Genomic DNA, 55446 nt, shown 5'->3' with positions numbered 1-55446 from the left:
CGGTGGTGCTGGCGCTGGTCACCGGCGTGGTGGCGCTGTGGGGCGTGGTGGTGGCGTTGTGGGTGCTGCTGATGGTGGTGCAGACCCGTTATCGCGAAGTGGTCGAGGAATGGGGGCGCAGCCTGGCGACGCTGCAGCACATGCTGCGCGCCCACAGCCTGCTGGCGATGCTGGACGATCCGCTGACGGCCGGCCTGCGCGAGGACGCGGCGCAGGCGGGCAAGCTCAATCGCAAGCTCTCGCAGTCGGTGCTCGCCAACCTGCCCGGCGTGCGCGAGTACCGCGACTGGCTGTTGCAGATGAATGTGCGTCACTATTTCGCCAGCCGCGATACGGTGCGCGGGCAGCTGGCGCTGCTGCGCTCCAGCTTTGAGCGGGTGGCGGCGCTGGAGGCCGACCTGGCGCTGGCACGCCACCTGGCGCAGACGCCCCGTTATTGCTGGGCGGAGCAGGGCGGCGCCGTCGCGCTGGAGCAGGTGGTGCATCCGCTGCTGGCACAGGCCGAGCCGCTGTCGTTCGCGCTGGCGCAGCGGGGCGCCTTTATCTCCGGGCAGAACGGCATCGGCAAGAGCACCTTGCTGCGCACGGTGGGCCTGAACCTGATCGTGGCCCGCGCCTTTGGCTTCTGCTATGCGGAGCAGGCGGTCACGCCGCTGCTGCCGGTGTATTCCAGCATGCAGAGCGAGGACGCGCTGGAGGGCGGTGAGAGCCTCTACATCGCCGAGCTGCGACGGGCGCGCGAGTTGCTGGCGCTGGCCGAGCGGGCGCCGGCGGTGTTCATCATCGACGAGATTTTCCGCGGCACCAATCACCTGGAATCGATCTCGGCGGCGGCGGCCGTGCTGCACACGCTGTCGCAGCAGGGCACGGTGATCGTCTCCTCGCACAACCTGGTGCTGGCGCCGCTGCTGGAGGAGCGCTTGACGCCGTGGTGCGTCAGCCGCGTGGGCGACGGCCTGCGGGTGGCGCCCGGCGTGCTGCGCGAGACCAACGGCATCGCCCTGCTGGGCGCGCGCGGCTTCGACGCCGCCATCTCGGCCAAGGCCAACCGCGTGTTCGACTGGCTCAGCGACTACATGGCGCATCCGGCCGATTGCGAGGGGATACGGAATAGTCTTTGACATTTGCGGTTTGCAGTTCTATGATTTCTGTAATGACAGAAATAAAGGAATTGCCATGACGCTTGCGCCGACCATCCAGAAGTACATCCTGCACTGGGGGGAGATGGGCACGCGCTGGGGCGTCAACCGCACGGTGGCGCAGATCCATGCGCTGCTGTTCCTGTCCAACCGCCCGCTGCCGGCCGAGGAAATCGCCGACACGCTGACCGTGGCGCGCTCCAACGTCAGCAACAGCCTGAAGGAGCTGCAAAGCTGGGGGCTGGTGCGCATCACCCACATGGCCGGCGACCGCCGCGATCATTTTGTCGCCTTGCAGGATGTGTGGGAAATCTTCCGCGTCATCGTCGAGGAGCGCAAGAAGCGCGAGATCGATCCCACGCTGACGGTGCTGCGCGAATGCGCGCTGGAGGCGGAGAACGATCCGGCGCTGGAGCAGGCCACCAAGGTCAAGATGGACCAGGTGCTGGACTTCCTTGAAATGCTGACCGCCACCTACGGCGACTACAAGCACCTGCCGCCGGCCACCATGCAGCGCTTCCTGAAAATGGGTGGCAAGGTGGCGCGCCTGCTGGGCGGAGACTGACACGGAGCGCGCCTTCACGCATCTTTCGCGCTAAAAATTTCACTTTATATTTCTGTTTATGCAGAAATAAGGAAAAAGGCACCGTCATGAAGATCTTGATACTGGGCGCGACAGGATTGGTCGGCAGCCATGCGCTGCGCGCCTTGCGCGCCGAAGGCTGCAGCGTGATCGGCGCCAGTCGTCAACGGCCGTTGGGCGAGCGTCCAGAGGACTGGCTCGAGATCGATTTCGGACGCATGGTCGCCGAAAGCGACTGGCTGCCGCTGCTCGCCGGTGTGGACGCGGTAATCAATTGCGTGGGCATTATCCGCGAGGCGCAGGCGGGCGATTTCGACCGCCTGCACCGTGCCGCGCCGGTCGCGCTGTTCGCAGCCTGCGAACGCCTCGGCGTGAGGCGGGTGCTGCAAGTGTCGGCGCTCGGCAGCCATACGGATGCGGCAACCGGCTACTGGCGCAGCAAGGGCGCGGCGGAGGCGGACCTGCTGGCGCGGCCGCTTGACGCCATCGTCGTCCGGCCATCGCTGGTGTATGGCGAGGAGGGCGCCAGCAGCGTCATGTTCCGCATGCTGGCGACCTTGCCCGTGCTGATGCTGCCGATGGCGCACGGCGCCCTGGTGCAGCCCATCCATGTCGATGACCTGGCTGCGTTGCTGGTCAAGCTGACCCTGGCTGTGGCGGCGCCGCGCGAAATCGCCGTAGTCGGTCCGCGCGCGATGACGATGGCAAGCTATCTCGGCGCTTTGCGTAGCGGCATGCAGGCGCCTGCTTCACTGGTGCTGGATATGCCGATGCCGCTGGCACGGCTGGTCGCGCGCGCGTCGGCGCTGGTGCCATCGAGCGCGCTCACGCCGGAATCGCTGCAGATGCTGGAGCACAGCGCCAGCGGCGGTAACACTGCCGACGCCGCCCCGGCCGTCGCGCTGTTGGGCCGGCCGCTGCGCGATCCTGCGGCCTTCACGCGACCTGCACTGCGCGTCGGCGCCGCCTGGTCGTGGGCGGAGCCCTTGGTGACCACGGCGGTTGCGTTGCTGTGGTTGATCACCGCCTGGGTCTCATGGTTTGGCTGGCCGCATGCTGACAGCCGTGCGTGGCTGGCGGCCTGTGGCGTGCCGGCCGGCTTGCAGGAAGCGATGCTGTTGTCGGCCAGCGCCGTGGACGCGGGCATAGGCGTGCTGCTGTTGCTGCGGCCGCGCCGCTGGTTGTGGGCGGCGCAGCTGGCGCTGGTGGGCGGCTACACCGTCATCATGAGCGCATGCCTGCCGGCGTTCTGGCTGCATCCGTTCGGCCCCCTCAGCAAGAACCTGCCCTTGCTGGCGTTGATGTTCCTGATGTGGAGAGTCAGCAAATAATGGATTACCTTGCGATCAAATGGCTGCATATCCTGTCGGCCACGCTGATGTTCGGCACCGGCTTCGGCACGGCGTTCTATATGTTCTTCGTCAATCGCAGCGGCAATGTGCAGGCGATGGCGGTGGTGACGCGGCTGGTGGCCAAAGCCGACTGGTGGTTCACCACGCCATCCGTGATCATCCAGCCGCTGTCGGGCCTGTGGATGATCCATCTGGCGGGCTTCCCGTTCACGTCGGGGTGGATCGTCTGGTCGATAGCGTTGTATGTGTTGGCTGGCGTCTGCTGGTTGCCGGTAGTCTGGCTGCAACTGCGGATGCGCGATATGGCGGTGGCCGCCGCGCATGACAACGCGGCGCTGCCGGCGCGCTATTGGTTCTACGAAAAAATCTGGACCGCGCTCGGCATCCCGGCCTTCGTCGGTTTGCTGGTGGTGTACTGGCTGATGGTGCATAAACCGGCCTGATACCGCAACGCCCCCGATTCAATAAACCACACTTGCCATCACGTCCCGGTTAGCGCAACAACGTGTGCGCCGCCCTCCGCATCGACGACCAGCAAGGCGCTGCCCGGCCCGGCCACCTCTGCCGACAGCGCCCCGTTCGGCGTCCACCAGGCGCTGCGGCCCGCTGTCGCGTAACCGCCCGACGGCGCGGCGTGATTCGCCATCAGCACGCCCATGCCGAAGTCGCTGGCGTAGCGCTGAAGCCTGGCGGCGTCGTTGGCGTAACCTGCTTCGGAAATCAACACCCCCGCCAGATAGATCGATGCGCCGTCCGCCGCCGCATCGGCCGCGTGCTGGTAATGCGTGGCGTCGGCGCAGATCGCCTGGGCGTAGCGCTGCCCATTCAGTTCCTGGCAGTGCGGGCCCATCGGCCCCGGCCGTGCGTACAGCTCTTCGCCCGGATGCAGGTATTGCTTGCGGTAGATGGTGCTGCTGCCGTCGGGCAGGAAGCTGAACGCGGCGATGCAGGGTAGGGCGTCGCTGTCGTCGCCCAACGGCGCGCCGACGATGATGCGCATGCCGGCGGCCATGGCGGCGTTGCGCAGCGGCGCCAGGCGCGCGTCGTCCGGTGTCAGCGGGCAGTCGCGCAGCAGCGGCAGTTCGTAGCCGCACAGCGACAGTTCGGGAAACAGCAGCAGCTCTACGCCCTCGGCATGGGCGGCCTCGATGAAGCGCAGGTGGATGCGGACGTTGGCGTCGATGTCGCCGGCGATGGACGGCGATTGCGCGGCGGCGATGCGGATGCTCATTACTTCTCCTGTTTCAGCGGCTTGCCCTTGTCGATCACCTCGCGGCAGTCGCCCTTGAAGCTGGCGTTGTCGTAGTTGCTCCAGCCGTAGCTGTCGACGTAGCGCTTGTGCTGCTTGAACTGCTTGTTGATGAAGCTCCACTCCAGCCGCTCGTCGTCGTACTGGATGTCGCCCAGGTCCAGCAGCGTGTGGAAGATGTTTTCCGTCGCCAGTCGCGCCTTGCGGTGGCGCATCAGCTGCTTTACCTTCTCCGGGTAGCGCGCCTTGTATTCGTCCGAGTACCACACCAGCGCCGGCACGTGGAATTCAAACTGCGTGTTGTGGCCGTGGAAGGCGAGATTGCAGCTGTTGTCGTACAGCGTCTGGCCGTGGTCGGCCACATAGACCATAGCACCCAGCTCCTGCGTGCCCTTCAGCTGGTGGATCACCTGCGACAGGAACCAGTCGGTGTACAGGATGGAATTGTCATAGCTGTTGTTGAGCTGCGGCTTGATCTTGGTGTCGGTGTAGACCGGCTTGTCGACGCCGAACAGCGATGGCTGCCATTTGTCGAATGCCTTCGGATAGCGCTGGCTGTAGTTCCAGTGGTTGCCCAAGGTGTGCAATACGATCAGCTTTTTCGGCGCCGGATCGGCGATGGCGTGCTGCAGCGGCTCCAGCAGGATCTGGTCGAAGTTGGAGTTGTTGGTGAAGCCGCCCAGGTTCATGAACTGGATCACGTCCGCTTCCTTGGCGAACACCGACACCGGCGTGTCGAACTGGCCGAACGAGATCTGGTTGGACAGCCACCAGGTCTTGAAGCCGGCTTCCTTGTAGGCGGTCAGGAAGGATTTTTCCGAGAAGCCGTCCTTCAGGCTTTGCATGGCCGGCTTGCGCGAGATGATCACCGGCACCGACAGCCGCGTGGCCGACACCGCCGTGATGACGTCCGGCAGCGTGACCAGGTTGGCCTCCTGCTTGAGCAGCGGGGTGGTGTCGCGCTCGTAGCCGTTGATGCCCCAGCGGTCGTAGCGCGACGATTCGCCGATCACCATGATGACGATTTCCGGCGTGTCGTTCTTTTCCGGCTGGTGCGCCTTGAAGGTGAAGCTGCTGCTGCGCCGGCCCAGGTCGGCCAGGTAGGCGCGCTCCTTATAAAAGTCGACGCCGCGCGCGGTCAGGCCGAACGGCCACGACGAGGCGAAGTCGTCGAAGCCCAGCGGCGAGCGCATCCACCAGGGCAGCTGCGCCAGCTGCCAGCCGCTGCGGCCGGCGCCGGCGATGGCGGCGTGTTCGGGCGAGCTGTCCTCTTCGGCGTCTTCCTCTTCCTCGGCGGACGAGTCGTCGCTGTCCGAGGCATCGCTGGCGCTGACCGAGGCGGTGATGCCGACCTGGCTGAGCGCCGAACCCAGCGCCGAGCCGGCCGGCCCGGCGCTGGCCGCCTTGGACGCCGACACGGACGCGGCCTTCTGCGCCGGCTTGGCGCGCACGCCGAACTCCCAGCCGTAGAGCCACAGCGCGGACAGCGCTACTAATATAAGCAGCGCAATCCAGCGCGACTTGCCGCGCCAGGCCAGCATCGGGCTGCGGCGCGCGGCCAGCTGCACCGCGATCCACCAGGCGATCACCGCCAGCATCACCGCACCCATCAGCCACACTTTGCGGCCGAGGAATTCCAGCGCCTCCTTGGGGCTGGTCTCGGCGATGATGCCCAGGTGGTGGGTGGAAATGCCCTGGCCGTAGTACAGGAACAGGTAGAGCTCGGTCGGCAGCGCCAGGAAGGCCGGGATCAGCAGCCAGTGGAACCAGGCCGGGCGCTGCAGCACGCTCCACACCGCGGCCCAGGCCAGCAGCTCCACCAGCAGGATGTGCGTCAGCTCCGGCACCTGCCGCCCCAGCAGGAGGGGCACGCAGGGCACCAGCGACAGCAGCAGGTAGCTAGACAGCACGAACAGGGGAGCGGGGCGCAGCAGAGATCGCATAGACAGGGACTGTTGGATATTGTCTGCTATTATCAAGTGTTTCTTGACCTTTCAGCTAGTGTTTGCGTGCCCTGCGCGGCCGCATTCCGCCGCGAAATAGATTGACTGGTGTTCCAACCACGTCTATACTCGCGAGTTCTCAATTTATTCTGCACATCGTATACGCTGTTTCAGGCCGCTCCTCGCGAGTGGCTATTCGCGCCTCCGTTGTTCCTGTAGATCGAGACGAGGTTTTAGTCGCCGGACAGTCGTCCGGGTTATTAATGTTGTAATTTTGTTGGGTTTATAACGATGCCAACCATCAATCAACTGATTCGCAATCCACGCGTCGCTCTGACCGTGAAAAGCAAATCGCCGGCGCTGGAAAACAGCCCGCAAAAGCGCGGTGTTTGCACCCGTGTGTACACCACCACTCCTAAGAAGCCTAACTCGGCTCTGCGTAAAGTGGCCAAAGTGCGTCTGACCAACGGTTTCGAAGTGATTTCGTACATCGGCGGTGAAGGCCACAACCTGCAAGAGCACAGCGTTGTTCTGCTGCGCGGCGGTCGTGTAAAAGACTTGCCAGGTGTGCGTTACCACATGGTTCGCGGTGCACTGGATACCCAGGGCGTTAAAGACCGTAAGCAAGCTCGCTCGAAATACGGTACCAAGCGTGCCAAGCAAGCCAAGAAGTAATCTGCATTAAAAGTTTTCGCTCAGTGGCAGCTAACTAAGTGAATGTAATCGACCGCAGTGGTCGAGTAAGTGGATGGCTATGATGGCCCTCCGCGAGAGTGCGAATCCCATATCTGCGCACCTCAACTGAAGATTGAAAGGAATTGATATGCCACGTCGTCGTGAAGTACCCAAGCGCGAGATTCTGCCGGATCCAAAATTCGGCAACACGGATGTCGCGAAGTTCGTGAACGTTCTGATGCTGTCCGGTAAAAAATCGGTCGCAGAAAACATCATCTACGGTGCCTTCGAGCACATCGCCGCCAAGTCGGGCAAAGACCCGCTGGAAGTGTTCGCTACCGCGATCAACAACGCCAAGCCACTGGTTGAAGTTAAATCCCGTCGCGTCGGTGGTGCAAACTACCAGGTGCCGGTCGAAGTGCGCCCAGTGCGTCGTATGGCGCTGTCCATGCGCTGGCTGCGTGAAGCTGCCAACAAGCGCAGCGAAAAATCCATGCCACAACGCCTCGGCGGTGAGCTGATGGAAGCGGCTGAAGGCCGCGGCGGTGCAATGAAGAAGCGTGACGAAGTTCACCGCATGGCTGAAGCGAACAAGGCGTTCTCGCACTTCCGCTTCTAATCAAATCGGCCGGACCCTTCGTGGTCTGGCTGTTATCTGTTGTTCGAGGCCGGGCTCATTTTTGTCAGCAAAAATGGCGCTCGGTTTTGTCCATTCAAAGATTTAGGAATAATTATGGCCCGCAAGACCCCCATCGAGCGCTACCGCAATATCGGTATCTCCGCTCACATCGATGCAGGTAAGACCACCACCACCGAACGCGTCCTGTTCTACACGGGCGTGAACCACAAGATCGGTGAAGTTCACGATGGCGCCGCCACCATGGACTGGATGGAACAGGAACAAGAGCGCGGCATTACCATTACCTCGGCAGCGACGACCTGCTTCTGGAAAGGTATGGCTAACAACTTCCCTGAGCACCACATCAACATCATCGACACGCCAGGCCACGTTGACTTCACCATTGAAGTGGAACGTTCGATGCGCGTGCTGGATGGCGCTTGCATGGTTTACTGCGCAGTGGGCGGTGTACAGCCTCAGTCGGAAACCGTATGGCGTCAGGCCAACAAGTACAAAGTGCCACGTCTGGCCTTCGTCAACAAGATGGACCGTACCGGCGCCAACTTCTTCAAGGTCTACGAGCAGATGCGCGCTCGCCTGAAGGCCAACCCGGTCCTGATCCAGATCCCTATCGGCGCTGAAGACACCTTCAAAGGCGTGATCGATCTGGTCAAGATGAAAGCGATCCTGTGGGACGACGCGTCGCAAGGCATGAAGTTCGACTACGTCGACATTCCTGCAGAGCTGGCAGCTTCGGCCGCCGAATGGCGCGAGAAGATGGTTGAAGTCGCTGCTGAAGCGTCGGAAGACCTGATGAACAAGTACCTGGAAGAAGGTGACCTGTCGGAAGCCGAGATCAAGAAAGCGCTGCGCGAACGCACCATCGCTTCGGAAATCGTTCCGATGATGTGCGGTACCGCCTTCAAGAACAAGGGCGTACAGGCCATGCTGGACGCGGTCATCGAATACCTGCCGTCGCCACTGGACATCGACGACGTCGGCGGTACCGACGAGGACGAACAGCCGACCACCCGTAAAGCTTCGGACGAAGAGAAGTTCTCGGCGCTGGCGTTCAAGATCATGACCGACCCGTTCGTCGGCCAGCTGGCCTTCTTCCGCGTGTACTCGGGCGCCATCAATTCGGGCGACACCGTGTACAACTCGGTCAAAGGCCGTAAAGAGCGTCTGGGTCGTATTCTGCAGATGCACGCCAACCAGCGCGAAGAGATCAAAGAAGTGCGCGCCGGCGACATCGCCGCAGCAGTTGGTCTGAAAGACGTGACCACCGGCGAAACCCTGTGCGATCCGACCTCGATCATCGTGCTGGAGCGCATGGTCTTCCCTGAGCCGGTGATTCAACAGGCTGTGGAACCAAAGACCAAGGCCGACCAGGAAAAAATGGGTCTGGCACTGAACCGTCTGGCTCAGGAAGATCCTTCGTTCCGCGTCAAGACCGACGAAGAGTCGGGTCAGACCATCATCGGTGGTATGGGCGAGCTGCACCTGGAAATTATCGTCGACCGTATGAAGCGCGAATTCGGCGTGGAAGCGACCGTCGGCAAGCCACAGGTTGCCTACCGCGAAACGATCCGCAAAGCCTGCGAAGAATCCGAAGGCAAGTTCGTCAAGCAGTCGGGTGGTCGTGGTCAATACGGTCACGTGGTTCTGAAGATCGAACCGCAAGAACCAGGCAAGGGCTTTGAATTCGTTGACGCGATCAAGGGCGGTACCGTTCCTCGCGAATACATCCCTGCGGTGGAAAAAGGCGTGCGCGGCACCCTGAACACCGGCGTTCTGGCTGGCTACCCAGTGGTCGACGTCAAGGTCACGCTGTTCTTCGGTTCGTACCACGATGTGGACTCGAACGAAAACGCGTTCCAGATGGCCGCTTCGATGGCATTCAAAGAAGGCTGCCGCAAAGCGTCGCCAGTCATTCTGGAGCCAATGATGGCTGTGGAAGTGGAAACGCCGGAAGACTACGCCGGTACCGTGATGGGCGACCTGTCGTCCCGCCGCGGTATGGTGCAGGGCATGGACGAGATCCCAGGCGGCGGTGGCAAGATCATCAAAGCTGAAGTGCCTCTGTCGGAAATGTTCGGTTACTCGACCACCCTGCGTTCCGCAACGCAAGGTCGTGCTACCTACACGATGGAATTCAAGCACTACTCGGAAGCGCCTAAGCACGTGATCGACGCGATCGTCACCGCTAAAGCTAAGTAATTGGTATCTATTGCCGCCGGGGAGATCCTCCGGCGGCATATTTAAAACATTGTTCTAAGGAAGAATAAAATGGCAAAAGAGAAATTCGAACGGACCAAGCCGCACGTCAACGTCGGCACCATCGGCCACGTCGACCACGGCAAGACCACCCTGACCGCTGCAATCGCTACCGTTCTGTCGAAGAAATTCGGCGGCGAAGCTAAAGCATACGACCAGATCGATGCTGCTCCGGAAGAAAAAGCACGCGGCATTACCATCAACACCGCACACGTTGAATACGAAACCGCCGGCCGTCACTACGCTCACGTTGACTGCCCAGGCCACGCCGACTACATCAAAAACATGATCACCGGTGCAGCGCAGATGGACGGCGCGATCCTGGTTTGCTCCGCAGCTGACGGCCCAATGCCACAGACCCGCGAGCACATCCTGCTGGCCCGCCAGGTTGGCGTTCCATACATCATCGTGTTCCTGAACAAGTGCGACCTGGTCGACGACGCAGAACTGCTGGAACTGGTTGAAATGGAAGTGCGCGAGTTGCTGTCGAAGTACGACTTCCCAGGCGACGACCTGCCTATCGTTAAAGGTTCGGCCCGTATGGCGCTGGACGGCGACACCGGCCCAATGGGCGAGCAAGCCATCATGGCTCTGGCTGAAGCACTGGACACCTACATCCCTACGCCAGAGCGCGCAGTGGACGGCGCCTTCCTGATGCCAGTGGAAGACGTGTTCTCGATCTCGGGTCGCGGTACCGTTGTGACCGGTCGTATCGAGCGCGGCATCATCAAGGTCGGCGAAGAGATCGAAATCGTCGGCATCAAAGACACCGTCAAGACCACTTGCACCGGCGTGGAAATGTTCCGCAAGCTGCTGGACCAGGGTCAGGCTGGCGACAACGTTGGTCTGCTGCTGCGCGGCACCAAGCGTGAAGACGTGGAACGTGGTCAAGTTCTGGCGAAGCCAGGCTCGATCAAGCCACACAACCACTTCACCGGCGAGATCTATGTTCTGTCGAAAGACGAAGGCGGCCGTCACACTCCGTTCTTCAACAACTATCGTCCACAGTTCTACTTCCGTACGACTGACGTGACCGGTTCGATCGAACTGCCAGCGGACAAAGAAATGGTTATGCCAGGCGACAACGTGTCGATCACCGTCAAGCTGATCAACCCGATCGCTATGGAAGAAGGTCTGCGCTTCGCAATCCGCGAAGGCGGCCGTACCGTTGGTGCAGGCGTTGTTGCTAAAATCATCGCTTAATTTTTAAGCGCGGTTTGAAACACGGCCGGCATGGTGTGATACCATGTCGGGCTTAGCAGGGAATTCGCGGGGCCTGCCCCGCGCCTGCGTGCGGCCTGCCCTTGCAAGGGCAGGCTCCCTACCGGCACCAAACTCGTTCTTTTAAACATTGCTGACGCTACATAGTTGTCAGTTCGCTCTTTTGAGGAAATATCATGTCCGTTACCAATCAAAAAATCCGTATCCGCCTGAAGGCTTTCGACTACAAGCTGATCGACCAGTCCGCACTGGAAATCGTTGACACCGCCAAGCGCACCGGCGCCGTGGTCAAGGGCCCAGTCCCACTGCCAACCCGCATCCAGCGTTTCGACGTTCTGCGTTCGCCACACGTCAACAAGACCTCGCGCGACCAGTTCGAGATCCGTACCCACCAGCGCCTGATGGACATCGTCGACCCAACCGACAAGACCGTTGATGCACTGATGAAGCTGGACCTGCCAGCTGGCGTTGACGTCGAAATCAAACTGCAATAATCGTTTCCCAGCCGGCCGGCGGAGCAGTTTTTCCGCTGCCAGCTGATGATGGGGCCGGGCCTGTTCGCCAAACGCGAACGCGCCTGGCCCCATTGTTGTTTACGCCACGAGCAGTGGACTAAGTTGTTCCAAAAAACAACAATCACATAAATAAACTAACCAAATTGTAATGTAACGTACTGTATCGCTTGTTATTGCACCAATCTTGTGCGAAATTTGCGGCAGACGTGAAAAGCTAGGTTCATCTTACCGAGGTGAGCGATAGCGAACGCGCAGATTACATAACCACATCTGGGAGTAGTTCTTGAATAAACCACTTTTTAAAAAAAGTGCGATCGCCTTCGCATTGACCGTCGCTTTCTCACAGCACGCCTACGCTCAGCAAGCCGCTGCAGCCGAACCCAAACTCCAACGCGTTGAAATCACCGGTTCCAGCATCAAGCGTACCGATATCGAAGCGGCCGCCTCGGTCCAGATCATGAACCGCGACGACATCGAGCGCACCGGCGAGCACACCGTGCTGGGCCTGCTGCGTTCCGCGTCCTCCACCAGCACCAGCATCAGCTCCGCTACGAGCAGCTCGGGCAGCTTCGCTACCGGTTCGTCCGGCGTCAGCATGCGCGGCCTGGGCAAGGCCTCGACGCTGGTCCTGGTCAACGGCCGCCGCATCGCCCAGTACGGCCTGGCCGACGGCGCCCAGGAAAACTTCACCAACCTGGATGCGATCTCCACCGAAGCGATCGAGCGCATCGAGATCCTGAAGGACGGCGCATCCGCAATCTACGGTTCCGACGCGGTCGCCGGTGTGATCAACATCATCCTGCGCAAGGACTACGAAGGCGGCAAAGTCACGGTCAACTACGACACCGCCGACGGCTTCCAGGACAACCGCAACCGCAGCGCTTCGGCGATCTACGGCTACGGCGACGTCGAGAAGCAGGGCTTCAACACCTACCTGACCTTCGAAGGTTACAAGAGCGACGGCTTCACCCTCGGCGAACTGCGCAACAAGGTTCCGGCCTGGCACCGCCAGACCCCAAGCCGCTCGACCTGGGATGCCAAGAGCACCTACTCGCCGACCGGTAACTACTTCTTCAACAGCGCCAAGATCGTTGCCGCGCCTGGCTGCCCGGCCGACCAGATCGACCCGACCGACAAGCTGTGCAAATGGGACGCGCTGCCGTACTCCGGCCTGGCCACCAACGCCAAGCGCTATGCCGCGGTCAGCAACACCCATTTCAAGATCGGCGCCAACATCGACGCCAACTTTGAAATCACCAACGCCGGCGCCACCAATGACTATATCGTTGCTCCGCTGAGCGTCAACAACGGCGGGACGACCACTGCGTCCAACATCTGGTACAACGCGATCGACGGCAAGATGGTTGGTCCATACTTCTATCCGAAATTGCCGGTTGGGAACAACGGCAATATCAACTCGCAGCCGATCGAACTGCGCGCGCGCCTGATGGACACCGGCGACGGCTTCAACTTCAACCGCACCGAATCCGACCAGACCCGCGCCATGCTGGCCCTGAACGGCACCATCGGCGAATTTGACTGGAAATCGGCTGCCGGTTACATGACCTCGTCGGCCACCAAGGCAACCCGCGCAGTCAGCATGAAGGGTTACACCGACGCCATCGTCAACAACACCTACAAGTTCGGCCAGAAGAACGATCCAGCGCTGCTGGAATCGATGTTCCCGGTCCGTACCACCAAAGGCAAATCGAAGATTTCGTTCTTCGACGCCACCGTGTCCGGTGCGGTCGCCCAACTGCCGGCTGGCCCGCTGAGCGTTGCCGTCGGTACCGACCTGCGCCGCGAATCGTATGAAATGTCGAGCTCGGACAACGTCCTGCGCGGCGACGTGGTGGGCGTGTTTGGCCTGCAGGTCAAAGACACCGTCAGCCACTACGCGGTCTTCTCCGAAGCGACCATCCCGGTCGTCAAGCAGGTGGAGCTGAGCGCAGCGCTGCGCGCCGACAAAACCAGCGGCAGCGAAGCCCACGTCTCGCCTAAGCTCGGCCTGAAATACAACGTCACCGATGCCCTGCTGCTGCGCGGTACGGCGTCGGGCGGCTTCCGTGCGCCGAACATCGTCGAATCCGGCAATGGTCTGGGCCGCAGCTCGGTCGCCACCAACGTCAACGACCTGCGTCGCTGCCCGATCGCCACCACGCTGAACAATCTGGTTCAGAATTCGCCGACCGCGACCACCTCCGACAAGGCGATCGCCAACACCTTCCTGAGTAACGATTGCAAGGCACCGCTGCCGAGCTTCGTGAAGTCGAACCCTGATCTGAAGCCTGAAACCTCGCGTTCGTACACGCTGGGCATGGTGTTCGAGCCGGTCAAGAACTGGACCCTGGCACTCGATTACTACAATATCGAGCGCAAGGACGAAATCGGCACCCGTACCACCGGCGACATCTTGAAAGGCGAGGCGACGCTGCCAGCCGGCCAGCTGCTGCGCGTGGACAACACCGCCGCCGACAACGAGTTCCTGGCCCTGGTCAAGAAGTACGCACCGGGCAACACCACCAACTTCCAAGGCATCGGCAAGCTGGGCCTGGTCTACAACCCGTACGTCAACAGTGGCAAGACCAAGGCATCGGGCTTCGACTTCGACATGTCCGGTAAAGTGAAGATCCCGAACGTGGGCGATCTGCGCCTGAAGGTGGATGGCTCTTACGCGCTGAGCTACAAGGCCTTCCTGGTGGCTGACAACGCCTACGGCATGAATTCCGCCGGCAACTACGACATCGGCGCGCGTCTGCGCTACAAGGCGCGCGCATCGCTGAAAACTGGTCCATTCGACAATGGCGTTACGCTGAACTACAGTGGCGGCTACAGCCTGAACAGCGACGATACTCCGGACTACTGCGTTGCCAACAAGGTCGCTCCTGAGAACATGGCTGCTTGCAACCGCGTACGCAGCACCACCACGGTGGACTACAACCTGGCGTACACCGGCATCAAGAATGTCAAGCTGAGCCTGTTCATCAACAACCTGTTGAACCAGGATTCGTCGGTCAACTATCGCGACGGCTACGCTGTTGCGGGCAACACCATACTGCCGCTGTTCCGTACTTTCGGCGCCAGCGCTTCCTACAAGTTCTAATCGCTTAGAACTGCAAGTCTGAAAAGCCGGGCACCTCGTGCCCGGTTTTTTTTCGTCCTCAGCAACTGGACAGCGGGCGGCCTCGGCGGTACAGTCGCTTGCTAAAAAACCAACCGGAAACACCATGCTTGCTGCGCTCGACCTTCGCCTGCTCGACCACTCCGCCCGTACGGGTCTGCGCGGCTGGCCGCGCTTCCTGGCCGAGTTCCTGTACTTCGGCCTGAAGGAGGCGAGGGCGTGCCTGTTCGTCACGCTGTTCTTCGGCGCGGTGCTGCTGGTGCCGCGCGCCGGCGTGCTGGGCCTGCCGCGCTACGACGTGCTGCTGATCGTGGCGCTGGCGATCCAGGTGGGCATGGCGTGGTCCGGGCTGGAGAGCTGGGACGAGCTGAAGGCAATCAGCCTGTTCCACGTGGTCGGCTTCGCGCTGGAGGTGTTCAAGGTGTCGGGGACGATCCAGTCGTGGAGCTACCCCGACTTCGCCTACACCAAGCTGTGGGGCGTGCCGCTGTTCTCGGGCTTTATGTATGCGGCGGTCGGCAGCTACATCATCCAAGCCTGGCGCCTGTTCGGCTTGCGCATTCGTCATCATCCGCCGTACTGGATGGCGGTGCTGATCGCCGCGCTGATCTATGTGAACTTCTTTACCCACCACTACATCGGCGACTACCGCTGGTACCTGGCGGCCTGCGCGCTGGGCCTGTACGCCCGCACCACGGTGGTGTTCCGGCCGCTGGACCGCGACCGCCGCATGCCGGTGCTGCTGGCCTTCGTGCTGATCGGCTTCTTCATCTGGCTAGCCGAGAACCTGAGCACCTTCTGGGGCGTGTGGCGCTATCCCAACCAGCTGGGCGCCTGGTCGGCGGTGCACGTCAACAAGTGGAGTTCGTGGTCGCTGCTGGTGGTGATGACCTTCACCATCGTCGCTCACCTCAAGCACATCAAGGCCAGCATCCACGTGCCCGAGCACTGAGCGCCAGCCCGCATGGCGCCGCCATTTGCGTGCCTGATCGCCACCGTCCCGCCAAAGCCGCGGAAACCCGACATACCTCGTATTAAGTTGTTGCGTCAAGGGTCTTTTCGCGCTACACTAGCCGGCTTCGGTATGGATACGTCTTTTTATTGGTCCGTACTAATTTTAGTAGTTCAACATATCCCCGCCCAATCGTAGGTGGGAATTGGAGAAAAAATGAGCCTTGGCCTTCTCGGTCGCAAGGTTGGTATGATGCGCATCTTCACCGATGACGGGGATTCGATCCCAGTCACCGTGTTGGACGTATCGAACAACCGTGTTGCGCAAATCAAAACTCCTGAAACCGACGGTTATACCGCGGTTCAGGTCGCATTCGGTCAACGTCGCGCTTCCCGCGTAACGAAGGCTGTTGCTGGTCACCACGCTAAAGCCGGTGTCGAAGCTGGTACTCTGTTGAAAGAGTTTCGCGTTGACGCAGCCAAAGCTGCCGAACTGAAAGCTGGCGACGTTGTTGCTGCTTCCCTGTTCGAAGTCGGTCAGAAGATCGACGTTCAAGGTGTCACGATCGGTAAAGGCTATGCCGGTACCATCAAGCGTCACCACTTTGCTTCGGGCCGTGCTACCCACGGTAACTCCCGTTCGCACAATGTCCCAGGTTCCATCGGTATGGCGCAAGATCCAGGCCGCGTGTTCCCAGGTAAGCGCATGACCGGTCACCTCGGTGACGTCACCCGCACTGTGCAGAACCTCGAAATCGCCCGTATCGATGCCGACCGTCAGCTGCTGCTGGTCAAAGGCGCGATCCCAGGCGCGAAAAATGGCCAGGTAGTGGTATCGCCTGCTGTCAAAGTTAAAGCAAAGAAGGGAGCTTAAACGATGGAACTCAAGCTCTTGAACGCTCAAGGTCAAGCCGCCTCTAACGTTGCCGCCGCCGATACCATCTTCGGCCGTGACTACAACGAAGCCCTGATCCACCAAGTCGTCGTTGCTTACCAAGCCAATGCTCGCAGCGGCAACCGTAAACAAAAAGACCGTGAAGAAGTCCACCACACGACCAAGAAGCCATGGCGCCAAAAAGGTACCGGCCGCGCTCGTGCTGGTATGTCGTCGTCGCCACTGTGGCGCGGCGGTGGTCGCATCTTCCCGAACTCGCCTGACGAGAACTTCACCCACAAAGTGAACAAGAAGATGTATCGCGCAGGTATCTGCTCGATCCTGTCCCAGCTGGCCCGCGAAGACCGTCTGACGGTTATCGAAGACCTGACGATCGAAGCGCCAAAGACCAAGCTGCTGTCGCAAAAGCTGACCGGCATGGGCTTTGACTCGGTTCTGATCATCACCGACGTCGCCAACGAAAACCTGGAACTGGCATCGCGTAACCTGCCTAACGTACTGGTTGTTGAACCGCGTCACGCAGATCCAATGTCCCTGGTGTTCTACAAGAAGATCCTGGTCACGAAAGCTGCACTGGCCAAGATTGAGGAGATGCTGGCATGAGCGCATTGAAATTTAGCGAAGAGCGCCTGATGAAGGTGCTGCTGGCTCCGGTCATTTCCGAGAAGGCCACCATGGTCGCGGAAAAGAACGAACAGATCGTGTTCCGTGTAACCACCGACGCGACCAAGCCAGAAATCAAAGCCGCTGTTGAACTGCTGTTCAAAGTGGAAGTGGAATCGGTGCAGACCGTCAACCGCGAAGGTAAGCAGAAGCGTTCCGGTGCCCACACCGGCCGCCGCAACCATACCAAGCGTGCTTTCGTGTGCCTGAAACCTGGCCAGGAAATCAATTTCTCCGAGGAGGCTAAATAATGGCACTCGTTAAGATGAAGCCAACCTCCCCAGGCCGTCGCGGCATGGTGAAAGTTGTGAACCCGGACCTGTACAAAGGTCGTCCGTTCGCAGCCCTGGTTGAGAAAAAATCGAAAACTGCTGGTCGTAACAACAACGGCCACATCACCACCCGCCACATCGGCGGTGGTCACAAGCAGCACTATCGCCTGATCGACTTCAAGCGTCAGAAGGATGGCATTCCAGCGAAAGTGGAACGTATCGAATACGATCCAAACCGCACCGCGAATATCGCCCTGCTGTGCTACGCCGACGGCGAACGCCAGTACATCATCGCCACCAAGGGCATGTCCGTTGGTGATGCAGTGATGAATGGTTCGGAAGCGCCGATCAAGTCGGGCAACTGCCTGCCGATCCGCAACATTCCAGTCGGTACCGTCATGCACTGCGTCGAAATGCTGCCAGGTAAGGGTGCCCAGATGGCCCGTTCCGCCGGCGCCGGCGTGGTCCTGATGGCCCGTGACGGCACCTACGCCCAGGTTCGCCTGCGCTCGGGTGAGGTGCGTCGCGTGCACATCGAGTGCCGTGCAACCGTGGGTGAAGTCGGCAACGCCGAACACAGCCTGCGTAAAATCGGTAAAGCTGGCGCGATGCGCTGGCGCGGTGTTCGTCCTACCGTTCGCGGTGTGGTCATGAACCCGGTCGATCACCCGCACGGTGGTGGTGAAGGTAAAACTGCAGCTGGTCGTCATCCAGTGTCGCCTTGGGGCCAACAGACTAAGGGTAAGAAGACCCGCAGCAACAAGCGTACTTCTTCCATGATCGTCTCGCGCCGCGGCAAGAAATAAGGGGTAGCACATGACTCGTTCATTGAAAAAAGGGCCGTTCTGTGACGCCCACCTGGTGAAAAAAGTCGAAGCCGCGCAAGCTGCCAAAGACAAGAAGCCAATCAAAACCTGGTCCCGTCGTTCGACCATCATGCCTGACTTCATCGGCCTGACGATCGCCGTCCACAATGGCAAGCTGCACGTGCCAGTGTACGTTTCCGAGAACATGGTTGGTCACAAGCTCGGTGAATTCGCGCTGACCCGCACGTTCAAGGGCCATGCCGCTGACAAGAAGGCGAAGAAATAATGGAAACCAAAGCTATCCTCAAGGGTGTGCGCTTGTCGGATCAAAAAGGTCGCCTCGTGGCTGACCAGATCCGCGGCAAGAAAGTTGACGCTGCACTCAACATTCTGCAATTCAGCCCAAAAAAGGGCGCGACCATCATCAAGAAAGTGCTGGAGTCGGCTATCGCCAACGCCGAGCACAATGATGGCGCGGACATCGACGAACTGTTCGTGAAAACGATCTACGTCGAAAAGGGCCCGATCCTAAAGCGCTTCACCGCACGCGCTAAAGGCCGGGGCGATCGCATCTCGAAACAATCGTGTCACATTTACGTGACCGTCGGCAACTAAGGAGCTAAATATGGGTCAAAAAATCCACCCAACCGGCTTCCGCCTGTCGGTTACCCGTAACTGGGCGTCGCGTTGGTACGCAGGCAACAGCAACTTTGCCTCGATGCTGAACGAAGACTTGAAAGCACGCGCTTACCTGAAGACCAAGCTGAAGAACGCTTCGGTTGGCCGCATCGTCATCGAGCGTCCTGCCAAGAACGCGCGCTTCACGATCTACAGCTCGCGTCCGGGCGTGGTCATTGGTAAAAAAGGCGAAGACATCGAAGTACTGAAGTCGGCGCTGACCAAGATCATGGGCGTGCCTGTCCACGTGAACATCGAAGAAATCCGCAAGCCGGAAATCGACTCGCAGCTGATCGCCGATTCGATCGCCCAGCAGCTGGAAAAGCGCATCATGTTCCGCCGCGCGATGAAGCGTGCGATGCAAAACGCCATGCGTCTGGGTGCCCTGGGCATCAAGATCATGTCGTCGGGTCGTCTGAACGGTATCGAAATCGCTCGTAAAGAGTGGTATCGCGAAGGCCGTGTGCCACTGCACACCCTGCGCGCCGATATCGACTACGGCACCAGCGAAGCTTCGACCACCTACGGCATCATCGGTGTCAAGGTGTGGGTCTACAAGGGTGACCGCGCGCCTAACGGCGACGCACCAGTCATCGATACCCCACCGGACGAGAAGAAGCCACGTGGCCCACGTCGTGACGACGGCAAACCAGCTGGCCGTCCGCGCCCAGCAGGCGCCGGCGCCAAGCCAGCCGCTCCAGGCGCTCGTGTACGCACTGCCGCCAAGCCGGCCGAGAAAGCAGGAGAATAATCATGCTGCAACCAGCACGCAGAAAGTATCGTAAAGAGCAGAAAGGCCGTAACACCGGCATTTCGCACACCGCCGGCACTTCGGTGTCGTTCGGCGAGTTCGGTCTGAAAGCCGTTGCCCGTGGTCGTATCACGGCACGCCAGATCGAGGCAGCACGTCGCGCCATGACCCGTCACATCAAACGTGGCGGCCGTATCTGGATCCGCGTGTTCCCGGACAAACCGATCTCGAACAAGCCTGCCGAAGTCCGTATGGGTAACGGTAAAGGTAATCCGGAGTACTACGTCGCTGAAATCCGTCCAGGCAAAGTCCTGTACGAAATGGATGGCGTCGCAGAAGAACTGGCGCGCGAAGCATTCCGCCTGGCCGCTGCCAAACTGCCACTGGCGACCACCTTCGTGGTCCGTCAAGTTGGTCAATAACAGGAGTGAAATATGAAAGCATCTGAACTCCGCGGCAAAGACCAGGTAGCTCTGCAAAAAGAGCTGAATGACCTGTTGAAGGCACAGTTCGGCCTGCGTATGCAAATCGCTACGCAACAGCTGAGCAACACTTCGCAGCTCAAGAAGGTACGTCGCGATATCGCACGTGTAAAAACGGTAATGAACACGAAGGAAGCCAAATGACCGAACCAGTAAAGTCGCTCAAGCGCACCCTGATCGGTAAAGTGGTGTCCGACAAGATGGACAAGACCGTTACCGTTCTGATCGAACGTCACGTCAAGCATCCTTTGTACGGCAAGATCATCGTCCGCTCGAACAAGTATCACGCGCACGACGAGACCAACCAGGTGAAAGCCGGTGACACGGTGGAAATCGTGGAAGGTCGTCCGATCTCCAAAACGAAGGCATGGACCGTGACGCGCGTGGTGCAAGCCGCGCAAATCGTTTAATTGAAGTTGTCGCCTCCGGTCTTAGTGCCGGGGGCGATTTTCAATTAGTTCTTGCAAGCCCGCGAGTTGTATGTAATACTTGCGGGCTTCGTTCATGTAACGCCGCAAAGTGTCTGGCCACAGACGCTGAACCGTGCGGTCAGTAGCAAGACGAAGGTCAAGCACCCAAACAGTGGGCTCTTCATGAGTCCTCTGGCGGGACCAAGACTGACCGCAGGTCCGCATTGTGTGGATTCTTCGGCTTAAGTTGGGAAAGAGAATACTATGATTCAAACTGAAAGCCGGCTCGAAGTGGCTGACAATACCGGTGCCAAAGAAGTTATGTGCATCAAGGTATTGGGCGGCTCCAAGCGCCGTTATGCTGGCATCGGCGACGTGATCAAGGTAACCGTTAAGGTTGCTGCGCCACGCGGTCGTGTCAAAAAAGGTGAAATTTATAACGCCGTGGTAGTGCGCACCGCTAAAGGTGTTCGCCGCCAAGACGGTTCCCTGGTGAAGTTCGACGGCAATGCCGCCGTTCTGTTGAACGCCAAGCTGGAACCGATCGGTACCCGTATTTTTGGACCAGTGACGCGCGAGCTGCGCACTGAAAAGTTCATGAAGATCGTGTCCCTGGCACCGGAAGTCCTGTAAGGAGTCGTAATGGATAAGATTCGTAAAAACGACGAAGTCATCGTTCTGACCGGGAAAGACAAGGGCAAACGTGGCGTCGTTCAGCAGCGTATCGATGCTGAGCATGTCGTGGTTGAAGGCGTCAACGTCGCTAAAAAAGCGACCAAGCCTAACCCAATGACTGGCGTACAAGGTGGTATCGTCGACAAGACTATGCCGATTCACGTGTCCAACGTTGCATTGTTCAATGCAGCGACTGGCAAGGCAGACCGTGTCGGTTTCAAAGAAGTGGATGGCAAAAAAGTCCGCGTCTTCAAATCGTCCGGCGAAGTAGTGAAGGCTTAAGAAATCATGGCACGTCTCCAAGAATTCTATAAAGAAAAAGTCGTCGCCGACCTGACCGCGAAATTCGGTTACAAGTCGGTGATGGAAGTTCCACGTCTGACCAAGATCACCCTGAACATGGGTGTCGGTGAGGCCATCGCGGACAAGAAAGTCCTCGAACACGCTGTGGGCGACCTGACCAAGATCGCTGGCCAGAAGCCGGTGACCACCAAGTCGCGCAAAGCTATCGCGGGTTTCAAGATCCGTGAAGGCTACCCGATCGGTACCATGGTCACCCTGCGCGGCGCTCGTATGTACGAGTTCCTGGATCGCTTCATCACCGTGGCCCTGCCGCGCGTGCGCGATTTCCGCGGTGTGAATGGCCGTTCGTTCGATGGTCGTGGTAACTACAACATCGGCGTGAAAGAGCAGATCATCTTCCCGGAAATCGAGTACGACAAGATCGATGCGCTGCGTGGTATGAACATTTCGATCACCACCACCGCCAAGACCGACGACGAAGCGAAAGCTCTGCTCGCCGCCTTTAAATTCCCGTTCAGGAACTAAGAAGATCATGGCAAAACTCGCACTGATTAACCGTGAGCAGAAACGCGTCGACCTGGCAAACAAGTTTGCCGCCAAGCGCGCCTCGCTGAAGGCCATCATTGATGACCAGTCGAAGTCGGAAGAAGAACGTTACGAAGCGCGCCTGAAACTGCAAGCGCTGCCACGTAACTCGGCTCCGACCCGCCAGCGTAACCGCTGCGCCGTCACCGGTCGTCCACGCGGCACCTTCCGTAAATTCGGTCTGGGCCGTATCAAGCTCCGTGAATTCGCCATGCGTGGTGAGATCCCGGGTATGACTAAAGCAAGCTGGTAATAGGAGAATATGCAATGAGTATGAGCGATCCTATCGCCGATATGCTGACCCGCATTCGTAACGCCCAAGGCGTGCAAAAGACGACCGTGGCCATGCCATCGTCGAAAGTTAAAATTGCGATTGCCAACGTCCTCAAGGACGAGGGTTACATTGAAGATTTCGCCGTAGCCGAAGCTGGTGGCAAAGCGGAACTGAAAATCGGTTTGAAGTATTATGTTGGCCGTCCCGTCATTGAGCGCCTTGAGCGCGTGTCCCGTCCGGGCCTGCGCGTCTACAAGGGCAAAGACGAGATCCCTACTGTGATGAATGGCTTGGGTGTGGCGATCGTGTCGACTCCGCAAGGCGTCATGACTGACCGCAAAGCACGCGCTACCGGTGTCGGCGGCGAAGTTATTTGCTACGTCGCATAAGGAGTTAGACATGTCTCGTGTAGCTAAAATGCCAATCGCTGTGCCAGCTGGCGCTGAAGTCGCCATCTCCGCAGCAGCGATCACCGTCAAGGGCCCTCTGGGCGTCCTGACCCAGGCCCTGAACGGCCAGGTCACGGTGGAAAACAATGCAGGAACCCTGAGCTTCGTCGCCGCTAATGACAGCCGCGAAGCCAGTGCCATGTCCGGTACGCTGCGCGCACTGGTCAACAACATGGTCACCGGCGTGACCAAGGGTTTCGAGAAAAAGCTGAACCTGGTCGGCGTGGGTTACAAGGCGCAAGCGCAGGGCGACAAGCTGAATCTGTCGCTGGGCTTCTCGCACCCTGTCGTGCACTCGATGCCAGCCGGCGTCACCTGCGCTACCGCAACGCCAACGGAGATCATCATCAAAGGGATCGACCGTCAGCAAGTGGGCCAAGTGGCTGCTGAAGTTCGCGCTTACCGCTCCCCTGAGCCTTACAAGGGCAAGGGCGTCCGTTATTCGGACGAAGTGGTTAAGATTAAAGAAACCAAGAAGAAGTAACTAGGGGCTGACGATGGACAAGAAAGAATCACGTCTGCGCCGCGGACGCCAAACCCGGATCAAGATCGCGCAACAGAAAGTGAACCGCCTGTCGGTACACCGCACTAACCTGCATATCTACGCGAACCTGATCTCGCCGGATGCCAAAGTACTGGTATCGGCCTCCACGGCAGAAGTCGAAGTGCGCAACGAACTGGCTGGCAAATCGGGCAAGGGCGGCAACGCTGCTGCTGCCGCGATCGTCGGCAAGCGCGTCGCAGAGAAAGCACTGAAAGCAGGGATTACCGAAGTCGCGTTCGACCGCTCCGGTTTCCGTTACCACGGCCGTGTGAAGGCGCTGGCAGAAGCCGCGCGCGAAGCCGGTCTGAAGTTCTAAGGAACGATCATGGCAAAAATGCAAGCAAAAATGGCAAGCGACAAGCCGGATGACGGCATGCGCGAAAAAATGATCGCGATCAACCGCGTGACCAAAGTGGTCAAGGGTGGTCGTATCATGGGTTTCGCCGCGCTGACCGTGGTTGGTGACGGCGATGGCCGCATCGGCATGGGCAAGGGCAAGTCGAAGGAAGTCCCAGTGGGTGTGCAGAAGGCAATGGAAGAAGCCCGCCGCAACCTGATCAAGGTCTCCCTGAAGAACGGCACCCTGCAGCACACCGTTACCGGTCGTCACGGCGCATCGAAAGTGATGATGTCGCCTGCGAAACCAGGTACCGGCGTCATCGCTGGCGGCGCAATGCGCGCAATCTTCGAAGTAATGGGCGTGACCGACGTCGTGGCGAAATCCACCGGCTCGAGCAACCCTTACAACCTGGTGCGCGCCACGCTGGATGGTCTGGCAAAAATGAGTACTCCTGCTGAGATTGCTGCGAAACGCGGCAAGTCGGTAGAAGAGATCCTGGGCTAAGGTGGACATTATGACAACTAAAACCGTCAAAGTACAATTGGTCAAGGGCTTGATCGGCACGCGTGAAGACCACCGTGCCACCGTTCGCGGTCTGGGTCTGCGTCGTGTTAACTCGGTTGCCGAGTTGCAGGACACCCCATCCGTGCGCGGCATGATCAACAAAGTCTCGTACCTCGTTAAAGTAGTTGCGTAAGCCCCCGGGCTTACACACGGAGAAATCATGGAACTGAATACCATACAACCAGCCGATGGCGCTAAGCACTACAAGCGTCGCGTCGGCCGCGGTATCGGCTCCGGTCTGGGTAAAACCTCGGGCCGTGGTCACAAGGGTCAAAAATCGCGTTCGGGCGGCTTCCACAAAGTCGGTTTCGAAGGCGGTCAGATGCCTCTGCAACGCCGTCTGCCTAAGCGCGGTTTCAAGTCGCTCAACGCCACCTTCAAAGCTGAAGTGCGCCTGTCCGACCTGAACAACCTGGCCGTTGGCGACGTCGACATCCTGGTGCTGAAGCAAGCTGGCGTACTGGGCGTGCTGGCACGCGACGTGCGCGTCATTCTGTCCGGCGAGATCACCAAAGCGGTGAACCTCAAAGGCCTGAAAGTGACCGCTGGCGCGAAAGCCGCCATCGAAGCAGCCGGCGGCTCGGTAGCCTGAGTTGACCGCTAACAGCTTGATCGGAGCGAAAATTGGCGACTAATCCACAATTGGCTAAAAGTGCAGCAGCTGGTTTCCCCTGGGGCCGGCTCTGGTTCTTGCTTGGCGCATTGGTGGTTTATCGCATCGGCGCTCACATCCCGGTTCCCGGGATTGATCCGGTGCGGTTGGCGGAGCTGTTCAAGTCGCAAGAGGGCGGCATCCTGGGCATGTTGAACATGTTCAGTGGTGGCGCTCTGGCGCGCTTCACAGTCTTTGCGCTGGGTATCACGCCTTACATCTCGGCCTCGATCATCATGCAACTGGTGTCGATCGTCTCGCCGCAGATGGAAGCGTTGAAAAAAGAGGGCGAATCCGGACGTCGCAAGATCACCCAGTACACCCGGTATTTCACGGTGATACTGGCAAGCGTCCAGGCCTTCTTTATTGCAGTCGGATTGGAGTCGCAAGCTGGCTTGGTACTGGATCCCGGTTTCGGGTTCCGTTTCGTGACGGTCACCACGCTGTTGACCGGCACCATGTTCGTGATGTGGTTGGGTGAGCAGATTACCGAGCGCGGTCTCGGTAACGGCATCTCGATCATCATCTTCGCGGGTATCGCTGCCGGTCTGCCGGGCGCGCTGGGAGGCCTGGCCTCGTCGGTGAGCAACGGTTCGATCGGTGCCCTGTCCGCGATGATCATCATGGTCCTGGTGGTGGCGGTGACGTTCCTGGTGGTCTTCGTGGAACGTGGCCAGCGCAAGATCCTGGTGAACTACGCGAAACGCCAAGTGGGTAACAAGATTTACGGTGGACAAACGTCGCACCTGCCATTGAAGTTGAATATGGCCGGCGTGATCCCACCGATCTTCGCTTCGTCGATTATCTTGTTCCCGGCAACGATCGTGGGCTGGGCTACGACGGGCGCCGACACGGCCAACCCGGTCGTCCGGTTCCTGAAAGATTTGGCAGCATCGATGGGGCCAGGCGAGCCCATCCACGCACTGTTGTACGCCATTGCGATCGTGTTTTTCTGTTTCTTCTATACCGCGCTGGTCTTCAACAGCAAGGAAACAGCGGATAACTTGAAGAAGAGCGGGGCCTTTGTGCCAGGGATACGTCCCGGTGAGCAGACTGCCCGCTACATCGACAAGATCCTGACACGTTTGACACTGGCTGGCGCCATCTACATCACTTTGGTGTGTTTGTTGCCGGAATTCATGCAAGCCGAGTGGAAAGTACCGTTCTATTTCGGCGGCACTTCTCTGTTGATTATTGTGGTTGTTACCATGGATTTCATGGCGCAAGTGCAAAACTACGTGATGTCGCAGCAATATGAATCGCTGCTGCGCAAAGCAAACTTCAAGGGCGGAATTCCGACGCGATAAGCGCGGTTTCAAACATACCGAATGGCAAAAGACGACGTCATACAGATGCAGGGCGAGATTCTTGAGAATCTCCCGAATGCAACATTTCGAGTAAAGCTGGAAAACGGACACGTGGTGCTCGGGCATATTTCAGGTAAAATGCGGATGAACTATATCCGCATTCTTCCTGGCGACAAGGTGACGGTAGAGCTGACACCTTACGACCTGAGCCGCGCACGTATCGTGTTCCGGACCAAGTAACTTAAATAATCGAACCAAGAAGAGAGTGCAAAATGAAAGTTAACGCCTCAGTCAAGCGGATCTGCCGCAACTGCAAGATCATCAAGCGCAAGGGCGTTGTTCGCGTAATCTGCGTCGAACCACGTCACAAGCAGCGTCAAGGTTAATAACCGTTATTTATCGAGGAATAACGAATGGCACGTATTGCAGGGGTTAATATCCCCAATCATCAGCACACCGTAATCGGCCTGACGGCCATCTACGGTGTAGGCCGTCCACGCGCAAAGTTCATCTGCGCCGCAACGGGTATCGCGACCAATAAAAAGGTCAAGGATCTGGACGATAGCGAACTGGAAAAGCTGCGCGATGAAGTAGCAAAATTCATCGTCGAAGGCGATCTGCGTCGCGAACTGTCCATGAACATCAAGCGTTTGATGGATCTGGGTTGCTACCGCGGTATGCGTCACCGTAAGGGCCTGCCGGTCCGCGGCCAGCGCACCCGCACCAATGCACGTACCCGCAAGGGCCCGCGCAAAGCCGCTCAATCGCTCAAGAAATAATCTAGGGAAATCACATGGCTAAGCAACAAAGCAGCGCAGCAGCAGCGCGCGTACGCAAGAAGGTCAAGAAGAACGTTGCCGAAGGTATCGCGCACGTTCACGCTTCCTTCAACAACACCATCATTACCATCACCGACCGTCAGGGCAACGCTCTGTCGTGGGCGACCTCCGGTGGTGCTGGCTTCAAGGGTTCGCGTAAATCGACCCCGTTCGCAGCGCAGGTTGCGGCCGAAGCAGCTGGTAAAGTTGCAGTGGAATGCGGCGTGAAGAACCTGGAAGTGCGTATCAAGGGCCCTGGTCCTGGTCGCGAATCCGCAGTGCGCGCACTGAACAACCTGGGCATCAAGATCACCGAGATCCAGGACGTTACCCCAGTACCGCACAACGGCTGCCGTCCTCCAAAACGTCGTCGTATCTAAGAGTCCGGTCGGCGGCGAAGTTCGCTTCGCCTCCTTCCGACTTGCAGAAATCGCTGGAGCAGGAGACCGGAAACGGTTATACTGCCCGGCTGTTGTCGCCTGTCGAACAACATTCGGCGGGTTATTCGCATTTTAGCCACCGTCTGGCCCACCCTGAGGATCAGACTAGCGCCTAACCATTTCATTATGGCTGGGGCGTTATTATTTAAAAAAAGGAAGCATCGTGGCACGTTATATCGGACCTAAAGCAAAACTCTCCCGTCGTGAAGGTACTGACCTGTTCCTGAAGAGCGCACGTCGCTCGCTGGACAGCAAGTGCAAACTGGACGTCAAACCAGGCCAGCACGGCGTGAAATCGGGTGCTCGCACCTCGGACTACGGCAACCAACTGCGCGAAAAGCAAAAAGTCAAGCGTATGTACGGCGTTCTGGAACGTCAGTTCCGTCGCTACTTCGCAGAAGCCGACCGCCGCAAGGGCAACACCGGCGAAACCCTGCTGAAGCTGCTGGAAACCCGCCTGGACAACGTTGCATACCGCATGGGCTTTGGCTCGACCCGCGCTGAAGCGCGTCAGCTGGTATCGCACAAAGCCTTCACCGTGAACGGCCAGGTTGTGAACATCGCTTCGTACGTGGTCAAAGTCGGCGACGTCATCGCTGTTCGTGAAAAATCGAAAAAGCAAGTGCGTATCGTTGAAGCGCTGTCGCTGGCTGAACAAGTTGGCATGCCAGCTTGGGTGTCGGTCGATGCCAAGAAAATGGAAGGCACCTTCAAGTCCCTGCCAGAGCGCAACGAGATCGCCAACGACGTCAACGAATCGCTGATCGTCGAACTGTACTCGCGTTAATCTGTAGTCTAAGTAGCACCAAAACCCGCCCACTCGACCGAGTGGGCGTTTTCACTAATGCCATCAGCCTTATCGGCCTAACGCGCCGAGGGTATTGAAAAGGACATTTACATGCAAAACAGTCTGTTGAAGCCACGTATTATCGATGTAGAGGCGCTGGGCGCCGGCCACGCTAAAGTAGTGATGGAGCCGTTCGAACGCGGCTATGGCCATACATTGGGTAATGCGCTGCGCCGCGTACTGCTGTCGTCGATGGTGGGCTACGCGCCGACCGAAGTGACGATCGCGGGCGTTGTACACGAATACTCGTCGCTCGACGGCGTCCAGGAAGACGTCGTTGACCTGCTGCTGAACCTGAAGGGCGTGGTCTTCAAAGTCCACAACCGTGACTCCGTCACCCTGACCCTGAAAAAGGAAGGCGAAGGCGCCATCCTGGCTTCGGACATCGATCTGCCACACGACGTGGAACTGATCAATCCGGACCACGTGATCGCTCACCTGACCGCCGGCGGCAAGCTGGACATGCAGATCAAGGTTGAAAAAGGCCGTGGCTATGTGCCAGGTAACGTACGCCGCCTGTCCGAAGACACCAACAAGACCATCGGCCGCATCATTCTGGATGCGTCGTTCTCGCCGGTGCGCCGCGTTTCCTACTTCGTCGAGTCCGCTCGCGTGGAACAGCGTACCGACCTGGACAAGCTGATCATCAACATCGAAACCAACGGCGTCATCTCGCCGGAAGAAGCGATCCGTCAATCGGCCCGCGTGCTGGTCGACCAACTGAACGTGTTCGCCGCCCTGGAAGGCACCGAAGCCGCTGCTGAAGCTCCTTCGCGCGCACCGCTGGTCGATCCTATCCTGCTGCGTCCGGTGGACGACCTGGAACTGACCGTGCGTTCGGCCAACTGCCTGAAAGCCGAAAACATCTACTACATCGGCGACCTGATCCAGCGTTCGGAAAACGAACTGCTGAAGACGCCAAACCTGGGCCGCAAGTCCCTGAACGAAATCAAGGAAGTGCTGGCTTCCCGCGGCCTGACCCTGGGCATGAAGCTGGAAAACTGGCCGCCTGCAGGCCTGGAAAAATAACTACCCGCTTGTCGTCCTCGCGAAAGCGGGGACCTATGCCGAGCATGCTCGGCATGGACTCCCGCCTGCGCGGGAGTGACAGCTCTGCAGCACCGTCCCTGGCATGTTGCCTGGGGCGTTATACAACTAGAACCGGTCCGCGCTCACCGTCAAACGTGAGCGATCGAAGAACTCGGATTTAAACACCTGAAAGGAAGTACCATGCGTCACCGTCACGGCCTCCGTAAACTGAATCGTACCTCGTCCCACCGTCTGGCAATGCTGCGCAACATGACCGTTTCCCTGCTGCGTCATGAAGCCATCAAAACCACGCTGCCAAAAGCTAAAGAACTGCGCCGCGTTGTTGAGCCTATCCTGACCCTGGGCAAGACCGACACCCTGGCTAACAAGCGTCTGGCATTCTCCCGTCTGCGTGATCGTGAAATGGTTCTGAAGCTGTTCGCAGAACTGGGCCCACGTTACGCAAACCGCAACGGCGGCTACCTGCGCATCCTGAAAATGGGTTTCCGTGTTGGCGACAACGCTCCAATGGCTTACGTTGAGCTGCTGGACCGTCCAGAAGTCACCGACATCGACGCAGCGCCAACCGCTGAAGAGTAATCTTCGCCGTTGTGGTCGTCTAGAAGAAAGCCAGGCTCTGCCTGGCTTTTTTTATGCGCGCGGCCGGGACGGCCGCCGGCTTTAAGCATGGGCTCAGGCGCAAAAAACGGCCCCGGTGTACTATGCTGGTGCTCGTTTCGCTGAAAGAAAACCCATGCTTCGTATTGCCCGCCTGTTCGTGTCGCTGCTGTCGCTGATCGCCCTGTTGATGGCGCGTCCCGCGCTGGCCGACGACGGTTTCCTCGAGCCCGACCAGGCCTTCAAATTCTCGGCCCGCATGGTCGACGGCCACACTGTGTCGGTCAGTTTCCAGATCGCCGATGGCTACTATATGTACCGCGAGCGCTTCAAGTTCAGCGCCAACGGCGCCAGGCTGGGCGCGCTGTCCATACCGGCCGGCACCGTGCACTTCGACGAGACCTTCCAGAAAAACGTCGAGACCTACCGCAAGACCGTCACCATGACGCTGCCGGTCGAGGCCGACGGCCCGTTCACGCTGATGGCCGTGGGGCAGGGTTGCTCGGACAAGGGTTTGTGCTACGCGCCGCAAGACTACAAGGCGTCGCTGGTCGGCAGCGGCGCGGTGCCGTTGCCTGCCACCGCGCCCGCCGTCGCCGCGCCCGCCGGCAATCCCGTCAGTGCCGGCGCGGCGCCGCTGACCGTGCTGCCCGCAGCGAGCGCCTCCGCGCCGGCCGCCGTCGCAGCTCCTGCCGCAGCCGCAGCCGCCAGCGCGCCGATCGGCGAAGGCAAGCCGGCGCCGCTGACGCCGGGCGTCACCATCCGCGCCATCCCCAGCCCCAACACCATCATCCTGCCGCCGCTGAATCCGCCTGTCGCCGCCGCACCGGTCAGCGAAAGCGGCCATCTTGAAGCCGCGCTCAAATCCGGCAAGTTGCTGGTGATCCTGCCGCTGTTCGCCTTGCTGGGCCTGGGCCTGTCGTTCACGCCGTGCGTGCTGCCGATGGTGCCCATCCTGTCCTCGATCATCGTCGGCGAAGGCGCCAGCAGCAGCCGTGGACGCGGCCTGCTGTTGTCGGTCACGTATTCGCTGGGCATGGCCATCGTCTACACCGCGCTGGGCGTTGCCGCCGGCCTGGCGGGCGAGGGGCTGGCCGCCGCGCTGCAGAACCCGTGGGTGTTGGGCGCCTTCGGCCTGCTGATGGCAGCGCTGTCGCTGTCGATGTTCGGCTTCTACGAACTGCAGGTGCCGGCCGCGCTGCAATCGAAACTGAGCACGGTGTCGAACCGCCAATCTTCCGGCAAGCTGGCCGGCGTGTTTGTGATGGGCGCGATCTCCGCGCTGATCGTCGGCCCTTGCGTGGCGGCGCCGCTGGCCGCCGCGCTGGTCTACATCAGCCAGTGCCGCGACATCGTCATCGGCGGCAGCGCCCTGTTCGCGATGGCGGTCGGCATGAGTGTGCCGCTGATGCTGGTCGGCGTCTCGGCCGGCGCCTTGCTGCCGCGCGCCGGCATGTGGATGGACGCCGTCAAGCGCTTCTTCGGTGTGCTGATGCTGGCGATGGGCTGGTGGCTGGTCTCTCCGGTGCTGCCGGCCGCGGTGCAGATGATGGGCTGGGCCGCGCTGTTCGTCGGCTACGGCATGTACCTGCTGATGAATCGGGGGAAGTGGGTGGCCAGGTCGGCCGGCGTCGTCGTTGCCGTGCTGGGCCTGATGCAGCTGGTGGGCGTGGTCAGCGGCGGCCGCGATCCGCTGGCGCCGCTCGCGCACCTGACCGGCGGCAGGCACGAGGCGCCGCTGGCCTTCCAGCGCATCAAGACCGTGCAGCAACTCGACGCCGTTCTGGCCCAGACCGGCGGCAAGACCGCCATCCTGGACTTCTACGCCGACTGGTGCGTGTCCTGCAAGGAAATGGAAAAGCTGACCTTCATCGATCCGCAAGTGCGCGCGCGGCTGGCCAACAGCGTGCTGCTGCAAGTGGACGTGACCGCCAACGACGCCGACGACAAAGCCATGCTGAAGCGCTTCGGCCTGTTCGGCCCGCCGGGCATCATCCTGTTCGACCAGCGCGGCAAGGAAATCGACGGCGCCCGCGTCATCGGCTTCCAGGATGCGGCCAAGTTCACCGCATCCCTGTCCAAGTTGAACTAAGATCCGTCACTCCCGCGCAGGCGGGAGTCCATGCGGCCGCCGCGTTGCGGGCTCAGCACGGATTCCCACGCGCGTGGGAAGTCACGTCCCCCAATGGGGGGCGTGACGGCGCTCATTCGCGGTGGCCGTGCCAGCCGCCGCGCGGACCCGCGTGGCCGCCATGCGCGCCGCCCATGCTGTGGTCGTCGAAGATGGCTTTCTGCTCGGCCGTCAGCTGGCCGTAGAACGCGGTCAGCGCGGCCAGGTGCGCCTCCATCTTGGCCAGGTGCTGCTTGCTCAGGTCGAGCATCTTGGCCATGCGGTCCGGCGCCGACATCTTGGCGATGGCCGCGCGGTCCGGCATGGTGCCCCCGGTCGCGGCCGGCGCGATGGCCGCCTGGTAGGTGGCCCAGGCCGACTCCTGCTGCGCGGTCAGCTTCAGCAGGTCATGCAACTTGGCCTGGCGCTTGGCGAACATCTCCGCCATCTTGGCCTGCATCTGCTCCCGGTTGACAGCGGCGCCATGGCGCCCGGCCGGCGGCGCCGCCGTATCCTGGGCCTGCGCGGCCGCCATGCCCAGCACGGTAAAACCGATCAATATGCTTTTGCGTAAGACGTTCATGGTCGTTCCTCTATCATTGAAAGTTAGGTATCGCGATGCAGAGGCACCGCGCTTGCATGCATAGTGGCAGCGCAAGGTTGCCACCAAGTTTCGCGGAACGCGGATTTTGTATCCATATGTTTCGCCCCTGCCGGGATATACAAGACGATACAATTGGTGATTGGTCACACGCCGTCTAACTGGGGATAATTAGCATATGGAACCCACATCAACTATCTTGATCGTAGACGACGATCGCGACATCCGCACCCTGTTGGCCGACTATCTCGAAACGAACGGCTACCGCGCCCTGTGCGCCGCCGACGGCAGCGCCATGTGGAAGCTGCTCGACGAAGGCCGGCCCGACCTGGTGGTGCTCGACCTCAACCTGCCCGGCGACGACGGCCTGACCCTGTGCCGCAAGCTGCGCGGCCACTCCACGCTGCCGGTCATTATGCTGACCGCCCGCAACGAACCGCTGGACCGCATCCTCGGCCTGGAAATGGGCGCCGACGACTACCTGCCGAAGCCGTTCGAGCCGCGCGAGCTGCTGGCGCGCATCCGCAGCGTGCTGCGCCGCAGTAACGCCATGCCGGTCGGCAGCGGCGCCGAGAAGGCGCAGCAGATGCGCTTCTCCGGCTGGACGCTGGACCTGACCGCGCGCCACCTGCTCAACCCGGACGGCATCGTCATCATGCTGTCGGGCGCCGAGTTCCGCCTGCTCAAGGTCTTCCTCGAACATCCGAACCGCGTGCTCAACCGCGACCAGCTGCTCAACCTGACCCAGGGCCGCGACGCCGATCCCTTCGACCGCTCGATCGACATCCAGATCAGCCGCCTGCGCCAGAAGCTGGGCGAGGACGCGCGCCTGCCGCAAATCATCAAGACCGTGCGCAACGGCGGCTACGTGCTGGCCGGCACCGTCACCGTGGAGCCGCAAGCGTGAAAGCCTTTTTCGGATCGATGACCGGGCGCGTGTTCCTGATCCTGCTGCTCGGTATCGTCGCCTCGGCGGCGCTGACCCAGTGGCTGGCGGTGGGCGAACGCACGCGCGCGCTGGAGCGCTACCGCGACTTCCACGCACTGGAGCGCGCCGAACAATTGATCATCACCGCGGACGTGCTGCCGGAAGCCTCGCGCCCCACGTATCTGCGCATGGCCAACCGCGGCACCGTCAAGCTGCAGGCCACCGACATGCCGCTGGCCACCGCGCTGCCGCCGACCGAGTTTTCCGCCACCTTGCAGCAGCGCCTGGGCGAGGGCTACAAGCTGGCGCCGCTGGCCGAGCATCCGGCCGTGTGCGACCTGCCGCGCAAGAGCAACAACATCTTCGCGCCGACCCAGTGGCGCGGCACCTGCGAAACCATGAACGTGCAGCTGCACGACGGCCAAGTGCTCAAATTGTCCGTGCTGCCGCCGCGCGCGCCGCCGCCGTCGGGCCACAGCGAGCTGCTGGCCATGCTGCCCTTTCTGATCAGCATTGCCGCGCTGGCCTACCTGGTGACGCGCATGACGGTGCGTCCGCTCAAGCAGCTGGCGCAGGCCGCCAAGGACCTGGGCAACGACATCAACCACCCGCCGGTGGTGCTGAGCGGCGCGGCCGAGATCCGCCAGGCCAGCGCCGCCTTCAACGCCATGCAGGCGCGCATCCGCCAGCACATCATGCAGCGCACGCAGATGCTGGCGGCCATCACCCACGACCTGCAAACCCCGTTGACGCGGCTGCGGCTGCGCCTGGAAAAAGTCGGCGACCAGGAATTGCAGCAACGCCTGATCGACGATCTGTCGGCGATGCAGCAAATGGTCAAGGAAGGCCTGGACCTGGCGCGCAGCATGGACACCACCGAATCCATGCAGGCGCTGGACCTCGATGCGCTGCTCGACAGCGTCTGCAGCGACGCCACTGACGGCGGCCAGCAGGTCGAACTGCGCGGCCGCGCGGCGATGGCGCTGATGGGCCGGCCGCTGGCGATCCGCCGCTGCCTGGTCAACCTGATCGACAACGCCGTCAAGTACGGCCACTACGCCAACGTGACCGTCGAGCGCATGGTGGGCGCGGCGCGCATCCGCATCCGCGACGGCGGCCCCGGCATCGACCAGGACCAGATGGCGCGCGTGTTCGAACCGTTCTACCGCATCGAAACCTCGCGCTCGCGCGAATCGGGCGGCACCGGCCTGGGTCTGACCATCGCCCGCAACATCGCCGAGCAGCACGGCGCCAACGTCCTGCTGTCCAACCATGCCGAAGGCGGCCTGGAAGTGACGCTGATCGTGCCGGAATACTACGCCGGCACCTGAGCGCGGCACGCAATGCCGCCCCGGCGTGGTTTTCCACGTAAATACTGTGCGACAATATTCCGCCTTGTGCAGGGCGGCAATGTTTTTCGACGGTAAACCTAGTTCAAAAAATAATGAAAAAATCTTCCTTAGCATTCCTGGTCGGCGCCATCGTGGTGGTCGGTGGTGGCGTCTGGACCATGACGCACCGCGCAGCTGAACCGTCGAAAACCGCCGGTGGACCGGGCGCGCAGGGCCCGATCACCGTCAGCGTCATCGCGCCGGTGCGCCAGGATGTGCCGGTGGTCCTGCAAGCCAACGGCACCGTCACCCCGATCAGCACGGTGGACCTGCATCCGCAAACCACCAGCACCATCGCCAAGGTGCACATCAAGGAAGGGCAGTTCGTCAAATCCGGCGAGCTGATGTTCACGCTGGACGACCGCAGCGAGCGTGCCAACCTCGACAAGGCCCAGGCCCAGGTCGCGCGCGACCAGGCCGCGCTGGCCGACTACGAGCGCCAGTACAAGCGCTCGATGGAACTGCTGGCCAAGGGCTTCATCGCCCAGGGCGCGGTCGACACGCTCAGGAGCCAGGTCGATGCCGCGCGCGCGCTGCTGCAATCCGACGTGGCCGCCGCCCGCTCGGTCGGCGTCGACGCCAGCCACACCGCGATCCGCGCGCCGATGAACGGCCGCGTCGGCGCCATCAACGTCTATCCGGGCAGCCTGGTGCAACTGGCCACCTCGCTGACCACCATCACCCAGCTCGATCCGATCACGGTCTCCTTCACCTTGCCGGAGTCCGCGCTGGCCGGCCTGCTGCAGGCGCAGCGCGCGGGCGCGGTGCCGGTCAAGGTGGTGCTGGCCAACTCCGACAAGGAGCTCAGCGGCGCCCTGAGCTTCATCGACAACACGGTCGATCCGGTCGCCGGCGTGATCCGCGTGAAAGCCCAGTTCGACAACAAGGACACCAATTTGTGGCCGGGCCAGTACGTCAACACCAAGCTCATCTCGCAGGTGTTGAAAGATGCCATGGTGATTCCGCAAAACGCTATCATTAGCAACACCCGCGGCACCTTCATCTACGCGGTCGATGCCGACCAGTCCGCCAAGGTGGTCAACATCAAGCGCCTGTACGCGTTTGGCGACAACGCCGCCGTGTCCGGCTTGAGCGGCAACGAGAAAGTCATCGTCGACGGCAAGCAAAACCTGCGGCCGGGCGGCAAGGTGCGTATCGCCGGGGCCGACAAGCCCGCCGACACGACCAAGCAGAAAGGCTAGGCCATGAACCTTTCCGAGTTATGCATCCGCCGTCCGGTGATGGTGGTGCTGCTGTCGCTGACCCTGATCCTGGCCGGCGTGCTGTCGTATTTCTACATTCCGGTGGCCGCGCTGCCGAGCTACAACACCCCGGTCATCAACGTCTCGGCCGACCTGCCGGGCGCCGCGCCGGACACCATGGCCTCGTCCGTCGCGCTGCCGCTGGAAAAGCAGTTCTCCACCATCGCCGGCCTGTCGCTGATCACCTCCACCAACACGCTGGGCAACTCCTCGCTGACCCTGGAGTTCGACCCCAGCGTCAACGTCAACGAGGCGGCGGTCGACGTGCAGGCCGCGCTGCTGCGCGCCCAGCGCCAGTTGCCGATCGAGATGACCGACCTGCCGTCCTACCGCAAGGTCAACCCGGCCGACGCCCCGGTGCTGTTCATGACCATGAACTCGCCGTCGCTGACCCTGGCCGAGCTCAACGACTACGCCGAGAACCTGATCGCCCCCAGCCTGTCGACCTTGCCGGGCGTGGCACAGGTCAGCGTCAACGGCCAGAAGCGCTTCGCCGTGCGCGTGCGCGCCAAGTCCGAGCTGATGAACGCCCGCAACCTGACGCTCGATGAATTGCAGCAGGCGATCAAGTCGGCCAACGCCAACACGCCGCTGGGGATATTGGACGGTCCGAGCCAGACGCTGACCATCCAGGGCAACGCCCAGCTGATGAAGGCCTCCGAGTTCGCCGAGCTGATCGTCGCCCAGCGCAACGGCCAGCCGGTGCGCCTGAAGGATGTGGCGACGGTGGAGGACAGCTTCCAGTCGGTCAAGACCGCCGGCAGCTACAACGGCGAGCGCTCCATCGTGCTGCTGGTGCAGCGCCAGCCGGACGCCAACACCGTGCAGGTGGTCGACGGCGTGCGCCGCCTGCTGCCGCGCTTCAAGAACCAGCTGCCGGCGTCGATCAACATCAACCTGGTCAACGACCGTTCGGTGTCGATCCGCGAAGCCATCCACGACGTCAACCTGACCTTGCTGCTGACCATCTTCCTGGTGGTGCTGGTGATCTTCCTGTTCCTGCGCCGCGCGGCCGCCACCTTCATCCCAGCCATCACCATGCCGATCTCGCTGCTGGGCGCGCTGGCCTTGCTATACGCCTTCGGTTACAGCCTCGACAACGTTTCGCTGCTCGGCATCACACTGGCGGTCGGCCTGGTGGTCGACGACGCCATCGTGGTGCTGGAGAACATCGTGCGCCACATTGAGCTCGGCAAGAAGCCCTTGCAAGCCGCGCTGGTGGGCGCCAGGGAAATGGGCTTCACGATCGTCTCGATCTCGGTCTCGCTGGTGGCCGTGTTCATCCCGATCTTCTTCATGCCGGGCGTGATCGGCCTGATGTTCCATGAATTCGCCGTGGTGGTGGCGTTGTCGGTGCTGGTGTCGGCGGCGGTGTCGCTGATGCTGGTGCCGATGCTGGCCAGCCGCCTGCTGCCGGCCGACGCCGTCGATCCCGAGCACGACAAGGGCGGCTTCATCGGCCGCTGGTTCGAGGCCGGCTTCACCGCGCTGCGCAACGGCTACGTGCGCACGCTGGACGTCGCGCTGCACCACCGCTACATCGTGCTGCTGGCGGCCATCGGCACCTTCGCGCTGACGGCGGTGCTGTACATCACCATCCCGAAAGGCTTCTTCCCGGAGGAAGACCTGGGCCAGATCCGCGTCACCACCGAGGCGTCGGAAGACATCTCCTCGTCCTCGCTGATGGAATTGCAGGAGCGCGTGGCCGCCGTGATCAAGGCCGACCCCAATGTGCAGGACGTGACCTCGTTTGTCGGCGGCGGCAATAGCGGCCGCATGTTCCTGGTGCTCAAGCCGCGCGACCAGCGCCAGAAAATGCCGCAAGTATTGGACAGCCTGCGCAAGGCCACCAAGTCGGTGGCCGGCATCTCCGTCTACCTGAGCCCGGTGCAGAACCTGCAGCTGGGCGGGCGCCAGTCCAAGAGCCGCTACCAGTACACGCTGCAATCGGTCAGCCCCGGCGCGCTCAACGACTGGGCGCAAAAATACCTCGACAAGCTGCGCGCCGATCCCGACTTCCGCGACGTCACCAGCGATTCGCAGAACAAGGGCCTGCAGGCGTCGCTGAGGATAGACCGCGACAAGGCCAACAACCTCGGCGTGGCCATCGGCGACATCCGCACCGCGCTTTACCTGGCCTTCGGCGAGCGCCAGGTGTCGACCATCTACTCGCCGGCCGCCAGCTACTACGTGATCCTGGAAGCGGCCACCGCCGACCGCCAGTTCGATGACGCGCTGACCCGCATCTCGGTGCGTAATAAGAGCGGCAACCTGGTGCAGCTGTCCAGCTTTGCCACGGTCGAGCGCACCATCGGCCCGACCGCCGTCAACCACCAGGGCCAGCTGCAGGCGATCACGCTGTCGTTCAACCTGGCGCCGGACGTCCCGCTGGGCAAGGCCACCGCCAAGATCGACCAGATGGGCCAGGAGATGCACCTGCCGCCGTCGATCATCACCAACTACGGCGGCGACGCGGCCGTGTTCCAGAGCTCGCAGGGCAGCCAGCTGATCCTGATCATCGCCGCGCTGGGCGTGATCTACGTGCTGCTGGGCGTGCTGTACGAGAGCTACATCCACCCGCTGACCATCCTGGCCGGCCTGCCGTCGGCCGCGGTGGGCGCCTTGCTGACGCTGCGCCTGTTCAACCTGGACCTGACGATGATCGCCATCATCGGCATCCTGATGCTGATCGGTATCGTCAAGAAGAACGCCATCATGATGATCGACTTCGCGCTGCACGTGCAGCGCAACGAAGGGCGCACGCCGGCCGAGGCGATCCGCGAAGCCTGCGTGCTGCGCTTCCGGCCGATCATGATGACCACCATGGCCGCGCTGATGGGCGCCTTGCCGATCGCGCTGGGCCTGGGCGCCGGCGCCGAGCTGCGCCAGCCGCTGGGCCTGGCCGTGGTCGGCGGCCTGATCTTCTCGCAAGTGATCACGCTGTACATCACGCCGGTGATCTACCTGTTCCTCGACAAGTACAGCGGCACCGGCCCGATGAGCGACGCCGAGCTGGTCGCCGGCGACGTGCCGGCCGCCGCCGGCGTGCACGCCGTACCACTGAAGGCCGTGAACACCGTGAAGCATTGAGCCGTAGCAAGTTGCTTTGAAGACTGCTTCTTTATCATGGGCAAGTTGACCATGATAAAGGACGGTTGCAGATGAAACGCTACAGTGTCACCATCATCGGCATGGGCCCGCGCGGGCTCAGCGCATTTGAACGCATGGCCGCCATCGCCGCCGGCCGCCAACTACCGCTCGACATCCACCTGATCGAACCCGGCGACTGCGGTCCCGGCGTGCACAGCACGCGCCAGCCGCAGCATCTGCTGATCAACACCATCGCCAGCCAGGTCACCTTGTTTCCCGCCCCCGGCGCCGTGCAGCAGGCGCCGCTGTGCGCCACACCCTCGCTGACGGACTGGGCGCGCCAGGCCGGCTACCGCCGCGTGGGCGAGCGCTACTACCGGCTGGGCGAGCACGGCGGCGCCGCCATCACCGAGGCCGACTATTTGCCGCGCAGCCTGCTGGGCGAATACCTGGCCTGGGCTTACCGCCGGATCGCCGCCGCGCTGCCGTCCAGCGTGCGCCTGAGCCACCATCGCCTGCGCGCCAGCGACCTGTGGCGCAACGCGGACGGCGGTTACACCGTCGAGCTCGACACCGGCTACCAGGTGCACAGCGATTTCGTCTTCCTGACCACCGGCCACGGCCGCAACCAGCCCAGCGAGCTCGACGAGAAGCTGGCCGGCTTCGCGCAGGCGCACGCGCGCCACAACAGCCGCCTGGCCTTCGTGCGCCACGCCTACCCGCTGGCGCAGCTCGACGGCATCGGCGCCGGCGCGCGCGTCGCCATCCAGGGCCTGGGCCTGAGCGCGCACGACATCATCGCCGAGCTGACGGTGGGGCGGGGCGGCGCCTTCGTGCAGGGCGAAGACGGCCTGCGCTACGAACGCTCAGGCGGCGAGCCGCAGCTGACCCTGTGCTCGCGCAACTGCCTGCCGGCCGCCGCGCGCGGCGTCAACCAGAAGGGACTGGACGGCCGTCACCAGCCGCACTACTTCACGCCGGACGCGGTGGCCGCGCTGCGCCGGCTGGCGCTGGCTTCGCGCGGCAGCCGCCAGCTGGACTTCGAGCGCGAGCTGCTGCCGCTGCTCAAGCGCGAAATGGCCTGGGTTTACCGCAGCACGCTGGCCGCGGCCGAGCCCGACGGCGCCGCTCCCGACCCCGCCAGCTTCCGGCTGAGCGCCGCGGACGACGCGCTGATCGAGCAGCTGCTGTTCCCGCTGCGCGGGCGCCAGTTCGCCACGCTGGACGCGTTCCGTGAATTCTTCGTCAGCTGGCTGCGCGACGATCTGGCGGAAGCCAGGCTGGGCAATGTTGGCAGTGCGACCAAGGCCGCCACCGACGTGCTGCGCGACGCGCGCGCCACCTTGCAGGCGGCGATCGAACACGGCGGCTTGACGCCGGCCTCGCACCGCCGCTTCCTCGACGTCTACCACCCGGCCATCAACCGCATCGCCTTCGGGCCGCCGCTGCGGCGCAACCAGGAACTGCTGGCGCTGATGGAGGCCGGCGTGATCGAGCTGGTCTCCGGCCCGCACAGCAGCATCGAGCTCGACGAGCGAAACGCGACCTACGTGCTGAGCACGCAATTCGACGGCGGCACCGTCAAGCACCCGTTCGATGTGTTGCTGATTGCCCGCCTGGACGGCTTTTTCCCCGCCCTCGACGATTCCTTACTTATCCGTAATGTTCTCAAGCGGGGCTTGGTGCGGCCGTATTACAACGGCAGTTTCCACCCTGGCGGCATCGACATCGACGCCGCCGGCCAGCCGCGCGACGAGTTCGGCCAGCCGTCCCGCAACCTCTGGGCGCTGGGCTACCTGGTCGAAGGGGCGCACTACTACACGCACGCCTTGCCGCGGCCGCAAATGCGCTCGCGCCAGGTGCTGGACGCCGAGCGCTGCGTGCAGGCCATGGTGGCCCGGATGGACACCGTCCCCCAGCCGGACGCCCGCCACGCTGCCGCCCCGGCGCCCTCGACGGCCACGCGCCATGTCACTTTGTAAAGCCGGTTGATACATACGGTAACACCCATCAAGACGCGGAGCTTGTAAGCTATTCCTCTCAGATACCCTGGAGCGCGCGCGCCGCCGTCCGGCGCGTTATCATGGGCCTGCCGGGCGGTTCCCAAAACTGCGGGACTCTGGCACTATGGCCGCATTTTGTCGACTTCGTTCCAACCAAGGTTTGCTATTTTGCATCACGATTCCCATATACTTTCTGCAAATTCCGAATATTGCGAAACTTGCGGCCAGCGCTTGCCTGAGGCTGGGGAGCGGTTCGCCGCATGGGATCGTAAATCGCAGTCCAACCGTATCGGCGTCGGCATTTCCATCGCCTTGCACCTGCTGGGTGTGCTGTACTACTTCATGTCGCCCACGCCGAAGAACACGCATTCGGCGCCGCCCAAGGGCGGGGTGATGGTCTACATCGCGCCGCTGCCGGACAAGCCGCAGAACAAGCCGCAGCAGAAGAAACCCGAGGTGGCCAAGGCCACCAAGCCGCCGCCGCCGCGCAAGCAGGTCGCCACCAAGGACGCGCCGGCCGCCATCCGCCCCAAGCTGGAGACCTATGTGCCGCCGGTGCAGGCGACGATGACGCCGCCGCCCGAACAGGACATGTCCGAGATGATCGCCAAGCGCCGCGCCGCGCGCGAGGCCAACAATCCGCAACCGGCGCCGAGCGCCCCGGCCGAGACCGACGCCGAACGCTCGCTGCGCATCGCCAAGGGCAATATCGCCGGCGCGCAGGGCCGCACCAGTGGCGCCGACAAGGACGACACCGGCGGCATCTTCTCGGTCGAGAAGAGCTACCACAGCGCCGACGTGAAATTCCGCGGCTGGAACACCAACTTCAAGCGCCGCTGGCTGCAGCAGATCCACGTCGAGCAGGGCGCCGAGCAGGATATCGAAACCGCCGTGGCCAAGGAAATGGTCAAGATCATCCGCAAGGAAAAGCCGGGCGATTTCGAATGGGAATCGCGCCGCCTGGGCAAAACGGTGACGATGAGCGCGCGCAAGGAAGACGAGAAGGAATTGATCGCCTTCTTGCTCAAGGAAATGTTCCCCGAGTATTCGCGCGGCGCCGGACGCTAAGGTCACGGTCGAATAACCCCGCACGGCCAAGCGGGGTCGGACCCCGTACGGGGTCTGACCCCTAAGTGCCGCGGCCAGCAAATCGCGTTGGTACTTGGGTTAAATTGTTACTCCAAAAGACAAATTGGTGAATTGACAAATCTATCATCGGCGCAGATACTGCCCCGATGATAGAGCTCCGCGAGATTCGCAAGACCTACCGCCAGGGCGGCAACGACATCCGTGCGCTGGACGGCATCGACCTGCATATCGCGCCCGGCGAGTTCGTCGCCATCATGGGGCCGTCCGGCTCCGGCAAGTCCACCTTGCTCAACGTGCTCGGCGCGCTGGACCGTCCCGACAGCGGCCGCTACCGCCTGGCCGAGGACGAGATCAGCGCCCTCGACGATGACGCCGCCTCCGAGGTGCGCAACCGCCGCATCGGCTTCGTGTTCCAATCCTTCCACCTGCTGCCGCGCCTGACCGTGCTGGAGAACGTGCTGCTGCCGCAGCGCTATGCCCGCGCGGCCGATCCCGAAGCGGCCGGCCGCGCGCTCGCGCTGCTGGAGCGCATCGGCCTGGGCGAGCGCACCGGCCACTTGCCGGGCCAGCTGTCCGGCGGCCAGTTGCAGCGCGCCGCGATCGCCCGCGCGCTGCTCAACCGTCCGGCGCTGCTGCTGGCCGACGAACCGACCGGCAACCTCGATTCCAAAAGCGCCGCCGACGTGCTGGCGCTGCTGAAGGAGCTGCACGCGGGCGGCCAGACGCTGGTGCTGGTCACGCACGATCCGGCCATCGCCGCCGGCGCCCAGCGCACCATCCACCTGCGCGACGGCCGCATCGACCAGGCTGCCGCATGAGGCTGCATATGACACTGCGCCTGAAGCGTTCCACCATCGCCGTGCTGTGCGCCGTGCCGCTGCTGGCGGCCGGCATCGCCGCCGCCGTGTCGTCCACCACCCCGGCGCCGGCGCGGCCGGCATCGTCCAGCGCCGGCGCCGCCCAGGCTCCCACCGTGCGTCCGGTGCTGCTGACCGGCGAAGTCGAAGCGCTGGACACACAAACCATCGCCGTGCCGCCGTCGAATTCGTCGCCGGTGGTGCTGCGCAACTTCGTGGCCGAGGGCACGCAGGTCAAGGCCGGAGATGTGGTGTTGCGCATCGAAACCGGCGGCGCCGCCAACATCGACCGCCTGAAGACCGAACTGGACCGCACCATCGCCCGCGTCGACCGCGACACCGCCACCCTCGAGGCGGGCGCCATCGACACCGAGAAAGCGCTGATCAGCGCCGAGGCCGCGCTGGCCAAGGCCAAGGTGGACGCGGTGTTGCCCAAGGTGCAGATCTCGGCGCTGAACTACGACCGCTACCAGGCCGAGCTGGACCGCGCCACCCGCGACCTGGCGACCAAGCTCGAAGCGCGCGACAACTACCGGCAGTCCGTGGTGCGCCGGCGCGAGGACGGCGAGCTGGAAGTGAAGAAAATGCAGATCAACCTGGCCTTCCAGACCGCCCAGCTCAAGCAGTCCGAAGTGCGCGCCGCGCGCGACGGCGTGGTGGTGCACGGCTACAGCCCGTGGCGGGGCGAACGCTTCGAGGAAGGCTCATCGGCCTGGCCCGGCAACGCCGCCGGCGTGGTGCAGGGCGACAGCCAGATGTCGGTCACGGCCTGGGTGCTGGAGGCAGACCGTCCCTACCTGTCCGAAGGCCAGGATCTCAGCCTGCGCTTTGACGCCTTGCCCGGCGCCGCGTTGATCGGCAAGATCGCCGCCATCACCAGCGCGCCGGAAGCGCGCGCCAGCTGGGGCAGCGGACGCTACTTCCGTGTCAAGGTCAGCCTGCCGGAAGGGCACGGCCTGCCGCTGGTGGCGGGGATGAGCGTGTTCGCCGAACCGCACGCCGCCGCAGCCGCTGCGCGCCAGCCGGCGGTCGCCGCCGAGCCGCCGGCCATTGAGGGCGAGATCGCCTCGCGCCAGGCGCTGCCGGTGTCGCCGCCGGCCATCCCGTATGTGTGGCAGTACAAGCTGGCCAGCATTGCCCCCGAGGGCGCGCTGGTCAACGCCGGCCAGCCGATCGCGCAATTCGAATCGGGCGAGGTGACCACCCAGCTGATGCAGCAGCAAGGCCAGCTGCGGGAAAAGCAGAGCGCGCTGGACAAGCTGCTGCTCGACCAGGCCGAGGCCGACCGCGCCAGCGAGCTGGCCGTGGCCGAGGCGCAAAGCAATGCCGAAAAGGCCGAGCGCAAGGCCAGCCAGCCCAAGGAGCTGATCCGCCGCGTCGACTACGACAAGCTGGTCATCGAGCGCACGGAAAAGACCGCGCTGGCCAGGCTGGCGGTGGAGCAGCGCGCCGTGCAGATCCGCGCGCGCCGGGCCGAACTCACCGGCCTGCAGGCGGAAGTGGCGGACCTGCAGCAGCAGCTGGCCGCGCTGACCAAGGGCCAGGCCGCGCTGACCGTGCTGGCGCCGCGCAAGGGGCTGCTGATGTACCGCACCACCTTCACGGGCGAAAAAGTCACCGTCGGCAGCCAGGTGTGGATGGGCCTGTCGGTCGCCACGCTGGCCGACCCGGACCAGCTGTACATCAACGCCACCGTGCCGGAAGCGCAGGCGTCGAACGTGCGCATCGGCCAGCAGGCCCGCGTGACCGTGCCGGGCACCAACCAGTCGCTGAGCGCGCACGTGGTGGCGCTGGGGCGCACCTTCCATGGCAAATCCACCGCGCAATCGACCATTGTGCGCAATCTCGAACTGCAGTTTGACGGCGCGCCGGCCGGCCTCAAACCGGGCGCCGCCGTGCAAGCGGTGCTGGTGGCCGACGCGCGCGGCAAGGAAGCCAGGCCATGAACAAAACCTGCTGCTCATTGATGTTGCTGGCGCTGGCCGGCTGCGGCGGCGACGTCGCGACCGCGCCGGGCGCCATCGAAACCCTGGCCGCGCGGCCGTGGGCCGAAACGCTGACGGTGGACGGCGAAATCAAGGCCGCCGCCAGCACCGCGCTGACCGTGCCGGGCAGCGGCTGGAGCAGCCGCGTGCTGGTGGACATGGTGGCCGACGGCAGCGCCGTCCGCAAGGGCGACGTGGTGGCGCGTTTCGACGCGCCGCAGGCGCGCATGGAGCTGTCGCAGGCCGAACTGGAACTGCTGCGCAAGACCATCGCCGAGGCCGGCAACACCGGCAACGCCTCGGTCGAGCGCAGCACGCTGGCCGGCGAGCGCGCCAAGGTCGAGGACGACCTGGGCCTGAGCCAGCGCTACGCCAACGTCGACCTGCCCATCTTCTCCCGCAACACCATGCTCGACACGCTGGCCGACATCGGCTTCCTCAGCACCAAGCGCCGCTACCTGGACTGGAAAGGCGGCCAGGCGCAGGCGCGCACGGCGGCGCAGGACGCGGTGCTGCATTCGCAGCGCGACAGCGTGGCGCAGACGGCCAAGCGCAACCGCGACAGCCTGGACGCGCTGGAACTGGTGGCGCCGCACGACGGCGTGTTCCTGCTGGTGCCGCGCTGGGACGGTGCCAAGCCGGAGATCGGCTCCAGCCAGTCGGCCGGGCAGGAGTTCGGCACGCTGCCGGACCTGCATCAGCTGGTGGCGCACTTCACCGTGGCCGAGGGCCAGGCCTTCGGCCTGAAGGCCGGGTTGCCGGTGCAGGCGCGGCTGGCCGGCACCGGCACCGCGCTGACCCTGACGGTCACCCGGGTCGGCAGCAGCGCCAGCACCACCTCGGCCGAATCGCCGGTCAAGTACAGCGACTTCGACGCCGCCATCCCCAACGACGCCGCGCTCAAGCTGGGTCTGAAGCCGGGGCAGGCGCTGCGCGGCACGGTGCAGCTGGTGACGCGGCCGGCCGCGCTGACCGTGCCCAACCTGGCGCTGGTGCAGGAGGGCGCGGGTTACGCCGTCTACACCGACGAGCAGGGCAAGCCGGTGCGCCACAAGATCGAACTGGGCCAGCGCGGTCCGGTGCGCAGCGAACTCAAAAGCGGATTGACGGCCGGCGCGCGCATCGTGCTGCTGCCGCCATCGACGGCGGTGAAATCATGAACGTGGCATTGATACGGGAGGCCGTGACCGAACTGCAGCGGCGCAAGCTGCGCACCGGGCTCACGCTGCTGGGCATGATCTTCGGCGTGGCCGCCATCGTCGCCATGCTGGCGGTGGGCGAGGGCAGCAAGCGCGAGGCGCTGCGGCTGGTGGCCGAGCTGGGCCTGGACAATGTGCTCATCGAAAGCAAGGCCATCGCGCCCGAGCAGCTGAAGGAAATCCGCGCGCGCTCGCTGGGGCTGTCCGCCGCCGACGCCGACGCGGCGCTGTCGGTGGTGCCGGGCGCGCAGTCGGTGGCGCTGAAGAAGGAAATCAAGGTCGACCAGCTGGTGCTGGGCGACAAGGTGGTGGCGGGCCGCGCCTATGCCGTCTCGCCGTCGTACGCGGCGCACGGCGGGCTGCAGGTGGCCAGCGGCCGCTGGCTGGCGGCGCAGGACGGCGCCACGCTGGCGCCGGTGTGCGTGGTCGGCGCGCGGCTGGCGCGCACCTTGTTCGGCGACGGTGCGGCGATCGGCCAGCGGGTCAAGCTCAACCATGTGTGGCTGGAAGTGGTCGGCGTGCTGGCCGACCGCGCGCAGAGCAAGTCCGATTTCGAAGGCGTCAAGCTGGGGCTGGATGACGAGCGCCTGTTCGTGGCGTGGGAGACGGGGCGCGCGCGTTTCGTCTTCAAGCGCATCGAGGACGAGGTGGACGGCATCAGCGTGCGCCTGGGCGCCGGCGTGGCGCCGGACAGCGCGGCGCGCGTGCTGCAGGCGCTGATCGCGCAACGCCATGGCGGCGCCGACGACACCAACCTGATCGTGCCGATGGGGCTGTATCGCCAGAACCAGCAGACGCAGCGGATCTTCACCATCGTCATGAGTTCGATCGCGGCGGTATCGTTGCTGGTGGGCGGCATCGGCATCATGAACATCATGCTGGCCAACGTGCTGGAGCGGCGGCGGGAAGTGGGCTTGAAGCGGGCGCTGGGCGCGCGGCGGCGCGACGTGGTCGAGCAGTTCCTGGCGGAGGCGCTGGTGATCGCCGTCAGCGGCGCCTTGCTGGGTGTGGTGCTGGGCGCGGTCGCGGCCTACAGCATTGCCGCGCTGGCCGGATGGTCGGTGGCCTGGTCGCCGCTGAGTTTGATTGTGGCGGTGCTGCTGTGCGTCGGTGTGGGGCTGGCGTTCGGCGTCTTCCCCGCACGCCAGGCCGCCGCGCTCGATCCGATCGCCGCCCTGCGCAGCGACGGCTGAAACCCCCGGGCCAAACCTGGGGTCTGACCCCGTACGGGGTCAGACCCCGCTTGGCGGTGCGGGTTATTTTTGCACTTTGAGCAGGCGGGCGACGTCCAGTGCGAAGTAGGTCAGCACGGCGTCGGCGCCGGCGCGCTTGAACGCCAGCATAGCTTCCATCATCACCTTGTCATGGTCGAGCCAGCCGTTTTGCGCGGCGGCCTTGATCATCGCGTATTCGCCGCTGACCTGGTAGGCAAAGGTCGGCACCTTGAACTCATCCTTCACCCGGCGCACGATGTCCAGGTAAGGCATGCCCGGCTTGACCATCACCATGTCCGCGCCCTCTGCCAGGTCCAGCCCCACTTCGCGCAAGGCTTCGTCGCTGTTGGCCGGGTCCATCTGGTAGGTGTTCTTGTCGCCCTTGCCCAGGTTCTTGGCCGAGCCGACCGCGTCGCGGAACGGGCCGTAGAACGCCGACGCGTACTTGGCCGAGTAGGCCATGATGCGGGTGTGGATGTGGCCGTGCGCCTCCAGCGCCGCGCGCACCGCACCGATACGCCCGTCCATCATGTCCGACGGCGCCACCACGTCGACGCCGGCGTCGGCCTGGCACAAGGCCTGGCGCACCAGCATGTCGGTGGTGACGTCGTTGATCACGTAGCCGTTGTCGTCGATCAGGCCGTCCTGGCCGTGGCTGGTGTACGGGTCCAGCGCGACGTCGGTCAGAATGCCCAGCTGCGGGAAGGCCTGCTTCAGCGCGCGTACGGCGCGCGGCACCAGACCGTCGGGATTGGTGGCTTCGATGCCGTCCGGCGTCTTCTTGGCCGCGTCGATCACCGGGAACAGCGCCAGCACCGGGATGCCCAGTTCCACGCATTCCTGCGCCACTTTCAGCAGCAGATCCACCGACACCCGCTCCACGCCCGGCATCGACAACACCGGCTCGCGCTGCTGCGTGCCTTCCAGGATAAACACCGGGTAGATCAAGTCCGAGGCCGTGACGTTGTTTTCACGCATCAGTGCGCGCGAAAACGGGTCGCGGCGCATGCGGCGCATGCGGATGGCGGGGAATTGGGCGGAAACGTGTGGATTGTGCATCGCTAAAACTTTCCTAAGCTGTGGGGTTATTGCTCGTCCGGCTCGACGTCGTCTTCCATCTCGATCAGCTGCACCTGGGCGGCGGCTTCGTCGTCGGTGACGCCGGCCAGTTCCAGGATCTTGTCGTTGGCTTCGTCGATGCCGATGCGCTTGAGCGCGGAGAACAGTTGTACGGTGAACGGGAAACCTTCGCCGTCTTCGTCGACATAGCTGTCGAGCTTGGCTTTCGCCTGGCGCAGCACGTTGACGGATTCGTTGCGGTTCAATTTGTCAACCTTGGTCAGGATGCAATGAATCGGCTTGCCGGTCGGGGCGAACCATTCCAGCATCTGGATGTCCAGGTCGGTGAACGGGCGGCGCGAGTCCATGATCAGGATCAGCGCGGCCAGCTGTTCGCGGCGCTGCACGTAGTCGCCCAGCAGGCGCTGCCAGTGCAGCTTGGCCGAACCGGACACTTCCGCGTAGCCGTAGCCCGGCAAGTCGACCAGCAGGCATTCGATCTCGTCGACGATGGTCGGGTCCTTGCGGTGCTGCGCGACGTGCGCGCCGCCGATCGAGAAGTAGTTGATGTGCTGGGTGCGGCCAGGGGTCTTGGACGCGAACGCCAGTCCCTTCTGGTTGCACAGGATGTTGATGGCGGTCGATTTGCCGGCGTTGGAGCGACCTGCAAAGGCGATTTCCGGCACGGTGGTGTCGGGCAGATCGCGCAATTGGTTAACGGTCGTAAAGAAGCGGGCTTGCCAGAGTTTGGACATGGGATGGGGAAAAATGCAACAAAAGGGAGCAAATATGCTGGAAAGCTATTGTACAATGAGTGGTTACGAAGTGTTGCCATAGCATCTCGTGCCAAGCCTGCGGCAGACTTTCGACAAACTTTTTTGAGGGTGCTTGAATGAATCGTGCGTTTTCACCGTTTGTAACTTCCTTGTTGGTGGCCCTGTTGGCAATTGCGGGCACCGCATCCGCCGCAGAAGAAAAAAAACCGGCCCACGCCGAAGCGGCAGCGCCCAAAGTCGACGCGGCCAAAGGCGGCACCCTGTTTGACAGCGGCGACAGCGCACGCGGCCTGCCGGCCTGCGTTTCCTGCCACGGCGCGGGCGGCAACTCCACCATCAGCGTCAATCCGAAACTGGCTGGCCAGCACGAGGCCTATATTTACAAGCAACTGGTGAACTTTACGACCGACGACCGGAATCAACCGGTCATGACGACGTACGCGAAGATGCTGACGGACGAGGAAAAGCACAATATCGCGGCCTGGCTGGCCACCCAGGCGCAAAAGCCTGGTGCTGCGAAGAACAAGGACACGGTTGAACTGGGCAAGAAGATCTATCGCGGCGGCGTCGCCGAGAAGAACGTTCCAGCCTGCGCCAGCTGCCACGGCGCCACCGGCGCCGGCATCCCGGTGCAGTATCCGCGCATCGCCGGCCAGCACCAGGATTACACGGTAGCCCAGCTGGGCCTGTTCAAGGCCGGCGGCCGCAAGAACAGCGCGCAGATGACCACCATCGCCAAGCGCATGTCGGATGAGGAAATGAAAGCCGTGGCCGATTACGTCGCCGGCTTGAAATAAGCAGCTGGCCGCGCCCCCGGGTTGCGGCGCAGCTGATAGTGCATAGAGGGCGGCAGCGTAAGCGGGCTGCCCTTTTTGTTGATATGCTGCCGGCAGCATACTTTTTTTGAGATAGTTCCAGCATGAGCAGCAGCCCCAGCACCACCGGCATCGAACTGAAGACCCGCCGCCCCATCGTCGGCGAATTCGTCGAACTGATTTCCTCCATGCGCTTCGCCATCGCGCTGCTGGCGATGATCGCGATCGCCGCCATCGTCGGCACCGTGATGAAGCAGGGCGAGGCCACCAACAACTACATCAACCAGTTCGGGCCGTTCTGGTTCGAGGTGTTCGGCAAGCTGGGCCTGTATGGCGTGTACTCGGCCTGGTGGTTCCTGCTGCTGATGACGGCGCTGGTGACGTCGACCACGCTGTGCATCCTGCGCAACGCGCCCAAGATGCTCAAGGACATGCGCAGCTGGCGCGAGAACGTGCGCGAGAATTCGCTGCTCAACTTCCACCACAAGATGCAATGGCGCTCGCCGTTGGCGCGCGCCGCGCTGGCGCAGCAGACCGCGGCCCGCCTGGCCGACGCCGGCTACAAGGTCAAGCTGGTCGACAAGGACCACGGCACCTTGGTGGCCGCCAAGCAGGGCGCGGCCAACAAGTTCGGCTACATCTTCGCGCACTCGGCCATCGTCATCATCTGCATCGGCGGCCTGCTTGATTCGGACGTGCCGATCCGCCTGCAGGAATGGTTCCTCGGCAAGGTGCCGTTCAGCGGCAGCGGCTTGATCTCGGCGGTGCCGGCGCAGAGCCGCCTCGGCCTGGGCAACCCCACCTTCCGCGGCAACACCATGATCCCGGAGGGCCAGACCAGCGAAAGCGCCATCATCACCCGTCCCGACGGCGTGCTGATCCAGGACCTGCCGTTCACCATCAAGCTGAAAAAATTCACCATCGATTTCTACAGCACCGGCATGCCCAAGCTGTTCGCCAGCGAGGTCGAGGTGCGCGACCACGCCAGCGGCGAGGTGGTCAAGGCCATCATCGAAGTCAACAAACCGCTGTTATACAAGGGGCTGGCGATCTACCAGTCCAGCTTTGACGACGGCGGCAGCAAGCTCAAATTGACCGGCTACCCGATGGTGGGCCCGGCCACCACCAAATTCGGCATCTCTGGCGAAGTCGGCAGCAGCACCACCCTGGGCGACGCCTACACCGTCGAATGGTCGGGCTTCCGCCCGTTCAACGTCGAGAACCTGGCCGCCTCGCAGGACGCGCGCGCGGTCGCCAAGGGCAAGAGCCTGGAAGAGCAATTCGCCAACAGCCTCGACAAGCACACCGGCTCGGCCGGCCGCAACGCCAACAACAAGGACCTGAAGAACGTCGGCCCCAGCGTGACCTACAAGCTGCGCGACAAGACCGGCCAGGCGCGCGAATACCAGAACTACATGCAGCCGGTGACGGTGGATGGCGCCACGGTGTTCCTGGCCGGCATGCGCGTCAACCCGTCGGACCCGTTCAGCTTCCTGCGCATCCCGGCCGACGACGCCCACAGCGTGACCGAATGGATGCGCCTGCGCGCCGCCCTCAGCGACGCCAGCCTGCGCGCCGCCGCCGCCAAGCGCTACGCCGAACGCGCCACGCCGCAGTCCGCCAACGGCGACGCGCTGCGCGGGCAGCTGCAAGCCTCGGCCGAGAAGAGCCTGACCATCTTCGCCGGCAACGACAAGGCGGCCGGTTTCGTCGCCATCTCGCAGTTCCTGGAAAAAATCCCCGGCGCCGAGCAGGAAAAAGCCGCCGACGTGTTCATGAAGATCCTCAACGGCAGCCTGTGGGACCTGTGGCAGGCCGCGCGCGAAAAGGACGGCCTGGAGCCGGTCAGCGCCGACGAGAACCACGCCCGCTTCCTGCAGCTGGCCACCAACGCCCTGTCGGACGCCTTCTTCTACGGCGCGCCGGTCTACCTGCAGCTGGACGACTTCACCCAGGTCCAGGCCTCGGTGTTCCAGGTCACGCGTTCGCCGGGCAAGAAGGTGGTCTACCTCGGCTGTGTGTTCCTGGTGCTGGGTGTATTCTCGATGTTCTACATCCGCGAGCGCCGCCTGTGGGTCTGGATCAAGGATGACGCCAGCGGCGCCGAAGCGCTGATGGCCATGAGCACCCAGCGCAAAACGCTGGACTTCGAACGCGAGTTTGAAACTTTGAAAGAAAAGCTGCCGCAATCGGCGTAAGCTATAGCGGCCACGGAGAGAAATGATGGAACTGACGCAATCGACCCAAACCTATACCCAGGCGCCCGGCTACTTCAAGCGCCTGACCGCGTTCGACTGGGTGTTCGCGCTGGCGCTGCTGGCCGGCTCGCTGTACGGCCTGGGCACCTACGGCCAGTACATGGACATCTACGAGAAGGGCATCCTGCTGGCCGCCGCGCCGGCGTTTGCCGCGCTGGGCTGGCACTGGAAGCCAGCGCGCTGGCTGATGCCGCTGGTGGCGCTGCTGGCGCTGGGCGCGATCGCCATGTACGCCGGCGTGCTGGACAACGGCACCAAGAAGTTCTGGCTGCGCATGATGCTGTCGAGCCAGTCCGCGATCCTGTGGATGAGCGTGATGTTCTGCCTGTCGACCCTGTTCTACGTGATCGGCCTGGCCGCGCGCTCGGATTCGGCCTCCAGCATCGGCTCCAAGCTGTGCTGGGCCGCCGTGGTGCTGGGCCTGACCGGCATGATGGTGCGCTGGTACGAGTCCTACCTGATCGGTACCGACGTCGGCCACATCCCGGTGTCGAATCTGTATGAAGTGTTTATATTGTTTTCGCTGATCACCGCGATGTTCTACCTGTACTTCGAGCAGCGCTACGCCACCCGCCAGCTGGGCGCCTTCGTCACGCTGGTGATCACGGCCGCGATCGGCTTCCTGTTCTGGTACACCACCTCGCGCGACGCCGCCGACATCCAGCCGCTGCTGCCGGCCCTGCAAAGCTGGTGGATGAAGATCCACGTGCCGGCCAACTTCATCGGTTATGGCAACTTTGCCCTGGCTGCCATGGTGGCGGCGGCTTACCTGCTGAAGACCTCCGGCCGCCTGGTCGACCGCCTGCCGTCGGAGGAAGTGCTGGACGACGTCATGTACAAGGCCATCTCGGCCGGTTTCGCCTTCTTCACCATCGCCACCATCCTTGGCGCGCTGTGGGCGGCGGAGGCGTGGGGCGGCTACTGGTCGTGGGACCCGAAGGAGACCTGGGCGCTGATCGTCTGGCTCAACTACGCGGCCTGGCTGCACATGCGCCTGATGACGGGCCTGCGCGGCCGTCCGGCGGCCTGGTGGGCGCTGGTGGGCCTGCTGGTGACCACCTTCGCCTTCCTGGGCGTCAACATGTTCCTGTCCGGTTTGCATTCCTACGGCAAGTTGTAAACGCAATGTGAACTTTTGCTGTCCAAGATTAGTGTAAGGTTCAGGCTATAGCCGCGACCAAGTCTCAACCTTGCACAATCTTTGGAGTCAGCATGCTGATCAAGCGTAGCCCCAACGGCATCGAGTTGCCGTTTTCATCAGAAATCACGTCGCGCGAAGTCTACGAGTCGCGCCGCAACTTCATCAAGCAGATCGCCGCCGGCGCCATCGGCAGCGCCGCGCTGCTGGAGATGGCCAACCGCGAAGCCTTCGCGCAGGGCATCAATCCCAAGCTGGCCGCCAAGCTCAATCCCTCCTATTCGGCGCTCGACAAGCAGACGCCCTACAAGGACGCCACCAGCTACAACAACTACTACGAATTCGGCACCGACAAGAGCGAGCCGGCGATGTACGCCAACACGCTGAAGACCCGTCCGTGGACGGTGAGCATCGAAGGCGAGGTGAAAAAGCCGATGATCCTGGACATCGACGCGCTGCTCAAGCTGGCGCCGCTGGAAGAACGCGTCTACCGCCTGCGCTGCGTCGAGGGCTGGTCGATGGTCATTCCGTGGATCGGCTATTCGTTCTCCGAGATCATCAAGAAGGTCGAGCCGACCGGCAACGCCAAGTACGTGGAATTCGTCTCGCTGGCCGACAAGAAGCAGATGCCGGGCGTGGGCAGCCGCGTGCTGCAATGGCCGTACACCGAAGGCCTGCGCATCGACGAGGCCAACCACCCGCTGGCCTTGCTGACGCTGGGCATGTACGGCGAAACGCTGGCCAACCAGAACGGCGCGCCGGTGCGCATGGTGCTGCCGTGGAAGTACGGCTTCAAGTCGGCCAAGTCCATCGTCAAGATCCGGTTTGTCAAAGAGCAGCCGCGCACGTCGTGGAATCTGTCGGCGCCGAGCGAGTACGGTTTCTATTCGAACGTCAATCCGGACGTGGACCACCCGCGCTGGTCGCAGGCGTCCGAGCGCCGCATCGGCGAGGACGGCTTCCTGGCCCGCAAGCGCAAGACCTTGATGTTCAACGGCTATGCCGACGTCGCGCCGCTGTATGCCGGCATGGACCTGAAGAAGTTCTTCTAAGCGTATGGCGTTCAATCCTTCCGCACGGCAGGCCAGCCTGATCAAGGCCGCCGTCTTCCTGCTGGCGCTGGTGCCCCTGGCGCGCATGGTCTACCTGACCTTGACCGGGCAACTGGTCGAGCCGCTGGAGTTCATCACGCGCGGCACCGGCGACTGGACCTTGTACTTCCTGTGCTTCACACTGGCGGTGACGCCGCTGCGCAAGCTGAGCAAATGGAACTGGCTGATCAAGCTGCGCCGCATGCTGGGGCTGTATATGTTCTTCTACGGCTTGCTGCACTTCATGACCTTCCTGTGGTTCGATCATTTCTTCGACGTGCAGGAGATGTGGAAGGATGTGCTGAAGCGGCCGTTCATCACGGTGGGCTTCATCGCCTTCGTGCTGCTGATCCCGTTGGCGGTGACCAGCACCAACGCCATGGTCAAGCGGCTGGGCGGCAAGCGCTGGCAGTGGCTGCACCGGCTGGTGTATGTGATCGCGCCGCTGGCGATCTTGCACTTCTGGTGGATGAAGGCGGGCAAGCACAACTTCACGCAGCCTATCATCTTCGGCTTGATCCTGGGAGCGCTGC

Annotated in this window: 60 protein-coding genes (2 of these 60 cut by a window edge); 55 read left to right on the top strand and 5 right to left on the bottom strand. The window is 62.4% G+C overall.

Translation table 11 applies throughout. From position 1 onward, the window contains the following. The 4 genes from ACEN9O_RS06845 to ACEN9O_RS06830 all read left to right on the top strand — a co-directional run. Positions 1–1121, top strand: the 3' portion of a protein-coding gene (locus ACEN9O_RS06845; RefSeq protein ID WP_495616843.1) for a MutS-related protein. 433 nt of this gene lie to the left of the window's left edge; the window shows 1121 of its 1554 coding nt (coding positions 434–1554); its start codon lies beyond the left edge, outside the window; the stop codon is at positions 1119–1121. A gap of 55 nt (positions 1122–1176) precedes the next feature. After that, the gene (locus ACEN9O_RS06840; RefSeq protein ID WP_495616842.1) at positions 1177–1704 is read left to right on the top strand and encodes a GbsR/MarR family transcriptional regulator; all 528 of its coding nucleotides are present in this window, start codon (positions 1177–1179) and stop codon (positions 1702–1704) included. Between the two features lie 86 nt (positions 1705–1790). Next, entirely contained in the window at positions 1791–3053 is a 1263-nt protein-coding gene (locus tag ACEN9O_RS06835) for an SDR family oxidoreductase (protein WP_495616841.1), read from the top strand. After that, positions 3053–3517, top strand: a complete 465-nt coding sequence (locus ACEN9O_RS06830) for a DUF2269 family protein (RefSeq protein ID WP_495616840.1) — start codon at positions 3053–3055, stop codon at positions 3515–3517. The genes ACEN9O_RS06835 and ACEN9O_RS06830 overlap by 1 nt, the downstream gene beginning before the upstream one ends. Before the next feature lie 38 nt (positions 3518–3555). Here ACEN9O_RS06830 and ACEN9O_RS06825 read toward each other — a convergent pair whose 3' ends face one another. After that, entirely contained in the window at positions 3556–4305 is a 750-nt protein-coding gene (locus ACEN9O_RS06825) for a carbon-nitrogen hydrolase family protein (RefSeq protein WP_495616839.1), read from the bottom strand. Further along, complete coding sequence (locus ACEN9O_RS06820; RefSeq protein WP_495616838.1) at positions 4305–6266, bottom strand: phosphoethanolamine transferase; 1962 nt, start codon at positions 6264–6266, stop codon at positions 4305–4307. The genes ACEN9O_RS06825 and ACEN9O_RS06820 overlap by 1 nt, the downstream gene beginning before the upstream one ends. A gap of 291 nt (positions 6267–6557) precedes the next feature. Between ACEN9O_RS06820 and rpsL the strand changes: the two genes are divergently transcribed. The 36 genes from rpsL to dsbD all read left to right on the top strand — a co-directional run bounded on the left by rpsL (position 6558) and on the right by dsbD (position 32139). Beyond that, a complete protein-coding gene (gene rpsL, locus ACEN9O_RS06815) occupies positions 6558–6941 on the top strand; it encodes a 30S ribosomal protein S12 (RefSeq protein WP_008444270.1) in 384 nt (127 codons plus the stop codon). A gap of 148 nt (positions 6942–7089) precedes the next feature. Continuing rightward, positions 7090–7560 carry a 30S ribosomal protein S7 gene (gene rpsG / locus ACEN9O_RS06810; RefSeq protein ID WP_008444271.1) on the top strand — a complete coding sequence of 157 codons (471 nt, stop codon included), beginning with the start codon at positions 7090–7092 and terminating at the stop codon, positions 7558–7560. A 114-nt stretch (positions 7561–7674) separates the two neighbouring features. Beyond that, the gene (gene fusA, locus ACEN9O_RS06805; RefSeq protein WP_495616837.1) at positions 7675–9780 is read left to right on the top strand and encodes an elongation factor G; all 2106 of its coding nucleotides are present in this window, start codon (positions 7675–7677) and stop codon (positions 9778–9780) included. A gap of 69 nt (positions 9781–9849) precedes the next feature. Next, the gene (tuf, locus tag ACEN9O_RS06800; RefSeq protein ID WP_495616836.1) at positions 9850–11040 is read left to right on the top strand and encodes an elongation factor Tu; all 1191 of its coding nucleotides are present in this window, start codon (positions 9850–9852) and stop codon (positions 11038–11040) included. A gap of 194 nt (positions 11041–11234) precedes the next feature. After that, a complete protein-coding gene (gene rpsJ / locus ACEN9O_RS06795) occupies positions 11235–11552 on the top strand; it encodes a 30S ribosomal protein S10 (RefSeq protein WP_117014469.1) in 318 nt (105 codons plus the stop codon). 304 nt (positions 11553–11856) lie between these two features. Beyond that, positions 11857–14676, top strand: a complete 2820-nt coding sequence (locus tag ACEN9O_RS06790; protein WP_495616835.1) for a TonB-dependent receptor plug domain-containing protein — start codon at positions 11857–11859, stop codon at positions 14674–14676. Between the two features lie 124 nt (positions 14677–14800). Then, positions 14801–15646, top strand: coding sequence for a DUF817 domain-containing protein (locus ACEN9O_RS06785; protein WP_495616834.1), 846 nt, complete (start codon positions 14801–14803; stop codon positions 15644–15646). Between the two features lie 216 nt (positions 15647–15862). Then, positions 15863–16519 carry a 50S ribosomal protein L3 gene (rplC, locus tag ACEN9O_RS06780; RefSeq protein WP_020704370.1) on the top strand — a complete coding sequence of 219 codons (657 nt, stop codon included), beginning with the start codon at positions 15863–15865 and terminating at the stop codon, positions 16517–16519. 3 nt (positions 16520–16522) lie between these two features. Then, positions 16523–17143 carry a 50S ribosomal protein L4 gene (rplD, locus tag ACEN9O_RS06775; protein WP_117014458.1) on the top strand — a complete coding sequence of 207 codons (621 nt, stop codon included), beginning with the start codon at positions 16523–16525 and terminating at the stop codon, positions 17141–17143. Further along, the gene (gene rplW / locus ACEN9O_RS06770; protein WP_008444291.1) at positions 17140–17454 is read left to right on the top strand and encodes a 50S ribosomal protein L23; all 315 of its coding nucleotides are present in this window, start codon (positions 17140–17142) and stop codon (positions 17452–17454) included. The genes rplD and rplW overlap by 4 nt, the downstream gene beginning before the upstream one ends. Beyond that, entirely contained in the window at positions 17454–18281 is an 828-nt protein-coding gene (gene rplB / locus ACEN9O_RS06765) for a 50S ribosomal protein L2 (protein ID WP_020704372.1), read from the top strand. Before rplW ends, rplB begins: the two co-directional genes overlap by 1 nt. 10 nt (positions 18282–18291) lie before the next feature. Then, the gene (gene rpsS, locus ACEN9O_RS06760) at positions 18292–18567 is read left to right on the top strand and encodes a 30S ribosomal protein S19 (RefSeq protein ID WP_008444295.1); all 276 of its coding nucleotides are present in this window, start codon (positions 18292–18294) and stop codon (positions 18565–18567) included. Next, positions 18564–18896, top strand: coding sequence for a 50S ribosomal protein L22 (gene rplV, locus ACEN9O_RS06755; protein WP_176362469.1), 333 nt, complete (start codon positions 18564–18566; stop codon positions 18894–18896). Before rpsS ends, rplV begins: the two co-directional genes overlap by 4 nt. 10 nt (positions 18897–18906) lie before the next feature. Beyond that, positions 18907–19710, top strand: a complete 804-nt coding sequence (rpsC, locus tag ACEN9O_RS06750; RefSeq protein WP_008444300.1) for a 30S ribosomal protein S3 — start codon at positions 18907–18909, stop codon at positions 19708–19710. Between the two features lie 2 nt (positions 19711–19712). Beyond that, a complete protein-coding gene (rplP, locus tag ACEN9O_RS06745; RefSeq protein WP_008444302.1) occupies positions 19713–20132 on the top strand; it encodes a 50S ribosomal protein L16 in 420 nt (139 codons plus the stop codon). 12 nt (positions 20133–20144) lie between these two features. Next, positions 20145–20336: a 50S ribosomal protein L29 gene (gene rpmC, locus ACEN9O_RS06740; protein ID WP_019923486.1), complete on the top strand. Its 192-nt coding sequence runs from the start codon at positions 20145–20147 to the stop codon at positions 20334–20336. After that, positions 20333–20602, top strand: a complete 270-nt coding sequence (gene rpsQ / locus ACEN9O_RS06735; protein WP_008444314.1) for a 30S ribosomal protein S17 — start codon at positions 20333–20335, stop codon at positions 20600–20602. Before rpmC ends, rpsQ begins: the two co-directional genes overlap by 4 nt. A gap of 264 nt (positions 20603–20866) precedes the next feature. Beyond that, positions 20867–21235, top strand: a complete 369-nt coding sequence (rplN, locus tag ACEN9O_RS06730) for a 50S ribosomal protein L14 (protein ID WP_008444317.1) — start codon at positions 20867–20869, stop codon at positions 21233–21235. Positions 21236–21244: 9 nt separating this feature from the next. Beyond that, positions 21245–21559 carry a 50S ribosomal protein L24 gene (gene rplX, locus ACEN9O_RS06725; RefSeq protein WP_008444319.1) on the top strand — a complete coding sequence of 105 codons (315 nt, stop codon included), beginning with the start codon at positions 21245–21247 and terminating at the stop codon, positions 21557–21559. Positions 21560–21565: 6 nt separating this feature from the next. Next, positions 21566–22105 (top strand): 50S ribosomal protein L5, encoded by a 540-nt coding sequence (gene rplE, locus ACEN9O_RS06720; protein WP_008444321.1) that lies wholly within the window; start codon positions 21566–21568, stop codon positions 22103–22105. A 7-nt stretch (positions 22106–22112) separates the two neighbouring features. Then, positions 22113–22418, top strand: coding sequence for a 30S ribosomal protein S14 (rpsN, locus tag ACEN9O_RS06715; protein ID WP_008444324.1), 306 nt, complete (start codon positions 22113–22115; stop codon positions 22416–22418). Positions 22419–22432: 14 nt separating this feature from the next. Further along, positions 22433–22828, top strand: coding sequence for a 30S ribosomal protein S8 (rpsH, locus tag ACEN9O_RS06710; RefSeq protein ID WP_008444325.1), 396 nt, complete (start codon positions 22433–22435; stop codon positions 22826–22828). Positions 22829–22838: 10 nt separating this feature from the next. Continuing rightward, the gene (rplF, locus tag ACEN9O_RS06705; protein ID WP_495616833.1) at positions 22839–23372 is read left to right on the top strand and encodes a 50S ribosomal protein L6; all 534 of its coding nucleotides are present in this window, start codon (positions 22839–22841) and stop codon (positions 23370–23372) included. Between the two features lie 13 nt (positions 23373–23385). Beyond that, positions 23386–23748: a 50S ribosomal protein L18 gene (rplR, locus tag ACEN9O_RS06700; RefSeq protein WP_090325886.1), complete on the top strand. Its 363-nt coding sequence runs from the start codon at positions 23386–23388 to the stop codon at positions 23746–23748. 9 nt (positions 23749–23757) lie between these two features. Beyond that, positions 23758–24276, top strand: a complete 519-nt coding sequence (gene rpsE, locus ACEN9O_RS06695) for a 30S ribosomal protein S5 (RefSeq protein ID WP_008444331.1) — start codon at positions 23758–23760, stop codon at positions 24274–24276. A 10-nt stretch (positions 24277–24286) separates the two neighbouring features. Further along, a complete protein-coding gene (gene rpmD / locus ACEN9O_RS06690; protein ID WP_036623375.1) occupies positions 24287–24469 on the top strand; it encodes a 50S ribosomal protein L30 in 183 nt (60 codons plus the stop codon). A gap of 27 nt (positions 24470–24496) precedes the next feature. Beyond that, on the top strand, positions 24497–24928 hold the full coding sequence (rplO, locus tag ACEN9O_RS06685; protein ID WP_020704381.1) for a 50S ribosomal protein L15: 432 nt from the start codon (positions 24497–24499) through the stop codon (positions 24926–24928). Between the two features lie 32 nt (positions 24929–24960). Beyond that, positions 24961–26295, top strand: coding sequence for a preprotein translocase subunit SecY (gene secY / locus ACEN9O_RS06680; RefSeq protein WP_495616832.1), 1335 nt, complete (start codon positions 24961–24963; stop codon positions 26293–26295). Positions 26296–26316: 21 nt separating this feature from the next. Beyond that, positions 26317–26535: a translation initiation factor IF-1 gene (gene infA, locus ACEN9O_RS06675; protein ID WP_005663428.1), complete on the top strand. Its 219-nt coding sequence runs from the start codon at positions 26317–26319 to the stop codon at positions 26533–26535. A gap of 32 nt (positions 26536–26567) precedes the next feature. Next, positions 26568–26681: a 50S ribosomal protein L36 gene (gene rpmJ / locus ACEN9O_RS06670; RefSeq protein WP_005663407.1), complete on the top strand. Its 114-nt coding sequence runs from the start codon at positions 26568–26570 to the stop codon at positions 26679–26681. Positions 26682–26708: 27 nt separating this feature from the next. Continuing rightward, positions 26709–27074, top strand: a complete 366-nt coding sequence (gene rpsM / locus ACEN9O_RS06665; RefSeq protein ID WP_008444337.1) for a 30S ribosomal protein S13 — start codon at positions 26709–26711, stop codon at positions 27072–27074. Positions 27075–27088: 14 nt separating this feature from the next. Next, on the top strand, positions 27089–27493 hold the full coding sequence (gene rpsK / locus ACEN9O_RS06660; protein WP_008444339.1) for a 30S ribosomal protein S11: 405 nt from the start codon (positions 27089–27091) through the stop codon (positions 27491–27493). A gap of 223 nt (positions 27494–27716) precedes the next feature. Continuing rightward, the gene (rpsD, locus tag ACEN9O_RS06655) at positions 27717–28340 is read left to right on the top strand and encodes a 30S ribosomal protein S4 (RefSeq protein WP_008444341.1); all 624 of its coding nucleotides are present in this window, start codon (positions 27717–27719) and stop codon (positions 28338–28340) included. A 111-nt stretch (positions 28341–28451) separates the two neighbouring features. Beyond that, on the top strand, positions 28452–29429 hold the full coding sequence (locus ACEN9O_RS06650) for a DNA-directed RNA polymerase subunit alpha (RefSeq protein WP_008444343.1): 978 nt from the start codon (positions 28452–28454) through the stop codon (positions 29427–29429). 201 nt (positions 29430–29630) lie between these two features. Beyond that, positions 29631–30029, top strand: coding sequence for a 50S ribosomal protein L17 (gene rplQ / locus ACEN9O_RS06645; RefSeq protein WP_152841143.1), 399 nt, complete (start codon positions 29631–29633; stop codon positions 30027–30029). 154 nt (positions 30030–30183) lie between these two features. Beyond that, positions 30184–32139, top strand: coding sequence for a protein-disulfide reductase DsbD (gene dsbD / locus ACEN9O_RS06640; protein WP_495616831.1), 1956 nt, complete (start codon positions 30184–30186; stop codon positions 32137–32139). A 112-nt stretch (positions 32140–32251) separates the two neighbouring features. Here the strand turns inward: dsbD and ACEN9O_RS06635 are convergent, their stop codons facing one another. After that, on the bottom strand, positions 32252–32740 hold the full coding sequence (locus tag ACEN9O_RS06635) for a Spy/CpxP family protein refolding chaperone (RefSeq protein ID WP_495616830.1): 489 nt from the start codon (positions 32738–32740) through the stop codon (positions 32252–32254). A gap of 196 nt (positions 32741–32936) precedes the next feature. Between ACEN9O_RS06635 and ACEN9O_RS06630 the strand changes: the two genes are divergently transcribed. From ACEN9O_RS06630 to ACEN9O_RS06585, 10 genes are all read left to right on the top strand, one after another. Continuing rightward, positions 32937–33665, top strand: a complete 729-nt coding sequence (locus ACEN9O_RS06630) for a response regulator (RefSeq protein WP_495616829.1) — start codon at positions 32937–32939, stop codon at positions 33663–33665. Further along, entirely contained in the window at positions 33662–35017 is a 1356-nt protein-coding gene (locus ACEN9O_RS06625; protein ID WP_495616828.1) for an ATP-binding protein, read from the top strand. Before ACEN9O_RS06630 ends, ACEN9O_RS06625 begins: the two co-directional genes overlap by 4 nt. Before the next feature lie 113 nt (positions 35018–35130). Further along, a complete protein-coding gene (locus ACEN9O_RS06620) occupies positions 35131–36279 on the top strand; it encodes an efflux RND transporter periplasmic adaptor subunit (protein WP_495616827.1) in 1149 nt (382 codons plus the stop codon). 3 nt (positions 36280–36282) lie between these two features. Next, on the top strand, positions 36283–39429 hold the full coding sequence (locus tag ACEN9O_RS06615) for an efflux RND transporter permease subunit (protein WP_495616826.1): 3147 nt from the start codon (positions 36283–36285) through the stop codon (positions 39427–39429). A gap of 71 nt (positions 39430–39500) precedes the next feature. Further along, positions 39501–41411 carry an FAD/NAD(P)-binding protein gene (locus tag ACEN9O_RS06610; RefSeq protein WP_495616825.1) on the top strand — a complete coding sequence of 637 codons (1911 nt, stop codon included), beginning with the start codon at positions 39501–39503 and terminating at the stop codon, positions 41409–41411. Between the two features lie 252 nt (positions 41412–41663). After that, the gene (locus ACEN9O_RS06605; RefSeq protein ID WP_495616824.1) at positions 41664–42500 is read left to right on the top strand and encodes a hypothetical protein; all 837 of its coding nucleotides are present in this window, start codon (positions 41664–41666) and stop codon (positions 42498–42500) included. A gap of 167 nt (positions 42501–42667) precedes the next feature. Beyond that, positions 42668–43339, top strand: a complete 672-nt coding sequence (locus ACEN9O_RS06600) for an ABC transporter ATP-binding protein (protein WP_495616823.1) — start codon at positions 42668–42670, stop codon at positions 43337–43339. 8 nt (positions 43340–43347) lie between these two features. Further along, positions 43348–45324: an HlyD family secretion protein gene (locus ACEN9O_RS06595; RefSeq protein WP_495616822.1), complete on the top strand. Its 1977-nt coding sequence runs from the start codon at positions 43348–43350 to the stop codon at positions 45322–45324. Continuing rightward, the gene (locus ACEN9O_RS06590) at positions 45321–46523 is read left to right on the top strand and encodes an efflux RND transporter periplasmic adaptor subunit (RefSeq protein ID WP_495616821.1); all 1203 of its coding nucleotides are present in this window, start codon (positions 45321–45323) and stop codon (positions 46521–46523) included. Before ACEN9O_RS06595 ends, ACEN9O_RS06590 begins: the two co-directional genes overlap by 4 nt. Further along, on the top strand, positions 46520–47755 hold the full coding sequence (locus ACEN9O_RS06585) for an ABC transporter permease (protein ID WP_495616820.1): 1236 nt from the start codon (positions 46520–46522) through the stop codon (positions 47753–47755). Before ACEN9O_RS06590 ends, ACEN9O_RS06585 begins: the two co-directional genes overlap by 4 nt. 63 nt (positions 47756–47818) lie before the next feature. On the opposite strand, the gene hemB is transcribed toward ACEN9O_RS06585, so the two are convergent. Both hemB and yihA read right to left on the bottom strand, forming a co-directional pair. Continuing rightward, positions 47819–48835 carry a porphobilinogen synthase gene (hemB, locus tag ACEN9O_RS06580; protein ID WP_495616819.1) on the bottom strand — a complete coding sequence of 339 codons (1017 nt, stop codon included), beginning with the start codon at positions 48833–48835 and terminating at the stop codon, positions 47819–47821. 26 nt (positions 48836–48861) lie between these two features. Beyond that, positions 48862–49590: a ribosome biogenesis GTP-binding protein YihA/YsxC gene (gene yihA / locus ACEN9O_RS06575; protein WP_495616818.1), complete on the bottom strand. Its 729-nt coding sequence runs from the start codon at positions 49588–49590 to the stop codon at positions 48862–48864. 137 nt (positions 49591–49727) lie between these two features. On the opposite strand from yihA, the gene ACEN9O_RS06570 reads away from it, so the two are divergent. From ACEN9O_RS06570 to msrQ, 5 genes are all read left to right on the top strand, one after another. Continuing rightward, entirely contained in the window at positions 49728–50408 is a 681-nt protein-coding gene (locus ACEN9O_RS06570) for a c-type cytochrome (RefSeq protein ID WP_495616817.1), read from the top strand. Between the two features lie 122 nt (positions 50409–50530). Beyond that, on the top strand, positions 50531–52624 hold the full coding sequence (locus ACEN9O_RS06565; protein ID WP_495616816.1) for a cytochrome c biogenesis protein ResB: 2094 nt from the start codon (positions 50531–50533) through the stop codon (positions 52622–52624). 25 nt (positions 52625–52649) lie between these two features. After that, positions 52650–53804: a c-type cytochrome biogenesis protein CcsB gene (gene ccsB / locus ACEN9O_RS06560; RefSeq protein ID WP_495618434.1), complete on the top strand. Its 1155-nt coding sequence runs from the start codon at positions 52650–52652 to the stop codon at positions 53802–53804. A gap of 92 nt (positions 53805–53896) precedes the next feature. Continuing rightward, on the top strand, positions 53897–54874 hold the full coding sequence (msrP, locus tag ACEN9O_RS06555; RefSeq protein ID WP_495616815.1) for a protein-methionine-sulfoxide reductase catalytic subunit MsrP: 978 nt from the start codon (positions 53897–53899) through the stop codon (positions 54872–54874). A 4-nt stretch (positions 54875–54878) separates the two neighbouring features. After that, positions 54879–55446, top strand: partial view of a protein-methionine-sulfoxide reductase heme-binding subunit MsrQ gene (gene msrQ, locus ACEN9O_RS06550; RefSeq protein ID WP_495616814.1) — the 5' portion only. It continues 65 nt past the right edge of the window; the window shows 568 of its 633 coding nt (coding positions 1–568); the start codon lies at positions 54879–54881; its stop codon lies off the right edge, out of view.

The sequence above is a fragment of the Duganella sp. Dugasp78 genome, assembly GCF_059491455.1.
This window is presented reverse-complemented; position numbering and strand designations above follow the sequence as displayed.

Excerpts from the sequence above, each read along its gene's own strand:
- ACEN9O_RS06840 (WP_495616842.1), top strand. The coding sequence starts at position 1,177 with ATGACGCTTGCGCCGACCATCCAGAAGTACATCCTGCACTGGGGGGAG.
- ACEN9O_RS06835 (WP_495616841.1), top strand. The coding sequence starts at position 1,791 with ATGAAGATCTTGATACTGGGCGCGACAGGATTGGTCGGCAGCCATGCG.
- ACEN9O_RS06830 (WP_495616840.1), top strand. The coding sequence starts at position 3,053 with ATGGATTACCTTGCGATCAAATGGCTGCATATCCTGTCGGCCACGCTG.
- ACEN9O_RS06825 (WP_495616839.1), bottom strand. The coding sequence starts at position 4,305 with ATGAGCATCCGCATCGCCGCCGCGCAATCGCCGTCCATCGCCGGCGAC.
- ACEN9O_RS06820 (WP_495616838.1), bottom strand. The coding sequence starts at position 6,266 with ATGCGATCTCTGCTGCGCCCCGCTCCCCTGTTCGTGCTGTCTAGCTAC.
- rpsL (WP_008444270.1), top strand. The coding sequence starts at position 6,558 with ATGCCAACCATCAATCAACTGATTCGCAATCCACGCGTCGCTCTGACC.
- rpsG (WP_008444271.1), top strand. The coding sequence starts at position 7,090 with ATGCCACGTCGTCGTGAAGTACCCAAGCGCGAGATTCTGCCGGATCCA.
- fusA (WP_495616837.1), top strand. The coding sequence starts at position 7,675 with ATGGCCCGCAAGACCCCCATCGAGCGCTACCGCAATATCGGTATCTCC.
- tuf (WP_495616836.1), top strand. The coding sequence starts at position 9,850 with ATGGCAAAAGAGAAATTCGAACGGACCAAGCCGCACGTCAACGTCGGC.
- rpsJ (WP_117014469.1), top strand. The coding sequence starts at position 11,235 with ATGTCCGTTACCAATCAAAAAATCCGTATCCGCCTGAAGGCTTTCGAC.
- ACEN9O_RS06785 (WP_495616834.1), top strand. The coding sequence starts at position 14,801 with ATGCTTGCTGCGCTCGACCTTCGCCTGCTCGACCACTCCGCCCGTACG.
- rplC (WP_020704370.1), top strand. The coding sequence starts at position 15,863 with ATGAGCCTTGGCCTTCTCGGTCGCAAGGTTGGTATGATGCGCATCTTC.
- rplD (WP_117014458.1), top strand. The coding sequence starts at position 16,523 with ATGGAACTCAAGCTCTTGAACGCTCAAGGTCAAGCCGCCTCTAACGTT.
- rplW (WP_008444291.1), top strand. The coding sequence starts at position 17,140 with ATGAGCGCATTGAAATTTAGCGAAGAGCGCCTGATGAAGGTGCTGCTG.
- rplB (WP_020704372.1), top strand. The coding sequence starts at position 17,454 with ATGGCACTCGTTAAGATGAAGCCAACCTCCCCAGGCCGTCGCGGCATG.
- rpsS (WP_008444295.1), top strand. The coding sequence starts at position 18,292 with ATGACTCGTTCATTGAAAAAAGGGCCGTTCTGTGACGCCCACCTGGTG.
- rpsC (WP_008444300.1), top strand. The coding sequence starts at position 18,907 with ATGGGTCAAAAAATCCACCCAACCGGCTTCCGCCTGTCGGTTACCCGT.
- rplP (WP_008444302.1), top strand. The coding sequence starts at position 19,713 with ATGCTGCAACCAGCACGCAGAAAGTATCGTAAAGAGCAGAAAGGCCGT.
- rpmC (WP_019923486.1), top strand. The coding sequence starts at position 20,145 with ATGAAAGCATCTGAACTCCGCGGCAAAGACCAGGTAGCTCTGCAAAAA.
- rpsQ (WP_008444314.1), top strand. The coding sequence starts at position 20,333 with ATGACCGAACCAGTAAAGTCGCTCAAGCGCACCCTGATCGGTAAAGTG.
- rplN (WP_008444317.1), top strand. The coding sequence starts at position 20,867 with ATGATTCAAACTGAAAGCCGGCTCGAAGTGGCTGACAATACCGGTGCC.
- rplX (WP_008444319.1), top strand. The coding sequence starts at position 21,245 with ATGGATAAGATTCGTAAAAACGACGAAGTCATCGTTCTGACCGGGAAA.
- rplE (WP_008444321.1), top strand. The coding sequence starts at position 21,566 with ATGGCACGTCTCCAAGAATTCTATAAAGAAAAAGTCGTCGCCGACCTG.
- rpsN (WP_008444324.1), top strand. The coding sequence starts at position 22,113 with ATGGCAAAACTCGCACTGATTAACCGTGAGCAGAAACGCGTCGACCTG.
- rpsH (WP_008444325.1), top strand. The coding sequence starts at position 22,433 with ATGAGTATGAGCGATCCTATCGCCGATATGCTGACCCGCATTCGTAAC.
- rplF (WP_495616833.1), top strand. The coding sequence starts at position 22,839 with ATGTCTCGTGTAGCTAAAATGCCAATCGCTGTGCCAGCTGGCGCTGAA.
- rplR (WP_090325886.1), top strand. The coding sequence starts at position 23,386 with ATGGACAAGAAAGAATCACGTCTGCGCCGCGGACGCCAAACCCGGATC.
- rpsE (WP_008444331.1), top strand. The coding sequence starts at position 23,758 with ATGGCAAAAATGCAAGCAAAAATGGCAAGCGACAAGCCGGATGACGGC.
- rpmD (WP_036623375.1), top strand. The coding sequence starts at position 24,287 with ATGACAACTAAAACCGTCAAAGTACAATTGGTCAAGGGCTTGATCGGC.
- rplO (WP_020704381.1), top strand. The coding sequence starts at position 24,497 with ATGGAACTGAATACCATACAACCAGCCGATGGCGCTAAGCACTACAAG.
- infA (WP_005663428.1), top strand. The coding sequence starts at position 26,317 with ATGGCAAAAGACGACGTCATACAGATGCAGGGCGAGATTCTTGAGAAT.
- rpmJ (WP_005663407.1), top strand. The coding sequence starts at position 26,568 with ATGAAAGTTAACGCCTCAGTCAAGCGGATCTGCCGCAACTGCAAGATC.
- rpsM (WP_008444337.1), top strand. The coding sequence starts at position 26,709 with ATGGCACGTATTGCAGGGGTTAATATCCCCAATCATCAGCACACCGTA.
- rpsK (WP_008444339.1), top strand. The coding sequence starts at position 27,089 with ATGGCTAAGCAACAAAGCAGCGCAGCAGCAGCGCGCGTACGCAAGAAG.
- ACEN9O_RS06650 (WP_008444343.1), top strand. The coding sequence starts at position 28,452 with ATGCAAAACAGTCTGTTGAAGCCACGTATTATCGATGTAGAGGCGCTG.
- rplQ (WP_152841143.1), top strand. The coding sequence starts at position 29,631 with ATGCGTCACCGTCACGGCCTCCGTAAACTGAATCGTACCTCGTCCCAC.
- dsbD (WP_495616831.1), top strand. The coding sequence starts at position 30,184 with ATGCTTCGTATTGCCCGCCTGTTCGTGTCGCTGCTGTCGCTGATCGCC.
- ACEN9O_RS06635 (WP_495616830.1), bottom strand. The coding sequence starts at position 32,740 with ATGAACGTCTTACGCAAAAGCATATTGATCGGTTTTACCGTGCTGGGC.
- ACEN9O_RS06630 (WP_495616829.1), top strand. The coding sequence starts at position 32,937 with ATGGAACCCACATCAACTATCTTGATCGTAGACGACGATCGCGACATC.
- ACEN9O_RS06620 (WP_495616827.1), top strand. The coding sequence starts at position 35,131 with ATGAAAAAATCTTCCTTAGCATTCCTGGTCGGCGCCATCGTGGTGGTC.
- ACEN9O_RS06615 (WP_495616826.1), top strand. The coding sequence starts at position 36,283 with ATGAACCTTTCCGAGTTATGCATCCGCCGTCCGGTGATGGTGGTGCTG.
- ACEN9O_RS06610 (WP_495616825.1), top strand. The coding sequence starts at position 39,501 with ATGAAACGCTACAGTGTCACCATCATCGGCATGGGCCCGCGCGGGCTC.
- ACEN9O_RS06600 (WP_495616823.1), top strand. The coding sequence starts at position 42,668 with ATGATAGAGCTCCGCGAGATTCGCAAGACCTACCGCCAGGGCGGCAAC.
- ACEN9O_RS06595 (WP_495616822.1), top strand. The coding sequence starts at position 43,348 with ATGACACTGCGCCTGAAGCGTTCCACCATCGCCGTGCTGTGCGCCGTG.
- ACEN9O_RS06590 (WP_495616821.1), top strand. The coding sequence starts at position 45,321 with ATGAACAAAACCTGCTGCTCATTGATGTTGCTGGCGCTGGCCGGCTGC.
- ACEN9O_RS06585 (WP_495616820.1), top strand. The coding sequence starts at position 46,520 with ATGAACGTGGCATTGATACGGGAGGCCGTGACCGAACTGCAGCGGCGC.
- hemB (WP_495616819.1), bottom strand. The coding sequence starts at position 48,835 with ATGCACAATCCACACGTTTCCGCCCAATTCCCCGCCATCCGCATGCGC.
- yihA (WP_495616818.1), bottom strand. The coding sequence starts at position 49,590 with ATGTCCAAACTCTGGCAAGCCCGCTTCTTTACGACCGTTAACCAATTG.
- ACEN9O_RS06570 (WP_495616817.1), top strand. The coding sequence starts at position 49,728 with ATGAATCGTGCGTTTTCACCGTTTGTAACTTCCTTGTTGGTGGCCCTG.
- ACEN9O_RS06565 (WP_495616816.1), top strand. The coding sequence starts at position 50,531 with ATGAGCAGCAGCCCCAGCACCACCGGCATCGAACTGAAGACCCGCCGC.
- ccsB (WP_495618434.1), top strand. The coding sequence starts at position 52,650 with ATGGAACTGACGCAATCGACCCAAACCTATACCCAGGCGCCCGGCTAC.
- msrP (WP_495616815.1), top strand. The coding sequence starts at position 53,897 with ATGCTGATCAAGCGTAGCCCCAACGGCATCGAGTTGCCGTTTTCATCA.